The sequence below is a fragment of the Puia sp. genome (assembly GCF_036500295.1).
Lineage (GTDB): Bacteria > Bacteroidota > Bacteroidia > Chitinophagales > Chitinophagaceae > Puia.
The window spans coordinates 114002-171255 of the sequence record NZ_DASYCH010000042.1 but is presented as its reverse complement, the minus strand read 5'-3'; the positions used below and the strand labels follow the sequence as shown (position 1 = coordinate 171255).

Below are 57254 nucleotides of genomic sequence, written 5' to 3'. Positions count from 1 at the left end.
TGCCGTAAAAAAGCTACCTTTGTCCGTATTTTATTCAAATTTTTAACTGTTGATCATGTCACTGCCATCCATTCCCAAATTCACCCAAGGTACGCAATCCTTTCACATGGAGTTGAAGAAGCGTATCAGCACCTATTTCGAAGAGGTGGGTGCGTCGCAGACGGGGAATTACAATCTTTTTATCAAGGCAGTGATCCTGATGGTGAGTTTTGCGTTTATTTATATCCACCTGGTATTCTTTACGCCTGCGGCCATTTGGGCTATCCTGGAAAGCGTGTTGCTGGGCGGGGTGGTTGCGGCGATCGGTTTTAACGTGATGCATGACGGGGCGCATGGCAGTTTTTCAAAATACAAATGGGTGAACAGCCTGGCGGCGTTCTCTTTGAATATTCTTGGCGGGAACAGCTTTATGTGGAACATGAAGCATAACGTGGTGCACCATGCGTATACGAATGTCGCGGGGATCGATGACGATATCGATATCCAGCCCTGGATGCGGATGACGGAGACGCAGAAGCGGTATAAGATGCATCGTTATCAGCATCTGTATTTCTGGGTATTATATTCCGTTCTTTATTTGTTCTGGATCTTCCTGCTTGACTATGAGAAATACTTCAAGAGCAAGGTGGGAAATATGCCGTTGAAGAAAATGAAGCTGAGTGATCACTTCGTTTTCTGGGGATTTAAGGTCTTTCATGCGTTTCTTTTCGTTGGCCTGCCGATCTACCTGCTGGGCTGGTATGACTGGATGATCAGCTTTATGATCTTTACGGTGGTGGCGGGTTTTGTGCTGAGCATGGTCTTTCAGCTGGCGCATACGGTCGAGCATACCTCGTTCCCGGTGGCTGATGAGGTGACGGGGAAGATGGAGGATGAGTGGGCGGTTCACCAGATCAAGACGACGGCGAATTTTGCGACCAATAACCCGGTGGTTTCCTGGTTGGTTGGCGGGTTGAATTTTCAGATCGAGCATCATCTTTTTCCTAAAATATCCCATGTGCATTATCCGGCGATCAGTAAGATCATCCGGCAGGCCTGTCAGGAGTATGGATTGGTGTATATTGAATATCCGCGGGTTCGGTACGCGGTGGCTTCCCATGTGGCCTTCCTCCGGCAGATGGGGAGGAAATAGTTATACCGCCCCGGAGGGTGCACCGGCAGCCCGGGGCGTGGTGTAATAAGACGGGCCAAATCCCATTCAAATATTGTAATTTTGCGCGCCTTGCGGATACCTAACAGAGTTCCGTGAGGCAATCGTCATGAGTAAAGTAAAAGTTGGGCTTGTGCAGATGAGCTGCACGGCCGACAAGGCGGCCAACCTTCAAAAGGCCATGGACAAGGTACGGGAAGCGGCGTCAAAGGGTGCGCAGATCGTTTGTCTGCAGGAGCTGTTCACCTCCCTGTATTTCTGTGACGTGGAAGACTATGACAACTTCCGGTTAGCCGAGGCGATCCCCGGTGCTTCCACGGATGCGCTTGGGAAGCTGGCGGGGGAGCTTGGGGTTGTCGTGATCGCTTCGCTTTTCGAGAAGCGGGCGCAGGGGATCTATCACAACACGACGGCGGTTTTGGATGCCGACGGCAGCTATCTGGGCAAGTACCGGAAGATGCATATCCCCGACGACCCGTCCTATTACGAGAAATTCTATTTTACTCCCGGGGACCTGGGATATAAGGTGTTCAAGACCCGGTTTGCGACGATCGGCATCCTGATCTGTTGGGATCAGTGGTATCCGGAAGCGGCGCGGATCACGGCATTGATGGGGGCGGAGATCCTTTTCTATCCTACGGCGATCGGTTGGGCGACTTCGCAGGACGAGGCCACCAATACGGAGCAATACGATGCCTGGCAGACCATCCAGCGGAGTCATGCCGTGGCCAATGGGGTGCATGTCGTCAGTGTCAACCGGGTGGGTCTTGAGCAAGGCGGCGCAATGAAGTTCTGGGGCGGCAGTTTTGTCGCCAATCCCTTTGGGACATTGCTTTATAAGGCATCACATGATGTCGAGGAGACGACGGTGGTGGAGATCGATACACAGGCTACGGATCGTTACCGCACGCACTGGCCCTTCATGCGGGACCGGAGGATCGATTCTTATCAGCCGATAACGAAAAGATATATCGACGAAGAATAATTTTCCAAGGATGACACTCAAACAAGCAGGCTATTATTTCCCGGCGGAATTCAGCAGACACAGCGCAACCTGGCTTAGCTGGCCGCATAAGGAGGCTTCGTGGCCGGGTAAGATCGCGAGCGTCTATCCTTTTTATGCGCAATTCGTGAAAGAACTGGCGAAGGGGGAAGAGGTGTGTATCAATGTGGCGGATGAGGCCATGAAAGCTTTTGCCCTTGGGCACCTGCAGGCGGCGGGCGCCGACCTGGAGATGGTGCGATTCTTTCTTCATCCGACCAATGACGCCTGGTGCAGGGATCATGGTCCGGCGTTTCTGATCAATCCGGCTGCCGATCAGAAGAAGGTGATCGTGGATTGGAATTACAATGCCTGGGGCAATAAATATCCGCCTTATGATCTGGATGACGATATTCCGACGCGCGTTGGTGCGGCGTTGGGATTACCGGTGTACTATCCGGGAATTATCATGGAGGGGGGATCGGTGGATCTCAATGGGGCGGGGACGGTTGTTACCTCCACGTGCTGCCTGTTGAATGAGAACCGGAATCCGGAGCTGGATCGGGATGCCATCGAGGGATATCTGCGCGATTACTATGGTGTCGAGCAGGTGTTATGGGTGAAGGAGGGGATCGTCGGGGATGATACCGACGGGCATATCGATGATACGGTACGGTTTGTGGATGAGGATACCGTGATCACGGTGATCGAGGAGAATAAGCAGGATGAGAACTATGCCTTGTTGCAGCAGAATCTGGCGGATCTGTCCCGGATGCGATTGCTGAACGGGAAGCAGCTGAATATCGTCGAGTTGCCGATGCCGGATGCGGTGGTCTATGAGGATCAGCGGTTGCCGGCGTCTTATGCGAATTTTTATATTGCCAATGAGGCGGTGATCGTGCCGACCTACCGTTGTTCTACCGATGAGAAGGCGTTGCGGGTCATCCAGGAGTGTTTTCCGGCGCGGCGGGTGATCGGGATCGATTCGACCGAGATCATCTGGGGGCTTGGCAGTTTTCATTGTTTGAGTCAGCAGGAGCCGGCGGTGTAGGGTTATCCGGCATATCCAGGATTCAGACGGGGCGCACGGCGATGAAGAACAGTTCTTTTCCGGCGCGGGGTTTTATGGAGTTGTAGCAGGGGGCGAGGGTCTTAAGGGTCAGGTTTTTCCCAAACAATTTTTGATATTCGGCTTTGTGGCCGCCGTAGGGCGGTTGATGGGCCTTCGGCCGACAGACCGGAGGTCTGTCCGGCGGGCCGCCGGTGAAGTCGCGGTCGAAGAGCAGGCCGGCGAGTCTGCCGCCGGGGCGGAGGAGGTCGTGTGCCTTTTCTGCATAGGCCGGGCGCAGGGTGGGGTCGAGGGAGCAGAAGAAGGTTTGTTCGACGATGAGGTGGTATTGTCCCTGGTGTTGGAAGAAGTCGGCGGTCAGAATTTTTATAGGGGAGCCGGCGAATTTTTCGCGGAGGAGCCGGGTCGGTTGTTCGGCGATATCGAGCAGGGTGATATCTGTGAAGCCGTTGTCGAGCAGCCAGGCGGCTTCGTAGGCGTTGCCGCAGCCGGGGATGAGGATGGGCAGGTCTTTGTGGGTCAGCTGTTGGAAATAGTGTTGCAAGGGCGGGGAGACACCGCCCATATCCCAGCCGGTATCTCCGGTAAGCCAGCGTTCGTTCCAGTAGTCGGGATCGTTCCTGTTATCGGTCATGGGAGGAAAGATAGGGAATGATGGGGGATGTTTTTTGGCCAGAGGAAAAATTGTAACTTTGGGGGAACCTGATGCCTATGTCATACGAAATAACTCCCACCGAATATCTCGTTCAGGAACGAGCAGCAGAATACAAGCACGAATTTTACAAAGGACGAGTCACGGCGATGTCCGGAGCGTCGATGGCGCATAATGATATTCTTGTCAATCTTATTGCCGAGATGAGAAATAATCTGAAGGGTAAGCCATGCAAAGTATTGCCCGGCGATATGCGTGTAACTGTGCCTTCGGGCGAGGCTTATATGTATCCGGACGCTTTGATCGTATGTGGCGAGCCGGAGCTGATGGATGACCGGTTTGATACGCTGAAAAATCCGGTCGTGATCTTCGAGATATTGTCACCGTCTACGGAGGCCCATGACCGGGGCAAGAAGTTTCACTTTTACCGTCAGATCCCTTCTTTCAAGGAATATGTATTGATCGACAGTACGCAAATCTTCGTGGAGATCAGCCACCGGCAGGCCGATGATTCCTGGAAGTTTGACGCCAGTTTGGATCCGGATGGTCATTTGCGGATGGAATCGATTCAGTCCCTGCTTTCTCTTGCAGAAATTTACCGGAACGTTTTTTAAGGAAGCCCGGGGCCCTGCCCCGGGCGCAATATTGTCAGACATTGATCGCCGCGATGGGCACGTGGCTGTGATAGGCGAGCTTTGAGGTGCTCGTCGTCTTGAATACGTTGGACAGCCAGGAGTGTTTGCGCGGGAAGGTGAGGATGAGGTCGATATGGTTATCGGCTACGAACTGGTTCGTTGCTTCCACGAAGTCGAAGAGCCGGATGAAGAAGAACTCGGGGTTGAAGTCTTTCAGGCGGTCTTCCAGCTTTGTCCGCTCGGCCTTGTACTCTTCGGTCACCTGTACATAGTGTTCGTGGTCGACGTTGACGACGAACAGCCGGGGGTGGAAGAGGTTGAGTACTTCCTTTACGGTATCGATGGGGATCGTGCTCTCGATATCCTGGAAATCCGTGAGCAGCAGGACATTTTTGGCCGAGGTGGAATGGGTATTTTCCGGGGTGATAATGACGGGGGCGATGGCTCTTTTTACGATGTTGAGAGCGTTGCTGCCCATGAACACCTGGCCGAGGCGGGTGGCGCCGGTGAGGCCCATGATGATCAGCTGGATATTGTTCTTTTTTACATATTCTTCCAGGGTATCCAGGAAATTGTTGTTCTCTTCAGCGACGACCGAGATGCGGGCGTTGGTGATAGCGGAGAGTTCGCTGCGGACGCTTTCCAGCGCCAGTTCGACGATGGCTTTGCGGCTGGCATCCTCTGCCCCTTCGGTTCCGAGGGGACTGCTGTCGGACCCATATTCCAGGGTATCAAAAACATTGTAGAGGATCAGATGGGCATCCGGTACGAGGGTTGAAATGTGCGCGGCATAGCGGGCGGCATTTTTCGATGTTTCTGAAAAGTCGATGGGAACGATGAAATTATTCATATATGAGAGTTTGGTCGCGTTTGGACTTTCAATTTAAGTAAAAATATAGAATTCTTCCTGTTATGGGTTTAGAAACCCTAAGAAAATAGCAGGCAAAATTATTATTCCCAAGTTTTCAACAAGTGCATATCCGGTGGATCGAATTTCGGGAGAATGTATCCGTTTTAGTGTAGGTTTGTCGGTTGTGTAGAGTTCCCTCATGTTTAAATTTAAACAACTGTGCGATTAAAGAGCCTCGAAATAAAAGGATTCAAGAGTTTTGCCGACAAGACTCATATCAGCTTTGACGAGGGCATTACGGGCATTATCGGTCCGAATGGCTGCGGCAAGAGTAATATCATCGATAGCATCCGGTGGGTGATAGGGGAGCAGAAGATCAGTCATCTCCGATCAGAAAACCTTGAGAGTCTTGTCTTTAACGGGAGCAGGACCCGGAGCGCTTCCGGGTTGGCCGAAGTGAGCCTGACCTTTGAGAATACCAAGAACCTGCTGCCCACGGAATTCAGCACGGTGACTGTTACCCGAAAATTTTATAAAAGCGGGGAAAGTGAATACCGGTTGAACGATGTTTCGTGCCGGCTAAAGGATATTCAGAACCTGTTTATGGACACGGGGGTGAGTACGGACAGCTATGCGATCATCGAGTTGGGGATGGTGGATGATATCATCAAGGATAAGGATAACAGCCGTCGGCGGATGCTGGAGCAGGCTGCCGGGGTCACGATCTACAAGACCCGGAAGAAAGAGGCGCGGCAGAAGCTGGATGCCACCGAGCAGGACCTGGCGCGGATCGAGGACCTGCTTTTCGAGATCAACAACCAGCTGAAGAGCCTCGAGAACCAGGCAAAAAAGGCTGAAAAATATTACGAGATCAAGAAGGAGTACCGGGAATTGAGTATCGAGCTGGCAAAGGCTGCGCTGGAAGGGTTCAACCTGACCTATCGCGAGCTGAACGAGCAGGCCGAGACGGAAACGGACCGGAAGGTGCGGATGGAAGCGGTGATCGCGCAGGAGGAAGCCGCCCTGGAGCAGGAAAAAGTGGGCTTTATCGAGAAGGAGCGGGCCCTGCAATCCATGCAGCATACGTTTAACGACCTTGTGCAGTCGTTGCGGACCAAGGAGAACGAAAAGAACCTGGCGACGCAGCGCCTGAATTTTCTGAAGGAGAAGGAGGGGTCGCTGCAGGAGTTTTTGCTTAAAGGGGAAGGTCAGCTGAAAGGGCTTGAAGAGAGTATCGTTTTTACCCGCCAGCAGGTGGGGGAAGAAGAGAATAAACTGTCGGGATTACAGGAGCAGTTGGAATCGCTGAAGGATTCGGTTGACGAGACGCGCCAGGTCTTTGACGGGCGCCGGGTGACGATCGATGCCTTACGGCGGGAGAATGCGCAGATCCAGCGGGATCAGTTCGATGCCGAGAAAAAGGTTGCCGTTGCCGATACCTCCATCCAGAATCTGCAGCGGAGCATCCGGCAGCTGGAAGAGGAGCGGACGGTGCGGGACAGTCAGCTGAAGCAACTGGAAGAAGAGCGGGTGATCAAGGAGCAGGAGCTCGAATCCAAGCAAAACGGTCTCCGGCAATTGCAGGATCATCATGAGCGGACCAAGGAGAATATCCTCCAGGCACAGGGGCAGCTGGAAGCGCTGCGTCAGCGGCTGGCCGACGAGGGCCGGAGTCTCGATGCCAAGAAGAACGAGCACGACCTGCTGAAGAGTCTGATCGACTCGATGGAAGGCTATCCCGAGAGTATTAAATTCCTGCATAAGAATAGCGGTTGGAACCATGAGGCGCCGATCCTTTCGGATATCATTTATGTAAAAGAAGAGTTCAGGGCGGCTGTGGAGAATGTGCTGGAGCCCTATCTGAACTACTATGTCGTCAATGATCTGCAGGAGGGTATGCAGGCAGTAGATCTACTGGATAATAATAAGAAAGGCAAGGCGAACTTTTTTCTGCTGGACAAGGTCACGGGGATTGCGGGTGTTGAAAGTCCTGCCTATGAAGGAATGATCCCGGCGATGAGCGTCATCGAAGTGGATGAGCGGTATCGGCCGCTGGCGGAGCATCTTCTTGGGAATGTCTTTATCGCCGAAAACGAGGAAGCGCTGGCCAGCAGCAACGGCGCCGTTGTGCTGGAGAAGACGGGGAAATATGTAAAAGGAAAATATTCGCTCACCGGCGGCAGTGTCGGCTTGTTCGAGGGTAAGAAGATCGGCCGGGCCAAGAACCTGGAAAAACTGCAGGGTGAAGTGCGCCGGTTGCAGGGTGTTGTGGATGGGCTGAAGAGCGATATCCAGGAGAAGCACAACGAGGTGATCGGCTTTAACGAGCAGCTGAAGGAGCAGGCGATCCGTCAGACGCAGGACGATATCAACCGGTTGACCAACTTTGTTTTCTCGCTGGAGAATAAGATCGAGAACCTGCATGCGCAGCAGAACTCCGGGCAGGACCGGCTTGAGGAGCAGCAGTTGAACCTGGAAGAGACGATCGCGGGGATCGAAGATACGCGCAATGCCTGGGCCGAGCTGGTCAGGGTCGTCGCGGAATTGAAGGAAAAGGCGCAGGTGGCGGAGGAAGAATATCGGTCAGCGGAGCTGGCTTATAACAATGCTTCGGCGGGATATAACGAGTTTAACCTTCAGGTTACCCGGCAGCATAGCAAGATCAGTGCGTTGAAGCAGGAAATGGAATTCAAGAGCAAGCAGCTGAACGATCTGCGGAATCAAATAGAGGTGAATGCTTCGCAGCTGAAGCAAACCCTGGAGAGCATTGCCGAGGGTGAAGGCCTGCTCGGCGGCTCGGAGGAATCGGTGTTGGAATTGATGCGGCGGAAAGATGAGGAAGAGCGGGTTTTGAACGAGGCAGACCAGGCTTATTATAATCTGAGAAATGCTCTTGGTGAGAAGGAAAGTGAGATCCGGCATAAGAACAAGGACCGGGAGCAGCTGGAGCATCTGCTGAGCAGCATCAAGGACAGGCTGAATGAATTGAAGCTTCAGCTGGCGGGAATGAAGGAACGACTGAATGTAGAGTTTCGCATCAATCTCGACGATATCATCGATCAGCCCCGGATGGGCGATACTCCGGTGGAGGATCTGCAGGAGAAGGCCGATAAGATGAAGAAGCGGCTGGAGAATCTGGGTGAGGTGAATCCTACGGCGATCGAAGCGTTTCAGGAAATGAAGAAACGATATGAGTTTATCCTGGAGCAGAAGAACGATCTTGTCAGCGCCAAGGATAGCCTGTTGCAGACCATCCAGGAGGTGGAGGCGACGGCCAACCAGCAGTTTCTGGATACGTTCAATAAGGTGAGAGAGAATTTCCAGCGGGTGTTCAAGTCCCTGTTCACGGAGGAGGATACGGCCGATATGGTGCTTGAAAATCCCGAGAATCTTGCCGAGACCGGGATTGACATTGTCGCTAAGCCAAAGGGGAAACGGCCCTCTTCCATCAGTCAGCTGAGTGGCGGGGAGAAGACGCTGACGGCAACGGCCTTGCTCTTCTCTATTTACCTGATCAAGCCGGCGCCGTTCTGTATCCTCGATGAGGTGGATGCGCCGCTGGATGATGCCAATGTGGGGAAGTTTACGAATATGATCCGCCAGTTTAGCGAGAACTCGCAGTTTATCATCGTAACGCATAATAAGATGACCATGAGTACGGTGGATGTCATCTACGGGGTGACGATGCAGGAGCCGGGGGTCAGCAAGCTGGTGCCGGTGGATTTCAGAGGATTGAATTAGTATGCGTACAATCTTACTATTATTTGCGTCGAATTGTTTTATGACGGTGGCCTGGTACTGGCACCTGAATCATAAAGAATTGCCCTTGTGGAAGGCGATACTCATCAGTTGGGGTATCGCCTTTTTTGAATATTGTCTTACCGTTCCGGCGAACCGGTGGGGCTCGATCGGGGGGATGAATGCTTTTCAGCTGAAGATCACGCAGGAGGTGATCACTCTCATCGTTTTTTCCTTTTTTGCCGTTCTATATCTGAAGGAACCTTTTCATTGGAGGTATCTGCTGGCGTTTGCGTTGGTGATTGCGGCGGTGTGGGTGGTGTTTAAAAAATAAGCTTTGCGATCCGGCCGTTGCCGCCGGCGAGGAAGACGGCTTTGCCTTTTTTTGCTACGCGGCAGGCATGGAAGCCGGTCAGGGAGATGAGTTTCCAGTTGAGTCCGTCATCGGTGGAGATATCGACGCCGGAGGTGCCGCAGCAGATGACGTTTGCGCCGCCGATGAACTCTACGCAACTACGATAGCCATGTGGGGGAGTGGAGGGGCGGGTCCAGGTCTTGCCGCCATCGTTGGTGAGAAAGCAATTCTTTTCCTGCAGCGTATCTTTTGCAAAGTCTCCGCCGACGACGATGAGGTGACGGCCGCCGTGTTCTTTTGCATGATCTTTTACGGCGACCGAATTGGCGCCGGTGGTGGTCTTACCCTGGAGGATGGGCAGGTCGATGGCCTTGTCGCGGATGAAGAGCCGGGCGTTGGGGCCGCCGGTGACGAAGCAGGCTTCATCGCGGTCGAGATTGCGGATGTTGGTGCCGCTGCTGGCAAAGCATCCTTCGCCGCTGTCGGCCTTCGGCAGCTTGTCGAAAGGGATATCGCGCCAGGTGTCGCCGCCGTCGAAGCTGCGGGCTATGAAGAAGCGTCCGTTGATGGGGTCGCCGACGACGATGCCGCTGTTGACGTTCCAGAACTCCATGGCGTCGAGGAACATCCCTTTTGCCGGATTCTCATAGACCAGCTTCCAGGTTTTGCCACCGTCGGTCGTCTTCAGGATATCGGCGGGTTCGGCGATGGCCATGATGACGGCGGTCATTGCGTCGAATGCTTCGATGTCCCGGAAGTCGCGCTTCTCATAGCCTGGAACGGTTATCCAGGTCCAGTTCTTACCGCCGTCAACGGATTTGCCGACGGTTCCGCCGCTGCCGCTGACCCAGACGACCTGGTCGCTGACGACGCTAAGGCCGCGTAGGGACGTGTGTGTGCCGCTGGTGAGGAGCTCGACGGTGGGGCCGGTGGAGTCGCGACCAGCATGGCCGGCGGGTTGCCCGGCGGACGTGCTTTGGGGGGAGCAAAGGGCGAGCGCAAGTGTAGCGAAAAAGCAACACAATCGGCTGATGATGCCGCGAATGGGGTGGGGAGAACCGACCGGGAGAGCGGCGATCACGCGGAAAGACGGGGAAATCTTCATACCTGAAAAATAGCACAATATTGGTACTCTTGTAGCTATGCTGAGATTTTTCGTGACCTCCGCCCTATTCTGTTGCTGGTGCCTGAGCCTGAAGGCCCAGAATCCGACCGGTACACTTGTCCCGCCGGATAAACTGGTGGAGGATACGACGGGGAAGCGGGATATCATCGGCATCCTGCTCAAGGTCACGAATATCCATTTCAAGAAACCGCCGAAGGTGGATGGGAAGCGGGTGTATTATTCCATCATTCCGCTCGGCAGTGCGATCCCGGGCGGCGGTGAGGCGCTGATCACCTCGACCAATGCCGCCTTTTTGTTGGGAGACCAGCAGAATACTTTTCTTTCCAATGTGACCTTTTCTCCCAGCACGAATCTGAAGGGGGAGTGGAATATCCCGTTTCGATCGAATATCTGGTCGCCGGGGAATAAATGGAATTTCAGCGGGGACTACCGGCTGACCTTCTATCCGCAGTTTACCTGGGGGCTGGGCGGGAATACGGCGCCGAGCAATAAGATCCTGGTGCGGTATACCTATGTCCGGTTCTATCAAAACGCCTTGCGGCGTATTGCCAATAAGCCTTTTCTTTTTGCGGGGATCGGTTACAATCTGGATTATCATATTCATATCCGGCCGGACAAGGATTCGATCAATATTGCGAAGTTCACGGGATACAACTATGGTACGGGCAATCACACCAACTCCTTTTCTTCGGGAATTACCTTCAACCTCCTTTACGATACGCGGAACAACTCGCTGAACCCACTGCCGGGCTGGTATTACAATGCGGTGCTGCGGGTGAATCCCAAGATCCTGGGGAGCGAGGACAACTGGTATTCGTTGTATTTCGACGCGCGGAAGTATATCAGCTTCGATCCCAACAAGTGGAATGTCCTGGCATTCTGGTCGTATCTGTGGACGACGATGGGATCGAATGCACCGTATCTCGACCTGCCGGCCATCACCTGGGATGCGAACCAGCGAAGCGGGCGGGGGTTCTATCCGAGCCGGTATACGGGGCGGACGCTTTGGGATTTCGAGACGGAGTATCGCCGGTCGATCACGCGGGATGAGTTGCTGGGGTTTGTGGTGTTTGGGAGTATGAATTCGGTGACGGAGCCGCATAACAGTGAGTTTGCCTATCTGCATGCGGCGGTGGGTGCGGGGTTGCGGGTCAAATTCAACCGGCATTCGGGGACTAATTTTGCGATGGATGTTGCGGCGAGCAAGGGATATTGGGCGCTTTATTTTGCGTTGGGAGAGGCGTTTTGAGGGGGTTTGCGGGGCTTGTGTTATATTCGGTACATGATTAAAACGATTACCCTGCTGCTTTTTGCGGCCTGTATGATCCCTTCCTGCACCGGTGGCGGGAAACATGACAACGAATTGACAGCGGAAGAAAAGAAAGCGGGATGGGTGTTGCTTTTTGACGGCAGCTCGATGAAGGGCTGGCATTTATACAATAACTATAAGACCTCAACCTGGTCGGTGAAGGATGGGGAATTGATCTGCGGTCCCGATAAGCGGCTGGAGCATGGGGATCTGGTTACGGATAAGGAATATACCAATTACGATCTTCGGTTCGACTGGAAGATCAATAAGGAGGGAAACAGCGGCGTCTTTATCGATGTGCAGGAAAGGCCTGACATTCCGGCCACGTATGCTTCCGGGCCGGAGTATCAGATGCTGGAGGTCTCGCATGTCGATTATGCCGACCCGTTGAAGCGTACCGGATGTTTATTTAATCTTACCAAACAAATAAGCCCGGTGAGTCCGACGAGGGCTGGCGAGTGGAATGAGTCGAGGATCCGGCAGCAGAATGGTCGCGTCGAATTTTATGTAGATGGGGTCCTTACGACGCAAGTGGACCTTCGGTCTCATGAGTGGATCGACTCGATCGGCAAGTCGGGGTTCAGCAAGTATCCCGAATTCGGGAGGCATGTGAGCGGGCATATCGCGTTGCAGGACTGGTTCAAGGCGGTGGCCTTTAAGAATATCCGCATCCGGGAGCTGTAATGGGATGTAATTAAAAAAAGCGACCCGCTCCTCGGAGCGGGTCGCTTTTTTTATGCGATGGTGATGTCTTTGTCGAGATAGACATCCTGGATGGTCTTGATCATTTCCACGCCCTGGTCGAAGGGGCGCTGGAAGGCCTTGCGGCCGAGGATGAGGCCCATGCCGCCGGCGCGTTTGTTGACGACGGCTGTGAAGACGGCATCCGCCATATCGGAATCGCCCTTGCTTTCGCCGCCGCTGTTGATGAGGCCGACGCGGCCGTTGTAGCAGTTGATGACCTGATAGCGGGTGAGGTCGATGGGGTGATTGTCGGGATGTGTCAGCTTGGAATACACCAGGGGCGAGGTCTTGCCGTGTTTGGTCGCAAGATAGCCGCCATTGTTGGTCGGCAATTTTTGTTTGATGATATCGGCGCGGAGCGATACGCCGAGATGGTTGGCCTGACCGGTGAGGTCGGCGGAGGTGTGGTAGTCGACGCCGTCTACTTTGAAGCCGGCATTGCGGGTATAGCACCAGAGGATGGTGGCCATCCCGAGTTCGTGGGCGACCTCGAAGGCTTCGGCGATCTCTTTGAGCTGGCGGTCGCTTTCCGCGCTGCCCCAGTAGACGGTAGCGCCGACGGCGACGGCGCCCATATTCCAGGCGGTTTTCACCGAACCGAAGAGGGTCTGGTCGTAGCGGTTGGGAAGGCTTAGGAATTCGTTGTGATTGATCTTGACGACGAAGGGGATGCGATGAGCATATTTCCGGCTCATGATATCCAGCACGCCGAAGGTGGAGGCCACAGCATTACAGCCGGCTTCAACGGCCAGCCGGATGATATTTTCAGGATCGAAATACATGGGGTTGGGGGCGAAGGAAGCGCCGGCGCTGTGCTCGATGCCCTGGTCCACCGGGAAGATGGAGAGGTAGCCGGTATCTTTGAGCCTCCCGTGGTTGATGAGGGTCTGAAGGCTTCTCAATACCTTGTTGCTGCGACCGGAATTTGTCCAGATCTCTTCTACATGATTTGGCGAAGGGGAGGCGCTGAGCGTGGATTTGTCGATGACGGGCTTGTGATCCAACAGAAACGAGGCTTTGTCGCCGAGGAGGTCGAGAATTTTCTTGGACGCCATGGTAATTGCATTTTATTGTATCGCAATTTACCGCACCTGCGGCAAAACAAAAAAAATGCCGGTGGAGGGGGGCGCTTTTCGGTGAATAATATAACAAAAAGGTGATCTGCCGGTTATACAAAATCTTATGGAAATAGGGATCGACAGTTTTGCGGCCATGTTCAGTAAGAACGGCGGCCATGGCCTGAATGATGCTGATGCGATGGGGCAGTTGCTGGAGCGGATGGTCCATGCGGATCGTTCGGGGCTGGATGTATTCGGTATCGGCGAGCATCACCGGAAGGGTTTTTTGGATTCCGCGCCGGTGGAGATCCTTGCGGCTGCGGCGGCCCGGACGGAGCGTATCAGGCTTACCAGCGCGGTTACCGTATTGAGCGCAGCCGATCCGGTGCGGGTATTCCAAAGCTTTGCTACGCTTGACCTTATCTCGCGGGGCAGGGCGGAGATGGTCGCGGGCCGCGGATCGTTTATTGATGCGTATCCCTTGTTTGGATATGACCTGGAAGACTATGACGACCTCTTTGTCGAAAAGCTGGACCTGCTGCTGGCCATCCGGAAAAATGAATTTGTCACCTGGAAGGGGAAGTTCCGGCCGCCGCTGGAGCATCAGCCGGTGTATCCAAGACCGGTGCAGGAGCCCTTCCCGATCTGGGTAGGGGTGGGTGGTACGCCGGAGTCGTTTGTCCGTGCGGGTAGTCTGGGATTGCCGCTGATGGTGGCGATCATCGGCGGGGAGACGCACCGGTTCCGTCCGCTTATCGATCTATACCGGGAGGCCGGGCGACGCGCGGGGCATGCGCCCGAGCGATTGACGGTTGGGTTACATTCGCTGGGTTATGTTGCCGGGACGACGGCGTTGGCGGTAGAGGAGTTTTATCCCGGTTATGCCGCTTCGATGACGACGATCGGTAAGGAGCGTGGCTGGCCGCCGATGACGAGGGGGCGTTTTGAGGCGCAGAACGGGGCGACGGGTGCGTTGCTGGTAGGCGGGCCGGAAGAGGTTGCCGAAAAGATCCTGCGGCATGCCGAGGCGCTGGGTGGTATCTCGCGGTTGACCTTCCAGTTGGACAGTGCGGAGTTGCCGCATGATAAACTGATGCGGGCGATCGAGTTGATCGGGCAGCGGGTGAAGCCGCTGGTCAACGCGGGGTTGCGGTAACGCAAGAATCCGGCTTTTGGGCCGGATCCGAAGGCGATGTGTCGCGGTAGAGGCTATGCGTTGCGATTGAGGCAATTCAGGTCGTCGAAGGCTACTTCGAGACGTTTGCTAAAGCTTTCTTCGGCTTTGCGCAGCCAGACGCGGGGATCGTAATGTTTTTTGTTTGGTTTGTCCGGTCCCTCGGGATTGCCGAGCTGACCCTGGAGATATCCTTCGTTCTTCTTGTAGAATTGTTGTATCCCTTCCCAGAATGCCCATTGCAGATCGGTGTCGATATTCATCTTTATCGCGCCATAGCCGATCGCTTCGCGGATCTGGTGCTGGGGGCTGCCGCTGCCGCCATGGAACACAAAGTAGACGGGCATGGGGCCGGTGGCGAGTTCTTTTTGAATATAGTCCTGGCTGTTTTTGAGAATGACCGGGCGCAGTTCGACATTACCGGGGCTATATACGCCATGAACGTTGCCGAAGGCGGCGGCTACGCTGAACAGCCGGCCCACCTTGCTCAATTCCTTATAGGCATAGGCGACATGCTGGGGTTGGGTATATAGTTTTTCGTTTTCCACGCCGCTGTTGTCCACTCCATCTTCTTCGCCGCCGGTGACACCGAGTTCGATCTCGATGGCCATGCCCAGGGGTTGCATCCGTTTGAAGAACTCTACGGAAGTATGGATATTCTCTTCGAGCGGTTCTTCGGAAAGATCGAGCATATGGCTGCTGAAGAGTGGTTGTTTCTTTTCCTTATAGAATTGTTGGCCGGCGTCGATGAGCCCGCTGACCCAGGGGAGCCATTTTTTTGCTGCGTGGTCGGTGTGCAGGACGACGGGCACGCCGTAGTACTTCGCCACGTTGTGGATATGAAGTGCGCCGGAGACGCCGCCGGAGATATTGCCTTGCAACTTGTCGTTGGGCATGCCTTTGCCGGCGATGAACTGGGCTCCGCCATTGGAGAACTGGATGATGACGGGTGAATTGACCTTTGCCGCGGTTTCGAGGGTGGCATTGATGGTGTTGGTACCGATGGTGTTTACAGCGGGTAGGGCGAAATGGTTCTCTTTTGCGTCTTTGTACAGGGCTTCCAATTCTTCACCAAACAAAACCCCGGCTTTGTATTTGCTCATGTATTAAAAATTAGTAATGCGCCGCGAAGATAAGGCCTATGCGGCTAATCTTCGAATTTGCCAAGGTTTTTTTGAAGCTGGGCAAGATTCCGCTGGAGGGTCTGTTTTAGCTGTCTTTTGACCAGCTGACCCATGGAGCGGCATTTGAGGAAGGCGGGATTTCCGGAGTATTCGGCCAGTTCTGTTTTTAGCTGGTAGAGTTTTTCGGGGCTGGACAGGGGCTTGTCGCGGGACATGATGTTCAGCAGTTCCATCAGTCGGAAGCGCGAGGAGGCGACCCGGAAGGCCATCATGGTCCGTTCTTCGGTTTGGTATTGTTCGATGGAATCTTTGTTGAGGTGGGTCAGGCAAAGCTGGACAAAGTCCAGGTTCTCTTTGAAGAACTGCGGGATGTAGAGATTCTTCCGGCCTTCATAGGATTGCTGGTCGAAGTCGATGGCGCGGATGCGGTATTGGTAGTCTTCGATGTCGGGGGTGATATCCACGACGAAATTATAGGAGCGCATATCTCCCAGCAGCCGGACGAAGCATCGTTCGTTGAATTTGACAAACTCTTTTGCCAGTCTGATCTTGTTGGTCTGGGTGTCGTTGAGAAAATTACGGATGAAGAGATCGCCGGGGATGCCGGGGATATGCTCTTCCACGAGGGTGTTGTGGTGGGTGAAGTAGGTGATGCGGTTGGGCGAGAGGAGGTGCTCCAGTTCGAGCCCGTAGATCCGCGAGGCGTCGGCCTGTTTGATGTAATAATGATCGTAGTTATCGTTGAACTTGTTGACGATGCGGATGCGGAAGGGGTGGGAGTTGGCGAAGCTGCAGAAATCGATGCGGGCCACATCCAGGTGTTTGGTGTAGGTGAAATCGCCTTCGGTCTTCAGGATGGCGTACATCTGGACGAGGCCTTCGCGGATAAAATCCCAGTGGCGCATATCATAGAGGGCGGTTTCCCAGAGGGTATCCTGCTGATTCTTGTCGCGAAGCGGGACCGAGTAGGTGATGTGGAGGAGCAGATCGCGATAGGATACCGGGAGTTTGACCTCCCGGCCATGCTGTTTGAGATAATTCCGCAGATTATCGGTCACCGGGAAAATGGGTTTTTTCCGGCTGGGTTTGTTGGATCCGTCGCCTGCAGGCGGAACGCTGAAGTTCATCACCCCTCAAATATCGGATAATTCGCGAAAGTACTTTGGGGCTTCGAGCAGGCGGCTGCCGTACCAGCTGAAGAACTCGCCATCGACGAGGCGGACCCGGGCGTCGGGCAGGATCTCTTTTATCTCGTCGATATGGCGTTGGCGAAAGGGGTAGGGCTCGGAGGAGAGGAGGATCGTCGGCGGAATGGGTCCGGCGAGGCTGGAGAGGTCGACGGTGGGGTAGCGATCGCTGCCGGCGAGGAAATTGGTGTAACCGCAATACCGGAGCATATGGCTGATGAAGGTGTCGCCACCGGCGGCCATATAGGGGCCCGCCGCTCCCGCGTTATCCGTGGGAATTTGGAGCGCGTTCGCGGCGGGTTTTATGCGTTGCTTTCGAAAGGTGGACCTTTCGAAACGCCAAATGATATAGATAGCGGGAACCGGCGGGGCCGGGAGGGGGAGTTGTTGAAAGCGGGAGGCTATTTCGGCGGCCATCCGGATCGCTGCGGCGGATGTGCCCGTGATCTCCCCGACGGCGCGGATCATCGCCAGGGCGTCCGCCAGGGTTTTTATATCGCTGATCCAGACGGGATAGCGGGCGGCGAGGGCCTCTATCTGAGGCCGGTCGTTCTCTTCCTTATTGGCGATGATCAGATCGGGTTGCAGGGCGTCCACGCGGGCCCGGTCGACGGCTTTTGTGCCTCCGACGCGGGTTTTGGTGTGGAACCAGGATTCGGGATGGATACAGAATTTTGTGATGCCGACGACGGCATCTGCGAGACCCAGTGTATATAGTAATTCGGTTTGGGAGGGTACCAGGGAGATGATCCTGCGGGGTGTTTGCGGCAGAAAAACGGTCCTGCCTAATTGATCGGAAAAAGACGGCATGCCGGAAGGTACGAAAAACAACTGTTGGAGTAGCAGGGCAGGATTGATGTGGGATCGGAGCGACCCGTCGGTAAAGGCCTCCTGCTAAACTGGTGGTGCTTCTAATCAGGATTTAGCAGGAGGGATACTGTTGAAGGCAGTAGGTTTGTTCTCGGATAGGACTGCTTCAGGTTCTTGTTCGGACGTTGGATTTTGTAATTACGTTTTAGTATTTAAGGGTGCGCTTATCGTTCTTTTATGTGGTGCGATCAGGGTAAAAAAAGAAGTTGACTGATATTGGATCTCACCGGAATTTCTTAGGTATTGGTTGAATCTTTTTAACGGGATCAGGTTTAGACGGGCGGTTTTTTTGGATATTGGGTGATTGATGTTATCAATCAACTTCTGAATCAAAAATAGATTGTTAAAATTGACGGGACAATAGAGGTTTTGCTTTATTTAGCTGTCGCAGGTTTTACTAACGTTTTCGTAATCATAGCATAATGCAATAGGAGTATTGCTATTGCATTATACGTAGAACTACGTTCGCCTGGCTTGTGCGGGCCCCGGAAAAAGGGGTCATGCGCCCAGCGCCTGGATGAGGTCATATTTTGTGACGATGTGGTAGTTGCCGCTTTCATCCTTTGCCAGAACTGCTCCGTTTTCCCTGGTAATCAACGCGCTAAGTCTTTCCAGCGGGGTGTCGAAGGCGACGATCGGATAGGGGTTTTCCAGAACTTCGGCGATAGTTTTTCCTTTGATGTCGGAGCCGTTGTTCATCACGCGGGAGAAAAGGCCGCTTTCGCTGAGGGCGCCGATGAGGACGTTGTCTTCGAGGACGGGCAGATTCTCGATATGGTATTTTTGCATGAGTTCGAAGGCTTCCGCCACCGTATTTTCCGAGGAGGCGGTGATCAGCCGTTTTGCGCCGCGGCCGGCGACGATATCCTTGAAGGTTTTTACGTCGAGGAAACCGCGTTCCATCATCCATTGATCGTTATAGACCTTGCCCACATAGCGGCTGCCATGGTCGTGGAGGATGACGACGACGAGATCGTCCTTTTTTAGCCGGTCCTTTAGCTGCATGAGTCCCTGGACGGCGGTGCCGGCACTATAGCCGCAGAAGAGTCCTTCTTCGCGGGCGATGCGGCGGGCCATGATGGCTGCGTCCTTGTCGGTGACCTGTTCGAAGGCATCGATAACCTTCATGTCGTAGTTCTGAGGTACGAAGTCTTCGCCGATGCCTTCGGTGATATAGGGGTGTACCTGGTTGATATCAATGTCCCCGGTGCGGAAGTATTTCGTGAGCAGGGAACCGAAGGGGTCCATCGCCCAAACCTGGATAGCGGGGTTCTTCTCTTTCAGGAACATGGCCGTACCGGTAGCCGTGCCGCCCGTGCCGGTGGCTACGACCAGGTGAGTTACTTTCCCATCGGTCTGTTCCCAGATTTCGGGGCCGGTTGTCTCGTAGTGTGCGAGGCGGTTGGCGAGGTTATCGTATTGATTGGCATAAAAAGAATTCGGCACCTCTTTCGCGAGACGACGGGAAACGGAGTAGTAGGACCGTGGATCATCCGGCTCGACATTTGTGGGACAAACGATGACCTCGGCGCCGAGCGCCTTCAGGATATCGATCTTTTCCTTTGATTGTTTGTCCGTTGTCGCGAAAATGCATTTGTACCCCTTTACTACGGCAGCGAGCGCAAGACCCATCCCGGTATTTCCGGAAGTTCCCTCGATGATCGTGCCGCCGGGTTTTAGTCTTCCGTCCTTTTCGGCCACTTCGACCATTTTCAGGGCCATGCGATCTTTCGCGGAGTTACCGGGGTTGAAGTATTCCACTTTGGCAAGTACAGTGCAGGGAAGATCCCGGGTGAGTTTGTTCAAGCGGATCAACGGCGTGTGACCAATCGTTTCGAGAATATTGTTTTTGATGTCCATGCGTTAAAGGTATGATTTTGCCTTATTTTTGCGCCCCGCCGGGCGGATGGCGGGCAAATAATTTTTGAGAGACTATGGAAGCTATATATATTCAGAAGATTGCTGAGAAGCTCAGCTTTAGCCTTAAACAAGTTAATAACATTTTTGATCTGCAGGCAGGGGGGGCCACGATACCCTTTATGGCCCGTTACCGGAAAGAGGCCACCAGCAATATGGACGAGGTGCAGATCGGAGATGTGGTGGAGCAGATAAAGTATTTCAGCGAGCTGGATAAGCGCAAGGACACGGTCCTGAAGACCATCGAGGGTATCGGGAAGCTGACGCCGGAGTTGAAAGCGCGGATAGAGAACTGTTATGATGCTACGGTGCTGGAAGACATCTATCTGCCCTACAAACCCAAGCGGAAGACGAGGGCGACGACGGCCATCGAGAAGGGGTTGGAGCCGCTGGCGAAATTCCTGTTTGAACAGGGCGCGGGCGATCCCAACGAAGAGGCGGGGAAATTTATCAATGAGCAGGTGAAGGATAGTAAGGAGGCGCTGCAGGGCGCCAGGGATATCATTGCGGAATGGATCGCGGAGAATGAGCAGGCGCGGAACAAGGTGCGGCAGCTGTTCACCGAATCGGCCTCGCTCAGTGCGAAGGTGATCGCGGGTAAGAAGGACGAGGAGGAAGCGCAGAAATACCGGGACTATTTTGAATTCAACGAGCCGTTGGCTGATTGTCCTTCGCATCGAATCATGGCCATCCGCCGTGGGGAGAAGGAGGGCTATCTGATCATGGACCTGGATATCGACAAGGCCAGTGCCGTCGACGCATTGGACCGGATCTTTGTGAAGAGCGGCGGCGCTGCGTCGTCGGAGGTGAAGAAGGCGACCGAAGATTCTTTTGACCGTCTTTTGAAGTCCTCTATTGAGAATGAGTTCCGGCTGATCAGCAAGAACAAGGCCGATGAGGAGGCTATCCGGGTGTTTGCCGAGAATCTGCGGCAGCTGCTGCTGGCCTCGCCGCTGGGCTCCAAGCGGGTGCTGGCTTTGGACCCTGGTTTTCGTACGGGGTGCAAGGTGGTATGTCTTGATGCGCAGGGGAATTTCCTTCATAACAGTACGATCTATCCGCATCCGCCGCAGCATGAAGCGGCTGCGAGCGTCACCGAGTTGAAGCGGCTGGTCGATCGTTATGATATCGAAGCGATTGGAGTTGGTAACGGAACGGCCGGCCGGGAGACCGAACAGCTGGTCAGGGGGATCGATTTTGGAAAGCATGTGAGTGTCTTTATGGTCAATGAGAGCGGGGCGTCCATTTATTCGGCGAGTGAGGTGGCGCGGGAGGAGTTCCCGGATCAGGATGTGACGGTGCGGGGTGCGGTGAGTATCGGGCGGCGGTTGCTGGACCCTTTGAGCGAACTGGTGAAGATAGACGCCAAATCCATCGGTGTCGGGCAGTATCAGCATGATGTGAACCAGAATAAACTGAAGGAGGAGCTGGACCGGGTGGTGGAGAGCTGTGTGAACCATGTAGGCGTCGACCTGAATACGGCCAGTAAGCATCTGCTGACCTATGTATCGGGGCTCAGTGCTTCGCTGGCCAAGAATATCGTGGACTACCGGGCAAAGAACGGCGCGTTTGGGACGCGGGATGAGTTGAAGAAAGTAAGTCTGATGGGTCCCAAGACCTTCGAGCAATGCGCGGGCTTCCTGCGGATCGGCAATGCGACGAACCCGCTTGACAACAGCGCGGTGCATCCCGAGACCTATCATGTGGTGGAGTCGATGGCGACCGATCTGCATTGCAGTGTGGCCGATCTTATCCGTCAGCCCGAGTTGCGTAAGAAAGTCGTGAAGAAGAACTATATCTCCGAGTCGGTCGGGGAGTTTACGATCGATGATATTTTAAAGGAGTTGGAGAAACCCGGCCGGGACCCGCGCAGTCAGATCGAAGAGTTTCGCTTTGAAGAAACCGTCAAGACGATGGAAGACCTCAAGCAGGGGATGACGATACCGGGTATCATCACGAATATCACGGCCTTTGGGGTGTTTGTGGATATCGGTGTGAAGCAGGATGGGCTGGTGCATATCTCCCAGCTGAGCAATACCTATGTCTCCGATCCGAATACGGTGGTGAAGCTGCAGCAGAAGGTGATGGTGACGGTGTTGGAGGTGGATATCGCGCGGAAGCGGATCTCGCTTTCCATGAAGGGGAATAGCAACGGGGCAGGTGAAAAAAGAGCCGCGGGCGCGAAGCCTGCAGCTCATAAACCCGCAGCGGGGAAAAGTGTTAAGAAAGAGGAAGAACCCGATTCGTTTCAGGCCAAGCTCATGGCGCTGAAGAAGAAGTTCAAGGATTAAGTGGTTGGGGTATTCTTCTTTTGTTGGAGGTACATATCCAGCATCATGAGTCCGGCTATGACCGCGATGAGCAGGAAGACGATGATATAGGTATTGTTGAAGAACCTTGAATAGTTGAGACTGTCGAGGCGGCGGTCGAGTTGCAGCTTGTCGATGGGGATGCTGAGGTTGCCGCCGGTCGAGCCGGCGCCGGATGTCCATTTGAACTGGCTGAACAGGAAGGCCAATACGCCGAGGATCGTTGTTATGAAGAAGGCGCCGATGCCCCGGATGACGTTCTTGTTGACATAAGTTTTGGTGGCGGGTGCGACGTGGTAGCGGGCGATCTCTTCCATGACATTTTTGGTAAAGCGCATGGAGGGGGCTTCCAGTTCGGAGGTGCTGAGCAGTTGCTGCAGGTTAAGCAGTTCGCGGTGTTTTTGCTGCCAATCCAGGTTAGCTGCGAGAAGTTCCTCGATTGCCGACTTTTCGGTGGGGCTGCATTGCCCATCGATGTAATCCCAGAGACGATCTTCCATTGGTTGCTCAGTATTCATGCTTTTGACTTTAGGATCGTTATAAAGATCGGACCAATTCTCCGAATTTTCCGTTAAATGATCAGGGGCTCCGGCCTGGTCCGTTAAATGATCGAGAGCCCGGTTGATGGCTTTAGCCCGATCAGCCTCCCTGTATATCCTGTACCTCATGACTAAAATGTTTTTCCATCTTCTCTTTCAGGCGATGACGCGCCCGGTGCAATTTCACTTTTACGGTGTTTGGGTCCAGGCCCATGATGCGACCGATTTCTTCGAGTGACTGTTCACCTTTATAGAACAGGGTGATCAGCTGGCCGTCATCGGGGCTAAGGAGTTGGATCGCTGCCGTGACCATTGCATATTTTGATTTCTGTTCGATGGTGTTGGCGCTGAACCCTGATTCCCGGTTCTCCAGTTGGGAGAAGGTCCGTTCGTTGTCCATCGACGTGATCGTGAGCTTCTTCTTTCTTAAGAAGGTAATGCAGCTGGTTCGAACTACGGTGTAAAGCCAGGTGCTGAATTTGGACTCACCCCGGAAGTCGGCCAGGGAGCGGTAGGCCTTGACGAAAACGTCCTGGCTTATTTCCTCGGCGTCCTCCCGGTTATCGGTAAAACGCATGACCAGCGTGAACACGTATTGCTGGTATTTTTGCACCAATTGAGCGAACAGGGACTGCTCTCCTTGCAAGATTCTTCTAATAATCTCGGTATCAGTGAGTTCATTGTGCATTACGAGTAATAAGACTACGTATTAAGATCACAGGTTACAGAGGAAGATACAAAAATTAGTGAGGGGGTTTGGCGGATTTTTTTGCCTGCGGGTGTAACCTGTCTTTTCCGGCCGTAGTCTGAGGTTATGTAAACAGCGTTGAAAAAGTAAAAACGAAAAAATATGGACACAGGACAATTAGCAATTATTTGGTTACTTCTCTCCAGCCTCGCAATTTGTGGAGTGGTTTTCGGATGGCGGTATTTAATAAATAAGGAGAATATGGCCATGATAGAAAAGGGGCAAAACCCCAAATTAAAACAAGAGCGGCCGCGGCCGGCGCCTTTCCGCAGTCTGAAATGGGGACTGTTGTGTGTAGGCGCGGGGTTGGGTTTGTTCCTGGCCTATCTGCTCGACAATACACTTTTGTATAATGTAGGGCATGATGTCAACAAATTCAGCAGCAGCGGCAACGATTACAATGGTGCCAACGTGATCCTGTACTTCGCCTTTATCGCCGTGGGTGGCGGGTTAGGGCTGATCACCTCTTACCGGATCGAGAAGAAAGAATTGCTGGATAAGCAGGAAAAGATGCAGTAGTATTACCAGTTTCGAATGGTTCAGTTGGCGGACCGGCTTTTCAGCCGGTCCTTTGTTTTATGGGCCTTCGGCCAAAAGGCCTGTGGCCCTTTTTTGTTTTTATGGGGTTTATTTGCGGATCACTTCGAGGGCCTTGTTGATGACGGGATCGTCGGCGTTGCTGACCTCGTAGTAGCCTTCGGTGCGCCAGATCTGCCGGGCCATCAGGGCTTTGAGCCGGTGTTTCAGCACATCTTTTTCCTTCGGTGGGATCGAGGCCAGGTTGACTCTGTCTTTTGCGGCGTAGTAGCCAAGGCCTTTCCAGAGGCCGTCCTCGTCGTGGAAGCCGGCGATGAAATCGGCCGGGCTCTTATAGTTTCGGAAAGCGGGGAGGTGCTGGATATAATATGCGTAGATAAACCGGCTGAGGGTGCCGTCTATGTACAGGGTCGTTGTGCTCCGGGAGAAGGTGCTGGTATCGAAGCCGATGAAGAGATCGGGGGTGATGCCGCCGCCGCCATACACGGTGCGATGTTCGGGACCGAGGGTGCGGTAGGCCGGGCCGGCATGTCGGGTCGTGGTATCGCCATGAAGGACCTCGCCGTCGTGAAACCGTTTCATCACCTCTTCATTATAATCTTCGTGGCCCTTGTTATAGGGTTTTTGGATGCTTCTGCCCGTGGGCGTATAGTAGCGGGCGATGGTCAGCCGGAGGGAGGAGCCGTCGCTGAGCTGGAAGGGTTGCTGGACAAGGCCTTTGCCGAAGGTGCGCCGGCCGATGATGGTGGCGCGGTCCCAGTCCTGGAGGGCGCCGGTGAGTACTTCGCTGGCGGAGGCTGTGCCTTCGTCGGTCAACAAAACGAGTTTTCCTTTTTCGAAAAGGCCGTCGCGGCGGCAGCGGTATTCCGCCCGTGGCGACCGGGCGCCGACGGTATAGACAATGAGTTTATCGCCATCGAGGAAGTCGTCGGCGCATTCGATGGATTCCTGCAGGATGCCGCCTCCGTTGCCGCGGAGATCGAGGATCAGGCGTTGGAGTCCTTCTTTTTGGAGTTGCATGATGGCCCGGGCGAATTCGGCATGGGTGGTCTCCGAGAAGCGATTGATCCGAATATACCCGGTTTCCTTATCGACCATATAGGCGACATCGACGGAGGGCAGGGGGATGGTGCCGCGGGTGATATGGACCTGGAGGGGGGTGGGGGAACCGATGCGCACCAAGCTTACGGTGACCTGGCTTGATCCGAGCCCGCGAAGGAGTTTACGGATGCGGTCGTTTGTTATGCCGTTGCCTGCCACGACGGAATCGCCGACTTTCAGGAATTTGTCCCCGACTTTCAGGTCGGCCTTGTCGCTTGGGCCGCCGGCCAGGACGTTCATGACGTTGACGGTGTCGTCGAATATCTGGAATTCGACCCCAATGCCTTCAAAATTGCCCTGCAGGTCTTCGTTCATCTCGGAGACGTCGGCGGGGGGGATGTAGACGGAGTGGGGGTCGAGGTGGCTGAGCATCCCATCGATGGCGCCATCTGCGATGGTGTCGGCGGCGATGGAGTCAACGTAGTTCATGTTGATCAGGTCCATGACTTCCTGCACCGGTGTTGGTTTGTGGGCCATGAATATACTGCTTGGGCGGATATTGCCCCGGAGGCGGAAACCGATGATCATACCGATTATCATGACGATGGCGAACAACAAGGGTAGCCAGACCTGCAGTTTTTTCATTCGAACGATTTATTTAACAAAAGATGCCACGGGCATCCCGGCCGAAGGCCAAATGATTAGCCGGGATTGACGGACGGGTATATTTTTGAAAAAACCCGGGCCGTAATCACCAGAAGGCTGCAAATTAATGAATCATAAGTTAAATTGCAGGCCAAAAGCTGATGGACGGCTATGAATATACTGATCGCGGATAGTGGGGCCACCAAGTGTGAATGGTGCTTGCTCTCAAACGGAAAGAAAAGGAAGTCGATAGAGACACAAGGGATTAGCCCCTATTTTCTCGATGCCGCCGGCATTGGCCAGGTCATCAGCCGGGAGTTACTGCCGGTAATGAAGAAGGTGGAGATCGACCAGGTTTTTTATTATGGGACGGGGTGTGCGAATCCTGACAACCGGAAGATCGTGCAGAAGGCCCTTCGGGAAGCCTTTCCGGGCGCCGGACTGCATGTGACCCATGACCTTATGGGGGCGGCGCTGGCGCTTTGCGGATCGTCAAAGGGCATCTCCTGTATCCTGGGGACGGGGAGCAATTCCTGTTATTTTGACGGCCGGAAGATCGTAAAGAACAGCCCGGGGCTGGGATTTATCCTGGGCGACGAGGGGAGCGGGGCCTATCTGGGCAAGAAGGTAGTACAGTACTATCTTTACAATACGCTGGATGAGGAATTGCGGTATAAATTTGACGCCAAATATGCTACGGGCAGCAAGGAGATCCTGGAAAACGTGTACAAACAGCCGCTGCCCAACCGCTATCTGGCTTCGTTTACGCTATTCCTGGTGGAGAACCGCGGGCATTATATGATCGAGAATATCATCGAGGACGGGCTAAACGACTTTTTCTTTAATCATTTGTGTAAGTACCGGGAAAGCTGGAAATTGCCGATCCATTTTGTAGGGGGTGTTGCCTATGGTTTCAGGGATGTGGTCAGGGAACTGTGCCAGACCTATGAATTCGAGCTGGGGAGTATCCTGCAAAAGCCCATGGACGGACTAATAAAATATCATCAATAGACAAGCATGCCAATCGAGAAGGTTACCGAAGAGGAAAGCGGGTATCATCACCTGGAAAACATGAGTGTCCGTGAGATCCTTTCGAATATGAACCAGGAAGATCGAACGGTGCCGGTGGCGGTGGAAAAGTCGATCCCGCAGATAGAAAAACTGGTTCTGGCGATCACGGACAAGATGCTGGCCGGCGGGCGGTTGTTTTACATCGGCGCCGGGACCAGCGGGCGGCTTGGGGTGCTGGATGCCAGTGAGATCCCGCCGACCTATGGTATGCCTTTTGATCTGATCATCGGCGTGATCGCGGGAGGGGAGACGGCTATCCGCAAGCCCGTGGAGAATGCCGAAGACGATGAGCGGCAGGGCTGGCTGGATCTCGAGCAATATGAGGTCTGTGACAAAGACCTGGTCATCGGGGTGGCGGCCAGCGGTACGACGCCCTATGTTATCGGTGCGTTGGCGGCTTGCCGCCAGCGAGGCATCCTGACGGGTTGCATTGTCTGCAATCCCGGATCCCCGGTTGCGGAGCAGGCTGATCTCCCGGTGGAAGTAGTGGTGGGGCCGGAGTTTGTAACGGGGAGCACCCGGATGAAAAGCGGCACTGCGCAGAAGCTGGTGCTGAATATGGTATCGACGGCCGTGATGATCCGGATCGGCCGGGTCGAGGACAATAAGATGGTAAATATGCAGTTGACCAACAGTAAATTGGTGGACAGGGGCACCAAGATGGTAATGGAAGGGACGGGACTTACCGATTACGAGAAAGCACGGGAACTGCTGCTGCGTAGCGGCAGTGTCAAGAAAGCGGTGGATTCGGTGACTTCATAAGCATTTGTTGTATGCACGAGATAGAACCATTTTACAACTGGCGGCACATTTATACGAGTGAGGAGGACGAGCGTTCGCCGTTCTATGGGCGCGTCTATTCCGAATTCGAGTTTTCGCAGACTATTTACAACTACTATATTCATCCGCAGTGGGACGATTTTGGGTCGCGGACGCTATATCTGAAGGTGCTGCTGGCGGATTATGAGGAACACTATGTTGTTATCGAACTCTTTGGGGAATGGAATGATGCTATCGAGAACGATATCATGAATCTGAAGCGGGAGGTAACCGATAAGTTCTTCGAGTTCGGGATCACGAAATTCATTTTTATCGCGGAGAACGTCCTGAATTTCCACAGCGGGGACAAGGACTATTATGAGGAGTGGTTTGAAGAGGTGACGGATGCCGGCGGCTGGATCGCCTGTCTGAACATGCCGGAGCAGACGCAATATGATTTCCGGAAGGCGAAGCTGAACCGATTTGTCGAGCTTATCGAATTAGAGAACTGGCGCACCTACAAGCCTTTTCATCTATTTACCCTGATCGACCGGCAAATTATGCAGCGATTGGGGTGATCTTCTGTAACCTCCCGCCCGGGAGTGTCGTCAAATGCGATACCACTTAATGTAATTACATGAAAGCTATAACTTTATGGTCTTTTCTCGCAGGGGTCTGCCTCTTTGCGGGCGCGTGTCACCATCATGGGCACAACCGGATGGTCATGAATGACGGGGTCAACCGGGTGGAGGTGCGTTATGACGGCGATATCCAATTCAATGACGACGAGACGGCCATTGCGCGGATCTCGCCGGGCGGTTATCTGGAATATTGGCGCAATGACGATCATTTGCTGGCAGGGACGAACGATAAAGGACTATTACAGGTGGAGTTGTATGAGAATGGGAAGCCGATCGATGCGGGGTCGGTGGAAGGGAAGGCCCTGGAAAGCCGGGTCATCCGGGGGATGATCAACCTTGGTTTTGATATCAACGGGCGGATCGACCGCCTTTACCGGAAGGGAGGGTATCCGGCCTTGCTGAGTGCGGTGGACAGTGTGGACGGGGATTATGTCCGGGCGCGATATTTGGAGCGTATACTGGACGGGGATAGTCTATCGGCCGGGACCGTAGCGGCGGCGATCGGGAAGATGCGCGACAAACTGGGCTCCGACTATGATAAGAACCGGCTTTTGGAGAAGGTGGATACGGCTTATCTGAAGAACGACTCCGTGTGTGAGGATTACCTGGCGGCTGTCAAGGATATGCATGGAGATTATGAGAAATCGCAGTCGCTGCAACATTATCTGCGGGTCACGGTCCCCGTACCACAATATGTTCGGGTGTTGGATGCGGTGGGGTCCCTTGGGGGCAATTATGAGCGAAGCAATATCCTGCGGGAACTGATCGAGCAGCCCCTGGCGGAAGGCCGGCCTTTTGACAGCCTTTTGAATCTGGTTGGAAAGATGAGCGGTGATTATGAAAAGGGGAATCTGTTAAAGCAGATTGCACATAAGGATGTGAGAGAGAATGGGTCCTGGGCCGGATTGATCCGTACGACGCTGACGGTAAGCGGAGAATATGACCGGACCAATGTGTTGGTGGAGATCGGGCAGCGGCTGCCGAAGACGGACAGTTTGCGGGTACTGTATATGGATGCTGCGAAAACAGTGCATTCGAATGAGGATTATGGGCGGGCGGTGAAGGCGGTGGAACTGGAGGCGCGGAAGTAGACAGTCCACGGGCGGTTCGCATCGGGCGCTCCACATCGGGCGCTTCAAAAATTTATTTGGTTATTTGAGATTTGTCCCTAATTTTGGTGCACTAACATGATTACGACAAAGGCACACCGGTATTTTTATTTTTTCTTTTATTTCTACTTTACGGGTAGACCGGGAGCGCTTTTGTTAACCAGCAACTAAACAAACAGATTAACATAAAGAGTCCCGGTCAAAAGCCGGGATTTTTGCATTATGGGCCTATAAGGCCCATCGGCTGAAGGCCAAACGACAGATGTTTTTTGCGGGAGGTTATCTTCGGCAGAAGCGGAGGCGATAAACAAAGCGGATATGAGTAAAAAAGTTTCGATACAGGGTTATGAAGGCAGCTTTCACCAGATGGCGGCGCAGCATTTTTATGGAAAGGATGTGGAGGTGATCACCTGCGCCACCTTCAGGGAGGTGATCCGGGTGGCTTTGAATCCGAAGGAGAGTGATGGCGGCGTGATGGCGATAGAGAACTCGATTGCCGGCAGCATTCTGCCCAACTACAATCTGCTTCAGAAGAGCGGCCTGCGGGTCGTGGGGGAAATTTACCTCCAGATCGAGCAGCATCTGCTGGTCAATCCCGGTGTCGGGCTCGGGGATATCCGGGAGGTGCATTCTCATCCCATGGCGCTTTTGCAATGTATCGATTACCTTGAGAAGCATCCCAACTGGAAACTTGTGGAGACCGAGGACACGGCGTTAAGTGCAAAGCATTTGCATCAGCATAGAAGCAAGCATTCGGCGGCTATTGCCAGTGGACTTGCCGCCGAGTTGTACTCGTTAGAGATCCTGGGACCGAGTATTCAGACGATGAAGAACAACTACACCCGGTTCCTGGTGTTGCAGCGGGAAGACAACGCGATGGTGGTCAGCAATCCCAATAAGGCTTCCGTCAATTTCCATACGGATCACTCCCGGGGCAGTCTGGCGCGGGTGTTGACGAAGATCGCGGATGGCGGGATCAATCTGAGCAAGCTGCAATCCTTTCCGATCCCGGGGAGTGAGTGGGAATATTCATTTCATGCGGATATGGAATTCGAGGAGCCGGCGCAATTTGACCGGGTGATCGAGGCGATCAAGCCGATGACGGCGGAGCTGAAAATTTATGGAACCTATAAAAAAGGTGTAACAATATGACGACTTCGAAGGCAATCACAACGGCCGGGAGACTGGAGGGTATCGGGGAATACTATTTCTCGAAGAAGCTGCGGGAGATCGACGAACTGAACAAGCAGGGAAAGAATGTGATCAACCTGGGGATCGGCAGTCCCGATCTGCCGCCGCATCCGGATGTTATCCGGGTGTTACAGGAGGAAAGTGCTAAACCGAATGTACATGCGTATCAATCTTATAAGGGATCGCCGGTGCTTCGCAAGGCGATTGCGGAATGGTATCGCCGGTGGTATGGAGTGGGGCTGGATGCCGACACGGAAATCCTGCCATTGATCGGTTCGAAGGAGGGTATCATGCATATCTGTATGACCTATCTCGATAAAGGGGACGGGGTGCTTGTTCCCAACCCGGGATATCCGACGTATCGGGCAGCGGTGAAGCTGGCGGGCGGTGAGTGTATCGATTATTCGCTGACCGCGGAAGGGGGCTGGTATCCGGATTTTGACGAGCTGGACCGGCTGGTCGCCGGTGCGGATGGCCGGGTCAAGCTGATGTGGGTGAACTATCCGCAGATGCCGACGGGGCAATTGCCGGATCAGGGCTTATTCGAGCGGCTTGTTGCCTTTGGGAAGAAGCATGCGATCCTGATCTGTCACGATAATCCATACAGTTTTATCCTGAATGACCGGCCGATGAGCTTGTTGGCGACCCCGGGGGCGAAGGAGGTGGTTATCGAGTTGAATTCGCTGAGCAAGTCGCAGAATATGGCCGGCTGGCGGGTGGGCACCCTTGCGGGCGCGAAGGAGCGGATAGACGAGATCTTACGATTCAAGAGTAATATGGATAGCGGGATGTTCCTGCCGGTGCAGCTGGCGGCGGCGAAGGCGCTCTCGCTTGGCAAGGACTGGTATGACAGTGTCAATGCGGTGTATCGGGAACGGCGGGGCTATGCGTTTCAGCTGCTGGAGCTGCTGAAATGCGATTTTTCCAAAACGCAGGTGGGCATGTTTGTGTGGGCGGAGATACCTTCCTCCTATGCGGATGGGTTTGCGTTGAGCGACCGGGTGTTGTATGACGCCAACGTATTTATCACCCCCGGTGGCATTTTCGGCTCTGCCGGCGCCGGTTATGTACGGGTGAGCCTTTGCACGCCGGTGGAGAAGATTAAAGAAAGTATAAACAGGATAAAATCAGCGGGGATATGAGATTCGATACCGTTACGATCGTCGGTGTTGGTTTGATCAGCGGGAGTTTTAGTCTGGCCCTGAAGGACCGGGCGCTGGTGCGTCGCGTTATCGGGGTTAGCCGGACGGGGGCGAGTGCGCAGCGCGCGTTGGAACTGGGTTTGATAGATGAGATCTTGCCGCTGGAAGAGGCGGTGAAGCAAAGTGAACTAATTTATGTCGCTATTCCCGTGGATGCAACCATTCCGGTGATGAAGCAGGTGATGGACCTTGTCAATGACCGGCAGATCGTGGCCGATGCGGGGTCCACCAAGCAGGCGCTTTGTGAGAGTCTGGCCGGTCATCCGATGCGGCGGCGGTTCGTGGCGATGCACCCGATGTGGGGAACGGAATACAGTGGGCCGGAGGCGGCGGTGCGTGATGCCTTCAAAGGCAGGTCCTGTGTCATTTGTGAAAAGGAGAAGAGCGATTCCGATGCCTTGAATGTCATGGAGGATCTGTACCGGCAGATGGGAATGCATTTCGTTTACATGGATGCGAACAGCCACGACATGCACGCCGCATACATTAGTCATATTTCGCATATTACTTCTTTTGCGTTGGCTAACACGGTGTTAGAAAAGGAGAAGGAGGAGAGTGCGATCTTCGAACTGGCGGGTGGTGGTTTTGAGAGTACGGTGCGGCTGGCGAAGAGTAACCCGTCGATGTGGGTACCCATTTTCATGCAGAACAGGGAGCATGTGCTGGATGTATTGAACGAGCATATCGCGCAGTTGAGGAAGTTTAAGAGCTGTCTGGAAAAGGAGAATGCCGATTATTTGCGGGAGCTTATGGAAAACGCCAATAAGATCAGGAGAATAATCAAGTAAAACTCAGTGGGTTCGGGGGGGAAATGCGACCGGGTGAAGCAGCGTAACAAGGCGGACCGCCGGGTCCGACGGCCGAAGGCCAGGACATTAGTGGTATTTACGCTGGAGGGCATTTTTCAAGGCGCCCGGAGGCGTAAATACCGTACCTTTGCGGCAAATTTAGATAAGTATGATGACATTTGAAGGGTTAGGTCTGGATGCCCGGCTTGTACAGGCTACTGACGCGTTGGGATTTAAGGAGCCGACACCCATACAGGAACAGGCTATTCCTGTATTACTTAGCGGAACGAAGGACCTGGTAGGATTGGCACAGACGGGTACCGGAAAGACCGCGGCTTTTGGCCTGCCGCTGTTGCAACTGGTGGATGTGGCGGAACGATATCCGCAGGCGCTGGTGGTATGTCCGACCCGGGAGCTTTGCATGCAGATAGTGAGCGAGGTGGAGCTTTTCAAGAAGTTTATTCCGGGGATGCATGTGCTGGCGGTGTATGGGGGGACTTCCATCGGTTTGCAGATACGTGATCTGCGCCGGGGGGTGCAGATCGTGGTAGCCACGCCGGGCCGGCTGATCGATCTGATCGAACGAAAGGCGATCAATCTCGAGCAGATAAAGTTCGTGGTACTGGACGAGGCGGATGAGATGCTGAACATGGGCTTCCAGGACGATATCGAATTCATACTGCAGAATACGCCGAAACGGGATGCTACGTGGTTATTCAGCGCTACGATGCCGCCTGAGATCAAGCGGGTTAGCAAGAAGTACATGCAGTCGCCGAAAGAGATCACGGTGGGTAAGGTCAATACGGCGAACAAGAATATCGACCACCAGTATTATGTGACGTCGGCGCATCAGCGGTATGAGACGTTGAAGCGGATCATCGATTTCAACCCGGGGATCTACGGCATCATTTTTACCCGGACGAAGATCGATGCGCAGAACATAGCGGAGAAGCTGACGCGGGAGGGATATGATATCGACGCGTTGCATGGGGATCTGACCCAGCAGCAGCGGGACAAAGTGATGGGGGAGTTCAGGGAAAGGACCCTGCAACTGCTGATCGCGACGGATGTGGCGGCGAGGGGTATCGATGTGAAGGAGATTACGCATGTCATCAACTATGAGTTGCCGGATGACATGGAAGTATATACGCACCGCAGTGGCCGGACGGGCCGGGCGGGGAGCACGGGGATCGCGTTATCGATCGTGCACAGCCGGGAGATCGGCAAGTTGCGGCAGATTGAGCGGATCGTTCAGAATACGTTCCATAAGATGGAGATCCCCAGCGGGAAGGATGTGTGCCGGAAACAGTTCTTTTCATTTATGGACAAGCTGCTGCAGGCCGATATCAGTCATGGGGACTATGAGTCCTATGTGCCGATGCTGGCCGAGAAGTTTGCGGATATCAGCAAGGAAGAGGTGTTGAAGCGGGTGGCAGCGATGGAGTTCGACCGCTTCCTGAAATACTACGAGAATGCGGAGGACCTGAATGTGCGGGAGAGAAGTGTGAGCCGGGACCGGGATGCCCGGGGCGGAGACCGGAAGGAATATGGACGCAGGGATGAGGGGCGCACGAGGGGAAGGGAGTATACCGCCGATGGAGAGTATACAAAGTTGTTTGTCAATCTCGGCACGAAGGATGGGTTCTATAAAGCCAGCTTTCTGCAATTCATCCTGGATATGAGCGATCTGCGCAAGGAAGTGTTGGGCCGGATCGATATGAAGGAGATGAACACCTGGATCGAGGTCGACAAACGGTCGGCGACGCAGATGATCCGCGCCATAGATGGCAAGAATTATAAGGGGAGAAGGATCCGGATGAATGATGCGAACAGCCGTTAACGGCTGCGGCCGAAGGCGCGAAAAAGACTATTAAAAGTATATTTATATGGAAGCAACTGAAACAAAGAGCGCGAAGGAAATTGTCCAGGAAGCCTGGAAAAAGCGCCCGCTGATCATTTCCGGTCCCTGCAGTGCCGAAACGGAGGAGCAGACCGTCGAGACCGTTACCCGGTTGGCAAAGACGGGTAAGGTCGATATTGTAAGGGCCGGCATCTGGAAGCCGCGTACGCGTCCGGGCAGCTTTGAGGGGATCGGGACGAAGGGATTGCCCTGGCTGCAGACGGCGAGGAGGCTTACGGGATTGCCCGTGGCTGTGGAGGTTGCTACCGCCAAACAAGTAGAGGATGCGCTGCATTTCGATGTGGATGTACTGTGGATCGGCGCCCGGACGACGGTCAATCCGTTCAGCGTGCAGGAAGTAGCCGATGCGCTGCGTGGTGTGGATGTTCCGGTGCTGATCAAGAACCCGATCAATCCCGATATCGAGCTGTGGACTGGGGCCGTTGAACGCGTTGCCAAGGCCGGGATCAACCAGATCGGGCTGATCCATCGCGGGTTCAGCTCCTATGGCAATACGGAATACCGGAATGCCCCGATGTGGCATCTGGCGATCGAGATGAAGCGCCGGACTCCGGGGCTGATGATGATCAACGATCCTTCGCATATCAGCGGCAGACGGGATATCCTGCTGGATGTGGCTCAGAAGGCGATCGACCTGGACATGGACGGGCTGATCATCGAAACGCATATCGATCCGGACAAGGCCTGGAGCGATGCCAAGCAACAAATTACGCCCGAGCAGCTGGCGGAACTGCTGGACAGCATCAAATGGCGTCATGAGACGACCAACGAAAAAGAATTTATCGATGCGCTGGCCAAACTGCGTGAGCAGATCAACCATATCGATGACGAGTTGATCCAGCTGTTGGGACAGCGGATGCGCATCGCCGACCAGATAGGCACCTACAAGAAGGATAACAATATCACGATCCTGCAGACCAATCGCTGGAATTCCATCCTGGAGAAGGCGTTTGCAAAGGGGGAGAAGCTCAACCTGAGCAAGGAATTCATCACCAAGTATTACGATGCGGTGCATATGGAATCCATCAACCATCAGAACAAGATCATGAACTCCTAGAAGCCATGGTCATCCTCTACGTTCACGTCATCTGGTGTGTACGCCGGCGGGAAGCGCTGCTGAGCAAACCGGTGAGACGTGTGCTTCTTGCCCACCTGCAAAAGGAGGGTGAGGAAAAGGGTTTGAGGGTGCTGGCGGCAGGCGGGGGAGATGATCATATCCATTGTTTATTGCAACTGATGCCGTCGCAGAACCTGGCGCAGGTAACCCGGAGTATGCGGACCTTGACGGCGGACTGGCTTAACGAGGCGAAGCTACTCACGACGGAGTTTGCGTGGGAGGAGGAATATTTTGCCTATTCGGTGAGTCCCAGCGGGGTCCGCCAGGTGATCGATTTTATCGGAAAGCAGGAAGAGTATCATCAGACAAAGACCCTGGATCATGAATTGGACAAGTTCAAAGAGTCAATCGCATGAATAAATTACAATACAAATTCTCCGGCAAGACGACGACCTACTATCTCGATGCGGATCTCGCCTACCTGGAAAAACTCGTCGATAAGGATCACACGGTGTTGATCACCGATGAGCATCTTTTTGCGGCTCAGCAGAAACGTTTTGGCGGATGGAATACCATCGTGATCAATGCGGGCGAGCAGTATAAGGTGCAGGCGACGGTTGATTCGATCGTTGAGCAGCTGATCGAACTGGGAGCGGATCGCAAAACGGTGCTGGTCGGGATCGGCGGCGGGGTGGTGACGGATATTACGGGATATGTCGCGGCTATCTATATGCGCGGACTTTCCTTTGGTTTTGTGCCGACCTCGATCCTGGCGATGGTGGATGCCTCCATCGGCGGAAAGAACGGGATCGACGTGGGTGTCTACAAGAATATGGTCGGTACGATCCGGCAGCCGCAGTTTCTGTTGTATGATTACAGTCTGCTGAAATCGCTGCCGAAGGATGAATGGGTTAACGGCTTTGCCGAGGTTATCAAACATGCGGCCATCCGGGATGCCGCTTTGTTCCGGGAACTGGAGAAGAACAAGCTGACGACCTATCAGCGGGACAAGGCTGCCCTGGCCAAGCTGATCCGGCGGAATGTGGTCATCAAATCGGATGTCGTCGAGGCTGATGAGTTTGAACACGGTGAGCGGCGGCTGTTGAATTTTGGACATACTCTTGGGCATGCGATAGAGAATGTGTATGAGCTTTCGCATGGGCAGGCCATCTCTATCGGAATGGTGGCTGCCTGTATGATCTCGGAGGAGTTTACGGTTTTTAAGGAGACGGACCGGGTGATCGATGTGCTGAAGCGATATGGGCTTCCGACGCTGGCGGAATTCGATCCGAAGGAGGTGATGGAGGTGTTGCGCCGGGATAAGAAGAAGGTTAAGGATACGATGAATTATGTGATGTTGAATAAGGTCGGGCAGGGTGTTGTCAAGGCGATACCGCTGACGGAGTTGGAAAAACTGGTACAATCGATCATAACAGCGCGTTAGATTATGGAAACGACTATAGAACCTTCCTTGTTGTCGGGTGTCATCCTGGCGCCTGCGTCCAAGAGCAGCATGCAGCGGGCTTGTGCGGCGGCGCTGTTAAGAGCGGGGGAGACGGTCATCCGTCACCCGGGTTATTCAAACGATGATAAGGCTGCGCTTGGGGTGATCCGCGACCTGGGTGCGAGGGTGAGTGAGATGGCGGATGGGTCGTTGCTGGTGAGCAGCAACGGGGTTTCGGCTTCTGCGGGGCTCGAGGTGAATTGCGGGGAGAGCGGACTGGGATTAAGAATGTTTGCTCCGATCATCGGGTTGAGTGATAAAGTGATCAGGGTGCGGGGTGAGGGAAGCCTGCTCAAGCGGCCGATGGATTTTTTTGACGAGATCTTTCCGCAACTGGGCATCCGGGTGGTATCCAATGGCGGGAAGCTGCCGTTGGAGATCCAGGGGCCATTACAGCCGAAGGACATCGAGATCGATGGTTCGTTGAGTTCGCAATTCCTGACGGGTTTGCTGTTTGCGTTTGCGGCGGCGGGCGCCCAGGGGGCAGCGATCCGGGTGAGGGACCTGAAAAGCAAGCCGTATATCGATCTTACGCTGCAGGTGATGAAACACTTTGGCTGGGAGGTGGAGAATAGGGATTATAAAGAGTTTTTGTTTGCAGCTGACCGGCTGGCCGGTCAGCGGGAGTATACGGTGGAAGGGGATTGGAGTGGCGGGGCGTTTCTGCTGGTTGCGGGAGCCGTTGCCGGTCCAATCAGTGTCCGGGGACTCGATGAATGGTCGACCCAGGCGGACAAGGCGATCTTACAGGCCCTTTGTGATTGCGGAGCGAGTGTGGAGATCCGGGAGACGGAGATGGTGATCGGGCCCGCGGCAGTCGGACGGGCGGAAATCGGACGGGCGCCCAAGTCAGAGGGGCGCGGCCGGTCCGATGGGGAGGGGCGCAGCCGGTCCGATGGGGAGGGGCGCCAAAGGTCCGACAAGGGGCTAAAGGCTTTCTCTTTCAATGCGACGGATTGTCCGGACCTGTTCCCGCCACTGGTGGCGTTGGCCGCCTATTGCAAGGGGGTGACGACGATCAGCGGCGTGAGCCGGCTGGCGCATAAGGAAAGCAATCGCGGGCTCACTTTGCAGGAAGAGTTTGGGAAGATGGGGGTGGCGATCGAGTTGGATGGGGATGTGATGCGGGTGCAGGGTGGTGGAGTGATCCGGGGGGCGAGGGTCCATTCCCGGCATGATCACCGGATTGCCATGGCCTGTGCCGTTGCGGCGTTGAAGGCCGGGGGACCGGTGACGATCGAAGTGGCGGAGGCCATTGATAAATCCTACCCGGACTTTTACAGGGATCTTCAACGATTGGGGGCAAACGTAAACATAGAGCTATGAATACTTTTGGGCGGTTATTCCGGATCAACATTTTTGGCGAGTCCCACGGGGAAAGTGTAGGGGTCAATATCGACGGATGTCCGGCGGGTATCCCGCTGCCGTTGGAGGACTTTCTACCCGACCTGGAAAGACGGAAGGGGGGAATGCAGAAGGGGACGACGCCGAGGAAGGAGGACGACCTGCCGATCTTCAAGAGCGGCCTTTTTAATGATACGAGTACGGGGTCGCCGATCACGATCCTCTTTGAGAATAAGAACACGCGGAGTGGGGATTATGAGAAACAGCGGGCCGTGCCGCGGCCGGGGCATGCGGATTTTGTCGCCCATACCAAGTTTGGCGGATTCGAGGATTATCGCGGGGGTGGGCCATTTTCCGCGCGCCTGACGGTGGGGCTGGTGGCGGCCGGGGTGATCGCCAAGAAGATCCTGTCCGGAGTGAGGGTAGAATCGAAAATCCTGGAGATCGGGGGCGAAAGCGACCTCGATAAGGGACTTCAGAAGGCCATCGACGCCAAGGATTCGATCGGCGGGATCGTAGAATGCCGGGTGAGCGGGTTATCGATCGGTCTGGGGGAGCCCTTCTGGGACTCGGTGGAATCGTTGCTGGCCCATGGGATGTTCGCCATTCCGGCCGTGCGTGGGGTGGAGTTTGGGACCGGCTTCGCGGCGGCGCGGATGTTCGGCAGTCAGCATAACGACGCAATCGAAGATATGGAGGGGAAGACCCGGACGAATCATGCGGGCGGAGTGGTCGGCGGGATCACCAACGGAAATGAACTGGTCCTGCGGATCGCGATAAAGCCGACCTCTTCGACGCCGAAGGAACAGCAGACCCTCAACTGGGAAACGGGGCAGCAGGAGTCGTTCTCGGTGAAAGGAAGACATGACCTTTGTGTCGCTTTGCGCGCGCCGGTGATCGTGGAGGCCGTGGCTGCTATCGTTTTAGCAGACCTTTGGCTACTGGAACAGCGGATGCCGCGGGTGCGGAAATAGCCAGGGCGCAAAAATTAACTGATTCCACTTAGAAATATTAGCGTCTTGTATTATATTGGGGGATATATGAATTACCGAACGCGCAGCGTTCTTTTCCTTCTGCCGGTGTTTTTGACGATGGTGCTGATGGCCTGTCACGACAAGAAGCCGGGGATCGATAAGGACGAAGTGAAAACCCCCGCCCAGGCGGACGAACACGTAGCAACCGATCTGAAGTCCATGCTCCTATATGTCGCCGGCAATGGCGATAAATTGAACGACTCCACGGTGTTGGCTTACCGTAAACTGGCCGACAGCATTTATGGCAGCAATGGATACAAGGCTATCTGGAGTGATAAACAAAGATGGCTGCCGGCAGGCGATAGTCTTCTTTCCTTTATCGAAGATTCCAAGTATTACGGCCTTTTCCCCACGGATTATCATTATAACGCGCTTGCCTTTTACAAAAGGATCATCGGCGAGGATACCCTTGCGCGTAAGAATGTGGCTATCTGGAACCGGGCCGATATCCTGTTGACCGATGCGTTTTTTACTCTGGTGAAGGACCTGAAGCAGGGGCGGTTGGAGTATGACAGCGTTACGTTGCGAAAGGATTCGATATTGTCGGACAGTTTTTATGCCCATACGCTGGCGACGGCCCGGCAGTTCGGGGTCCGGGGGGCACTTGACAGCCTCGAACCCAGGCATCCGGGTTATGATTCACTAAAGGCCTATCTCGGGGATTTCCTTGTCAATGCCCATTTTCGGAAGCTGACCTGGCTGGACTATCCGTATAAGGATTCGGCCGTGTTCTATACTTCGCTGACCAAACGACTGCAGGAAGTGGGGTATATCGATAGTTCGGTGACCCGGGCAGATACGGCCACCCTTGCGGGTGCGCTTCGTAAGTATCAGGAGACCAATAAGTTGAAGGTGACCGGAAGGGCGTCGCAGGAGACCGTTACGTTGATGGATAATTCCGATTGGGAGAAGTTCAAGCGGATTGCGATCAACCTGGACCGATATAAGCTTTTACCGGATACGCTCCCCCGTACCTATGTATGGGTCGACCTGCCTGCTTTTACCCTACAGGTAAGGGATGACGATACCGTCGCGCTCGAATCGAGGGTTATCGTAGGGTCTCCCAAGACGCGGACACCGCTGCTGAGCAGCGAGATCTCCAATTTTGTGACTTACCCGCAGTGGACGGTGCCGACGAGTATTATTATGAAGGAAATGTTGCCGGCGATAAAGCGGAATGTCGATTATCTCCGAAAGCAGAACCTGATGGTGGTGGATGACAATGACAGTGTGCGGGACCCGATGACCATCAACTGGGCGCGACTGAACAAGAACAACTTCCCGTATCAATTGAAGCAGCGGCAGGGTGATGATAATTCCCTTGGGGTCATGAAATTTAACTTTAGGAATAAATACGATGTGTATCTGCATGACACCAATGTCCGTTGGATGTTCGATAACAAGTTTCGGGCGTTGAGTCACGGGTGTGTACGGGTTCAGCAATGGCGGAAATTATCTGCTTTTCTGATCCGGAACGATACGATGCGATATCATCCGGATACCTTGAAGAGCTGGATCTCCCGGCAGGAGAAGCATACGGTTTATGGGTTTGCGCATGTGCCGATCTATCTGCGATATTTTACGGCCGAGGGCAAGAAAGGGAAGATCCAATTCTATGATGATATCTATGGAGAGGATAGGGTGCTGAGGAACAGATATTTTGCTATGAAGCCTTTATTTTAATTACATTTGGCTGGCTGGCTGGTCTGCACCGGCGCCTTTGGCGCCTAGTAGGGCCCATGATGGCCCTTCGGGCATAACGGCCTCCGGCCGTTATTTTATGAAAACCAAATTACTTGCCTATCTTTTACTGCCTATGGCCGTGTACGGCCGTGACGAAAAGCCTATCCGGGACTCGGTGCCGGCGGCGCACAAGGGGCAGCATCATAAGTCAGCCGAAGTCAAGGTCCAGTATGGGGTCGCCAGTTTTTACGCCAACAAGTTCGAGGGCCGGAAGACGTATACCGATGAGATCTTTTCGCAGGACAAACTCACGGGTGCCAGCAACACGCTTCCGATGCATACCTGGGTCCGAGTGACCAATCTCCGTAATCATAAGTCTGTTATTGTCCGGATCAACGATAAGATGCATCCCCGCAACAAGCGGCTTATCGATCTTAGCCGGGCCGCTGCTGTCCGACTGGGATATGCCGGGAGGGGGCTTACCCGGGTGCGGATCGATGTACTGGGTAAGAAAAGGCCGCCGGACGCCGAGGATGAAATGGCGGTCCGGCAGCCCGGGCAGGATTAATTCTTCATTTTTTTGAAAACACTGCAATCTCCGCTTGTAGAAACATGCAGGAGGTAGGTATATTTTGGTTTGGTCAATGTGACGTAGTAGCTCAGACCGTCGTTTGTGTCGGTATATTCGATGGCGGAGGTGACCACGCCGTCGGGATACTGGTTCTGCAGGTTGAGCAGGACGTTTACCGGCAGGTTGACCCGGTCGATGGTGCGGGTGGTGGCCAGGGGAGTGCCTTCCCGGTCGTAGTAGGCCTGCAATTTCAGGCCGTTCCACATAAAATTGACTTCTGTGAATTGTCCCTTAACTTTGTAGTTAATGTTCGTGGCCTGGGGGAACTGGCGGAGGAAATGATCTGCGCCGACGAAGTTAGGTTCTTCCGTGCCGAAAATTGGACTTGCGTACGAGCTGCCGAATACTGTTATGAAAAGTATAACGGCGATAGATAAACGTTTCATTTTTGATTGTTTGCTGATTTTACAAATTGATTCTTCTCTTCTAGCTAGCTGTACTCTATAAGACGAATGCAATGCCAAACTTGTTACAGGGCGTAAGCGGTTGATTGTGAACGGCATTAACTTTTTTATCACAAATGGAAGTGTTCGGTATCGGACGATCCGTTGTCCGGTAGTGGGACAAATTGAACGGTTGTATTCAAAAATCTAAAAAATAAAAACCATGAACGCAAGCATTGGCATCACTCCGGCAAATCTTCAGGCTGTATCAGTTGAATTAAGCAAGTTACTCGCGGATGAGTTCCTTTTGTATACCAAGACGCGGAATGCTCACTGGAATGTGGAGGGCGCGGATTTCCATTCCATGCATATCTTTTTCGAGCAGCAGTATGAGCAGCTTGATGAGGTGATGGACAGCGTTGCGGAGCGGATTCGTCAGTTGGGTCATTATGCGCCGGCAACGCTGCAGAGTTTTCTGTCGCTGACGCATCTCACGGAGAAGCTGGGTGAGCGGAACGACAGTCCTGGCTTTATCAAGGAGTTGTTGACGGACCATGAGAATATCATTATTTTCCTGCGTGAGAACATCAACCGGTTTGCCAATGAGTACGGCGATGCCGGTACGAGTGATTACATTACGGGGTTGATGGAGGGGCATGAGAAGATGGCGTGGTTCTTACGGGCGCATTTGAATAAGGCGAAGTAAGTGAAAAGGCCGGCGTTAAGCCGGCCTTTTTGTTAGTTATCCTTTTTCCCGAAGAGGCGTTTGAAGAAGCCTTTCTTTTTGGGTGGTTCGGGTGGTTTTTTGTCGGCGTCTGTGACGGTGATCTTCACGGAACCTTCCTTGCTGGTGCGGTTGCCGCCTTTGTTGGCTTCCTGGAGGATCTTTTGTTCTTCCGGCGAGAGTTTGGAATCTACGGGCACGGTGGGGGGGCTGGTGTCGATGTATTGGTTGGGCCGGCCGTTACCCTGGATGCCGCCTTCGGCGCCGGGGGGAGCGGTTTTTTCGATGTTCATGTAGTCATACATCATTTCCCTGCGCACGTTCTCGGGCTGGATGAATTTAGCCTGGCGGTCGATGCCGAGGGTGCGGTCGGCGAGGACTTTGGCGAAGAAGTACTCCCAGATGGGCCGGGCGGCCTGGGCGCCGTAGCCGAGACCGCTTTCGAGGTGGATGAAGCGGTCGTCGCAGCCGATCCACGAGCCGGCCATCAGTTGCGGGGTATAGCCCATGAACCAGGCGTCGGCGTTATCGTTGGTGGTACCGGTCTTGCCGCCCATTTCGGAGATGCCTAACCGATTCCGGAGGCCTGCGGCGGTGCCGAAGTCGACGGGGCCCTGCATCATCCGGGCCATGGTATAGGCGGTGCCCTGGCTGATCACCTCCTTGCGTTCGGTGTCAAAGCGGTCGAGGACGTTGCCGTTCTTGTCTTCGATGCGGGAGATATAATAAGGCTTTGTGCTATAGCCGCCGCTTGGGAACATCGTGTAGCCCCACATCATTTCGAAGAGGGAGAGATCGCAGGTGCCCAGCGCCATGGAGGGGTAGGGATCGATCTTTGTCGGGATGCCGATTTGCTTCATGTATTCGGCGAAGCGTTTTGGGCCGACGGTTTTCATGATATAGGCGGCGACGCCGTTGATGGACCAGGCGAGACCCGAGGCCATGGTCATCGTGCCGCCCTCGTGTTTATCGGGGCGGGCGGGGACATAGCCAAAGCCGGGAAAATATTGCTGGCTGGTCTGGCATTCGGTTTCGGGGGTGAAGTTGAAGTCTTCTATTCCGAGGCTGTAGAGAAAGGGTTTTATCGAGCTGCCTACCTGTCGCTTGGTATTGACATTGACGTGATCGAATTTATAGGTCTTGAAATCGATGCCGCCGACCCAGGCTTTTACTGCGCCGGTGACGGGGTCCATGACCATGAAGGCCGTCTGCAGCATCGACTGGTGATATTTTATCGAATCGAGCGGGGTCATCACGGTATCTTTCTCGCGTTTGCTGTTCCAGGCGAAGATCTTCATGGAAATGGGCTGGCTGAAAGTTTTGCGGATCTCCGCGTCGGTGAGGCCGTCGTCCTCGAGGTTATGCCAGCGGTCGCTGTTGCGCATGGCGGCTTCGAGGATATTCTGATGATCTTTCCAGATGAGGCCTTTGCGGACATCGTATTGTGCGCTGAGGTTGCGTTGCAGGATGGGGAGCTGTTTGGCTACCGCTTCGTCGGCGTAGATCTGCATCCGGGGGTTGATGGTCGTATATACTTTTAGGCCGTCCGTGTAAAGATTATAGGGCTCGCCGGTGGCGGGGTTCTTGTGGAGCTTACACCATTTTTGCAGATCGGTACGGAGTACATCGCGGAAATAGGGGGAGAGGCCGTTGTTCTCATCCACTTTCTTATAGTTGCTGAGATCGATGGGTTTTGATTTTAGCCTGGAGGCTTCGGTATCGTTGAGGTATTTGTTCTTTACCATCTGATTGATGACCGTGTTGCGGCGTTCGATCGCCATTTTCGGGTTTTTCCGGGGGTTATAGATGGTGTTGCCTTTCAGCATGCCGATGAGGACGGCGGCTTCATCGACGGACAGGCGGTCGGGCTCCTTCTGGAAGAAGGTGCGGGAGGCGTTGCGGATCCCGTAGACATTATCGCCGAAGGGAACTTCGTTGAGATAGAGGGCCAGGAGTTCTTGCTTGGTGAAATTTCGTTCCAGTTTGATGGCGATGATCCATTCCTTCAGCTTTTCGATAAAGCGGCGGACGATGTTCTTAGACCCCTGGTCGAGCAGGTTTTTTGCCAGTTGCTGGGTGATGGTGCTGCCGCCGCCGTCGCGGCCGAGCTTTATGACGGCGCGCATGACGGAATAGCCGTCGATGCCGGAGTGATCATAGAAGCGTTCGTCTTCGGTGGCTACGAGGGCGTTGACGACGTTGGGGGAGATATCTTTGAATTCTACGTTGCTGCGGTTGCCTTTTTCCTTATAATATTTCCCCATGGGGGTGCCGTCTTCGGCGAAGACCTCGGTGGCGAGGGTGATGGAGGGGTTTTCCAGTTCCTTAAGGGAGGGGAGGGAACCGAAGACACCCAGATTGATGAGTACGAGAAAGAGGATAAAGGCCCCTAACCCGTAAAAGAACACCTTCCAGAAAATACGGATGAGTTTGGACGACATATTGGGAATTGTTGTAATAATGTTTGCCGGCGACCCTGCGGCGGACGACTTCCGCAAGGTAGTTTAATCCGTGTTAAATGTTTTCAAAAGTGGTAACTACACTAGAAGGGTACATTGGGATAGGCGGCCTGCAGGAATTTCCGGTAGGCGGGCATATCCTTGTTGTTCAACAACAGCTCGAGGTTGGAAGTGGAGATGATCAGGAAGGTATATTTTCCCGCGGGCAGCCAGGGGACGATCTCTCTTGGGGCCAGCGCTTTCATATTCTTCATGTATTCAAGAGCCTCGTTCGCGGTGGCGAATTTGCTGATGATCATCAACTTCAACGTGTCGCTGAGGGCGGCATTGACCGTGTTCAGGGACTTGCTGTAGAACATTTCGGTGTTGTAGCGGCTAAAGGCATTGGCCGCTTCCGAGACGTATACGGGGTCCACTTTATCCATGACCATGATGACCGAATGGGTCTGGTCGGGGGTCAGGGTGAATGCCGAATTAAGGTTACGCAATTTTGCGGCCAATTGAGCGCTGTCCGCCTGTAATTTCTTTACGGTGGCGGCAATGGAGTCGGCTTTCCGCTTCAGGATGGCGCTTTGCAGGGAATCGGCACTTGCCTTTGCCATGGCCTGCTGCAGGGAATCCTGCAGGTGGTGGAGGCTGGCGAGGCGGCCGGCGTCCATATTGATCTTGTTCAGGCTGGCGGTATCGGCTTTTAGCTTATCGCCGGGGGCGCCGACGGTGGGCTTATTGCCGGGGATATTTTTGATCAGCATGTTGGAGTCATTGCGGACCAGGCGGGGCCTGCGGTTGGCGATGCCCTGGGCGGCGGTGTCGATCTGGGGGGCGACGGTGACGGTATCGTCATCGACGGCGCGGGTGACTTGCAGCCGGGTGAGATAGTCTTCGATCTGTCTGCGCCGGTTGAGTACGTCGAGCAGGGTGGTTGCTTTGGCCGCCATGGGGGTCTTTGGCCATTTGGTGGTGATCCCGGTGAGCACCGTTCTTGCCTGGGCGTCCTGGCGGCTGCGGATGAAATAAACGGAGGCGATATAGAGCAGCTGCGGGGTCCAGTATTTGTCTCCGTAGAGGCTGTCGGCCACTCGTTTTTCTTCCACGGCTTCGTCGAAGCGGCCTTCTATGAAATCATTATACACCTTTTCGTATTGGTGGGTGGCTTTTATTTGCAGGGCGCTGACGCTGTTCCCGGCGGAGTCGGGGTTGTCGAGGCGGGCGGTGAAGGCGCCGCCCGGGAATTTCCGGTTCATCAACTCGAGGATGCGCCGGGCGTTCTCTTCGTCGCCCAGTTTCTTATAGCAGTAATAGAGACCGAAGAGGGATTCCTCCTGGCGGCGGGTCTCGGGGAATTTCTCCAGCAGGCTGTCGTAGGCATTGATGGCATAGGGATAATCGGGTATGCCATCCTGATAGGTGTGGCCCAGCATAAAGAGGGCGGCTTCGATGGAATCCATCGACTTTTTCATTTTTTCGGGCGTCAGCGGCAGCTTGGCGAGCAGGGATTTGAAGTCGATGGTGGTATTTAGTGCCGCGCGGCTTGCGCTATCCGACAGATCGGGGGTGGCCCGGTTGCCGGAGCGGGCGCCGATGTTATTGCGGGCGAGTGAGGCGACCTGCCAGTTATCGGCATTGGTCCGGTTGCCCCATTTTGTCTTGAAATCGGAATAGCCTTTTGCTTTGAGACTTTGGTTGTCGAAATACCATTCCGTTCCGGCGCTACCGGTTGCAAACAGATCGGGAACGGTGTTGGAGTTGGACGGAAACGGGGAATTGGAGATCGAGTTGCTGTCTGCCTCGTCGCGGAGTCCTTGTTGCCGGCGCAGGGTGCGAACCATTTTCTTTACCAGGGCGTCGCGTTGGGGCTGGGGCAGGGCGGCGATGCGCTGGAGGCTGTCCTGGCGGGCGATGATATCCAGTTGACGGACGACGATAGTGAGGGCGGCTTTGCGATCGGGCAGCCAGCTGATGTCACCCATCGTGGACATCTCGGCCGCCGTGAGCGTGAGGCTGTCATAGAACCCTTTGGCGCCGCGGTAGTCCTTTTCTTCGAAAGAGAGATTGGCCAGCTGTAAAAAGGCCTTGTTGCGCTGGTTGTTCGTGGAGCCGACGGAGTATTTTATACACTGGCGGAGGAAGGCTACGGCGCCGGGCTTGTTATTCCGTTCCAGTTGCATCTGGGCGGCCGTGAAATAGATGATATCGCGATAGGTTTCATAACGGTCGCGATGGGCCATTTTTACCAGGGCTTGGATGTTGCGGGCAATATAATCTTCGCCGCCTTCCTTGTTCTGGCGGATGGCGTTGAGCCGGGCGTAGATCTCGAGGATGGGGTTGTAGGTATGGTTGACGGTCCGTTCGTAAAAGAGTTTGGAATGATAGCTGTCGCCGGTGTGTTCGTACAGCTGGGCGATGAGATATTCCCAGCGGGCGGTCTCTTCGCGGTCTTCGGCGGCGGGCAGCGCTTTTTCGAGGAAGATGGCTGCGCTGTCATAAATATCCTGCCGGTAGAACCAGAGCGCTTTTACTTCCATCAGGTGGGGTTCGAGGCGGGGCGGGAACAGGGGATCATGCAGGAGGATCTCGATGAGGCCGGCTGCCTGGGCGAACTGATCTTTTGCGATATAGGTGCGGATCTTCCAGATGAGCGCATCGTTGCGGCTGGGTGGAAGGGAGAATACTTTTTGGGCGACGTTGGGATGTTCTTTTGTCGCGACCTTGTCAGCGCTGGTGCCTTCATCCCGGTTATAGTTGCTGCCGATGGGCTGGTCGTTGTTATCCTTGTCTTTTGGTGCAAAGGCCCAGTTGACGAACTGGAAGGTGATAAAGGCGGAGTCGAAGTCTTTTTTCAGATAGTAGGTCCGGCCGATGAGCAGGTAGAGATTGTCGATCCAGTCATCCCGGGTATCGTGGATGAGGATGCCCATCGTGCATTTATAGATGACGGAGTCCAGTTCGCGTTTTTGGGCGAGGGTGGCGTCGAGGCTGTAATTATAGAAGGGGAGGAGCCGGGTATAGTCGTCTTTGAAGGATGCCCTGGCCCGGGCAAGGATCATTTTTAGCTTTTCGTTGGCGTTGAAATAGTAGTTATAGTGGGTGATGGTGTTCTGGATGAAGCGGCGGACCTTTTTTATTTTTTTGCCACTGTTGGAGGTTTCCGCGGCCAGGGTGCGGTTCTCGAATTTTTTTGGATGGGTGAGGGTATAGTCCACGCCGTCCTGGGCCCGGAGGGCCAGGTAAAGACACGCAAATACCCCTAAGAGCAAAATCTTACGATAAGCCAAGATGATCAAGTTGAGAAACCGGTTGCAAATAAAGCGCCGACGCCTTACAATTAACTCTTTTTAGGGAAATTTATTTTGCTATCTTTATCGGACCCGGGCCTTTTGGTCCGGCATAGATTGTACCAATTAATCCAATATGGCTAAATTTGACGCCAATTCCACTCTGAAGCGCCTCCAAAATCGCTACCGCCTGGTAGTTATGAATGATGATACCTATGAGGAGGTGGTTACTTTTAAATTATCGCGGCTTAGTGTCTATACCGTTCTCTGCACGATTTTTGTACTGTTGACGGGGCTTACGGTGGCGCTTATCGTATTTACCCCCCTGAAGTTGTATATCCCGGGGTATGGCGATGTGAGCAATACCAAGGATCTGCGCGAACTAAAAATACGCACGGATTCGTTAGAGCAGGAGGTCCGGTATAAGGATCAATATCTGGAGAGTATTCGCAATGTATTACAGGGGAATACCACAGTGAAACTGGACACGACGACGTTGAAGATCCCGAAACCTGAGAAAATAAATGACTAAAATCCATATTTATGTTTAACGGAAAGAACAAATCTGATTCTTTTGAAGTGGGCGGCACTGCGCCTGTCAGCACCAGCGCCAGCCTCATCGGCGCGGGCACTACCATGAAGGGGGATATCACCAGCAATGGCGATCTGCGGATCGACGGTACCCTGGTAGGGAATATTCATTGTTCGGCCAAGGTTGTCATCGGCGCCAATGGGAATGTCCAGGGGGATATCAACGGGCAGACCGCGGATATCATGGGCAAGGTGACCGGTACGATCAAGGTGAAGGACCTGCTCCAGCTCAAGGGTGGCAGTTTCTTAAACGGCAATATCGAAGCGGGGAAGCTGCAGATCGAGCCCACGGCCAATTTCAATGGCGGTTGCCATATGATCGCGGCGTCTACGGGGTCGAGTGCTTCTACCGTCAAATCTTCCCAGGAAGTAAAGAAGGAGTATAAAAACAATGTCGAGGTCGCTCCAGCCTGATGAGGGTGGGGGGACTGGCGGGGGCCGTTCGTCTCCGGAAGGGGGCAGCGACCGTCGCCGGGAGCTGATCCGATGGGCGGGGCTGGGCACGGAGGTGGTAGCCTCGGTGGGGATATCTGTGTTTCTGGGTGTAAGGGCGGATAAATGGCTGAAGCTTTCTTTTCCAATCCTGTCCTGGGCGTTACCTTTGCTGGTAATAGTGGTCCTGCTGATCAACCTGGTCAAGGCGGGGTCGAAAAAGAAAAATGGAAAATAAAGCCGGTTTTAAGTCTTTTCTGCCTGTTGCGATCATTTTCGTGGTATCCAGTCTTTTTATTGTTGTGGCCCGGCAGCAGCTTGCGGATGCGCGGTTTGACTACCGGGTCCTGCTGGTGGGCAATGTTTTGTTGTTTGGCGTAACGGCGGTTAGTTTTTCATTGTATGCCAAAGCTTTACGTAATGCCAATCCGCATGCTTTCGTACGAATGATGTATGGCAGCCTGCTGGTCAAGATGTTTGTCTGTTTGTTGGCTACCTTTATATATGCGTGGTTTGCGGGCCGGTCGGTGAGCCGCAATGCCATTTTCGGCTGCTTCGGGCTGTATATCGTGTACACCTGGCTGGAGGTGAAGATACTCATGCAGCTGAGTAAGAAATCCCCGAAAAATGTCTAAGAAAGAAGCTCCGCTCGATTATTTGCGACGGTGGATCCCCTCGGAGGCTGCCCCGCCGATCCTGGAGTATCTGAACCATTATAATGTTCATCTGACGATCACCCGGGAGCGAAAGAGTGTTCTTGGGGATTACCGGCATGCCACGCGCACCAGCAATCACCGCATCAGCGTCAATGGCAACCTGAATTCCTATTCCTTTCTGATCACGCTGATCCATGAGCTGGCCCACCTGGTAACGTTTATGGAATGGGGGAATCAGGTGAATTCTCATGGAAAGGAATGGAAGGCGATCTACCGCAAGATGCTGGAGGAGTTTATCAAACTTTCCGTATTTCCGCCCGATATTTTGAGCGCACTTAAGAAGAGTCTTCATAATCTTCCGGCCAGCAGTTGTGCTGACGAGAACCTGATGCGCGTTCTTAAGAAATATGACGAGAACACGGGTGAATTGCTGCTTGTAGAACAGATAGCCGAGGGTGGATGTTTCAGTCTGGAGGATAACCGGGTGTTTCGAAAGGGAAAAAAATTAAGAAAAAGATACCAATGTATGGAGTTAGCCACGGGAAAATTGTATCTTTTCAGTCCGATCTACGAAGTGAAGCCGGCCTCCTGAGCCGGGAAACGTTCTCGCAGATCACACCCCCCTAAACGCCTGACGAATCTGGATCTATTCCGATTCCGTATTTATCACAAGTTGATGTGCCCGTTTTTGATTCACTCCCTTTTTGAATTCGAGGGGTAGCTCTCTAGATCTTTTTTCAGCATCCGAGTCTAAAGATCTTTCAACAGCCAGAGGGAGCAGCCATAATGCCCCGTGTTGCCCATTGGTGCGGTCAGCCGCCGGAAGCCGAATTTCTCATATATGGAGATAGCGGTTTCCAATTGGGGCATGGTTTCGATATACATCTGACCATAGCCCGCCTGCCGGGCGAATTCCTCGCACTTTTCAATGAGTTGTTTACCCAATCCCAGGCCGCGGGCGGAGGGGTCGAGAGACATTTTTACCATTTCGCAAATGCCTTCTTGGCCGGATGATGGCGGCTACGCCGGGGTTGTCCGCAGGCTGGATGTCGCGGATGAGAATGTTGTCCATGGAGCGAGGTTAGCTCAACATGGCGATGACTCCATAGAGGAGGGCGATGGAGACGATCAGGATGCCGATAAACGGCTTGTCTGCGTGTTTCATAACGATAAGACTATTTTTCAAGGGTGTCAAGATTAACGCATGGGGAAAGACAAATAGTATTTCCTGTTGATATTATTCGACGAAGGTATGCCGCCGGCTGGCGGTTTTGCGGAGGATGGGGAAGGTGTCGCCATTGCAATAGAAGATTGCGGCGTTGTCGGGGCTTTTTGTCAGGCGGCGGAAGCCGGCTTTTTCGAGCAGGATGACCCTGGGGTCTTTGGTTGTCACGAAGTTGACGCGGGTGACGACGCATTGGGTGGGCTGGGAGTTGAGCAGGGCGTCGATACAGGCGCGGAGGGCCGGCAGGCACATATGATCATCGGGGGAAGAGTAGAAGCAATAGATGCCGATGGTCCCGGGTTGGGAAAGGTCGTCGGCGGCAAGATCCATCTGATCGGGTGGGTGCACTTCCAGCAGGAAGAGGAGGCGGTCGTGGTCGAACACGAGGTAGGCGCCGAATGCACCATGGGTTTCCATGCTGTCATAAATCTCCCACAGCCCGTCATCGGGATAGGACTGGGGGCAGGAACCGTAGAACTCGTGTCGGAACAGCTCGTGGACAATGGCTCTGTCGGTATCCTTACAGACGGGCCGTAAAGTAAGGTCTCCCTTGGCGAGGGAGGAGGTTATAGTTAGCATAGCAAAGAGTGCTACCCATCGGGCCTTAAATTCTTACGATGTCTTAACCAAGGTTGCGGAGTTTTAGCCGGGTCTAAAGTGTGTGCGAAGTCTTAACCAGAGAAGAGAGTTTGAGTAAGTGGAAGCGAAGGTGCACTAAAATCCGATATAACGGAAATATAACAGACATGAAAAACCGCTTCCTGTTTAATTATTTGTAAGGAAATCTAAGTGAAAACCTTTATAAAGGTCATAGATCGGAGTAGGAGGCGGGGTGGAGGAACACGATATCGATATGCGAAACATTGTGCTGGTACTGGGGATCGGCAATCAATTTCTTCCATACGGGATCGGCGACGAAGTCCTTCCAGTGCTGCTCCCGGGAAGCCATATTCCCGAAGCTGGTCATATACATGAGATTGGGCATATGCGCGCCGGAGAGAACGCTGGCGTAAAAGACCGCATGGAAGTCCAGGCGAAGGAAAAGGGGTATCTCGCCGCCGGCGTTGAACATCTGCACTTTGTTCGCGAAATATTTTTCGGTGGGGCCTTCGTAGCTGCGGAGTTCGTAGACCCGTTCGGCGGGGGCGCCTTTCAGGCCGCCGGGTGCGGTATGGTGCGGCATATCGGGAAAGGCCTGGAGGAGGATCGACTCGATGCGGACATAGGGCGGGCTGTCATAGGGGGCGTTCAGGTAGTCGCTGCCATCGGCGAGGTAGCGGCTGTCTTTTGCGAGTGTGGCCGGGAGGTTGGTATACTGATCGAGGCTTTTCAGCGGGATCAGCACATAGATGCGGCGGACGGCCGCCGTGTCGTTACCAACCGGTTTGAAGACACCGATGTCCGCGATACCCTGGCGATGAAGGGCCGGGATGAGGGCAGTCTCCAGATATTTATCCACGCGTGTTTCCTGCTGCGCATCCTTTAACTGATAGACGCGGATGGTATAGAATTCCTGTTTGGGGGCTACGGATGTGGTTGCTTTGGAGGCGACGGGTGCGGGCCTTGCAGAAATATGGAGCATGGCCAATAAGGCGATGGCCGTTAGTGTCTTTTTCATGAGCAAAACATTGAATATGTTAGACGTCAACCATTTGGGTCTTATAAATGTAGATCAGTACGAGCGTTTTAACAAAAACTTGAAAGCATCCCGGAAGTAAGATACCGGAAATAGACCTAACTTGGCGAACTCCTGACTGATTTATGCGATATATAAGTTATTTACTAATCCTGTGTTTACTGTCTTTTCTCCAGGGAAGCGGGCAGCAATTTTTGACGGGCAAGATCTACAAGGCCAATAGCACCGAGAAGCTTATTTCGGTTAGTATTCACAACATTACGCAGCAGCGGTATGATCTGTCCGAGGAGGATGGGAGCTACCGCATCCAAGCGGCGCCGGGGGATCATATTTCCTTTTCTTCGGTGGGTTACAAGGCCGATACGGTCACGATAACGGCTTCGTTGCTGACGGCGGCTTATACGGTCTACCTGGATGTGCGGGCGCAGACGCTGCAAACCGTCAGGGTGGGTCAGTTGAGTAATTACCAGCTGGATTCGATGGATCGCCGGAAGGAATATGCGTGGGTATATGATCATGACAACACGCCGCGGATGGCGAGGGACCGCCAGGGGGCGGACGGGGTCGGGGTGACGCTAAACATCTTCCGCAATACTTCTTCGGCGGCCAAGCAACGGATCAAACTGGAGAAGCGGTTGGAGAAAGAGGAGGAGGATTACTATGTCGACTCCCGCTACAACAGGGATTATGTCACCAAGATCACCAGGTTGAAGGGGGATTCCCTTGTCGACTTCATGCGGAGGTACCGGCCTTCCTACGATTATTGCCGGCGCGCGGCCAATGTCGATATTCTTGTATACATCAACGATAGCTATAAGCAATACATGAGGGCGGATAATTAGCCGGACGAACCGGATTTCATCCGGTTTGGGTATATTTATCTCATGAAAGAACTCAGAAGCCGGAATTGGTTTGGGAAAACCGATAAGATGGGCTTTATCTACCGGAGTTGGATGAAGAACCAGGGTTTTCCCGAGGACCTTTTCGATGGCCGGCCGGTGATCGGCATTTGTAATACCTGGTCGGAACTGACCCCCTGCAATGCACATTTACGGGATATCGCCGAGGTGGTGAAACGCGGCGTTTATGAAGCCGGCGGATTCCCGCTGGAGTTTCCCATTATGTCCCTTGGCGAGACGCTGCTCAAGCCGACGGCGATGCTCTTTCGTAATCTGGCCAGTATGGATGCGGAGGAATCCATCCGCGGCAATCCGATCGATGGGGTGGTGTTGCTTACCGGATGTGACAAGACTACGCCTTCGACGTTGATGGGAGCGTCCAGCGTGGATCTGCCGACGCTGGTCGTACCGGGCGGGCCGATGTTGAACGGCAAGTTCAGGGGCAAGGATATCGGGTCGGGAACGCATGTCTGGAGGTTTGACGAGGAGCGGAAGCGGGGGGAGCTATCCGATGCGGATTACCTGTATGCCGAGAGCTGTATGTCGCGGAGTGCGGGTCATTGCATGACGATGGGGACGGCTTCCACGATGGCCTGTATGGTCGAATCGCTGGGGCTGAGCCTGCCGGGAGCGGCGGCGATCCCGGCTGTGGACAGCCGGAAGAAGGTGCTGGCGCATTTGTCGGGCCGCAGGATCGTGGAGATGGTGAAGGAGGATCTGACCCTTAGCAAAATATTGACGCGGCGGGCATTTGAGAATGCCATCAAGGTGAATGCCGCCATCGGCGGGAGTACGAATTTTATTATCCATTTGACTGCCATCGCCGGCCGGATCGGTGTGCCGCTGGACCTGGCAGATTTCGACCGGCTGGGCAGCCAGATCCCGCTGTTGCTGAATTTGATGCCATCGGGGAAATTCCTGATGGAGGACTTCTTTTATGCAGGCGGATTGCCGGTGATCCTGAATGAACTGCGGGAGTTGCTGGATATGGATGCGATCACGGTGAACGGCCGTACGCACCGGGAGAATGTGGAAGGCAAGGCGGACTGTTATAACCGGGAAGTGATCGCGGCCTATGAGGAGCCGCTGATCGATCATGCGGGGATCGCGGTATTGACGGGCAACCTGGCCGTGAATGGCGCCGTCATCAAGCCTTCGGCCGCGACACCAGCCCTGATGCAGCATCGGGGTAAGGCGGTTGTTTTCCAAAATATAGAAGATTATCATCGACGGATAGACGATCCCGAACTCGACATCGATGCCTCCTCGGTCATGGTGTTGCAGAATGTGGGACCCGTGGGATATCCCGGCATGCCGGAGGTTGGCAATATGGCGTTGCCCAAGAAACTGCTGGAGCAGGGTGTTACGGATATGGTGCGGATCTCGGATGGCAGGATGAGCGGGACGGCGTATGGGACGGTGGTCTTGCATGTTTCGCCGGAGTCTGCGATCGGCGGGGCGCTTGCGCTTGTGCGGAATGGGGATTGGATCGAGCTCGATGTGGCGGGAAGGCGGCTTCATCTGGATGTTCCGGCGGCGGAGCTGGAGAAGAGAAGGCAGGGTTGGAAGCCGCCGGCAGTGCCGGGTACGGACCGCGGGTATGTACAACTTTATCACAAACATGTATTACAGGCCCATGAGGGTGCTGATCTGGATTTTCTGCGCGGTGGTTCCGGTTCGGAAGTGAGCCGGGACAGCCATTAACTGGTTGCTTATGCATTTACTGCTTGTTCTTTTTGGCATTCTCCTGCTGGTCGTGCTTATTTCCTGGGGGAAGGTCAATGCCTTTCTGAGTTTTCTTGTCGTCTCGATCCTGACCGGGCTGTTATTGGGAATTCCTTTTGATAAGATCGCGGGCGCGGTGTATAAGGGCATCGGGGATACGCTGGGGCAACTGGCGATCGTGATCGTGCTGGGGGCGATGCTTGGAAAGATCGTGGCCGAGAGCGGCGCCGCGCAGCGGATCGCCACGACGATGATGAACACGTTTGGCGAGAAGTATATCCAGTGGGCGCTGATGATCACTGGTTTTATCATCGGTATCCCGCTGTTCTACAATGTGGGGTTTGTGCTGATGGTGCCGCTGATCTTTTCGGTCGTGTACAAGTATAAACTGCCGGCTATCTATATCGGGTTACCCATGCTTGCGTCGCTGTCGGTGACGCATGGTTTTCTGCCGCCGCATCCGGCGCCCGCGGCGTTGGTTGGGATGTTCCATGCCAATATGGGCAAGACCCTGTTGTTCGGGATGATGGTTGCGATCCCGGCGATCATCCTGGCGGGGCTTTTCTATTCGCGGACGTTAAAACATATCGTGGCCCGGCCGCTGGAGGGATTGGTTGCTGCAGAAAAGCCGGATGACCAGTTGCCGAGTATGAGCAATAGCCTGCTTTGCAGCCTGTTACCGGTAGGGTTGCTGATGCTGACGACGATCGTGTCGCAGAAGGCGAACCTGCCGGCGGGTGGTCTGGCGGTACTCGCTTTTTTCAATGATGCTTCGGTGATCCTGTTGCTCGCGGTTGGCTTAGCGACCTGGTTGTTGGGGATCCGCCGGGGGATGAAGGTGCCGGCAATCATGCGTATTTATGAGGGGGCGGTGAAGGATATCGGCATGATCCTGCTGATCATCGCGGGGGCAGGCGCCCTGAAGGAGGTGTTTACGGCCAGTGGCGTGAGTAAAGAGATTGCCGTTGTCCTGCAGGAGTGGCCGGTGCCTCCGCTGGTGCTGGGGTGGCTGATCGCGGCTATTATCCGGGTCTGCCTGGGTTCGGCGACGGTGGCGGGGCTGACTGCCGCGGGGATCATATTGCCGTTGATGAGCCGGCTGCATGTCGATCCCAACCTCATGGTGTTGTCCATCGGCGCGGGCAGCCTGCTTTTCTCGCATGTCAATGACGGCGGGTTCTGGATGTTCAAGGAATATTTCAATTTATCGATAAAAGACACGATCCGCAGCTGGTCGGTGATGGAGACGATCGTTTCGGTGACCGGGCTTGCAGGTGTTTTACTGATAAATTATCTAATGGTTTATATTTAATATTAGTTTATTTTAGCATACTTCTACCCTTCAATGGTCAAAACCTATCTATTTTGGATCAAACGATCACGAAAGACATTTTAAGAAGTGAGCTGTATGGCGGCGAGCGACCAGCCGCCGAATTGCTGTATTCGCGGTACAGCGGGATGTTGTATAGCTATATTTTACAGTTTGTACCCGACCGAACGGAAGCCGGAACCCTTTTGGTGGATATTTTCTCCCGTCTGACCCTTCAGCTGCAGG

Annotated in this window: 53 protein-coding genes (1 of these 53 cut by a window edge); 36 read left to right on the top strand and 17 right to left on the bottom strand. The window is 54.0% G+C overall.

The genetic code is table 11. The features are described from left to right. Window positions 1-55: 55 nt before the first annotated feature. The 3 genes from VGM48_RS08495 (at window position 56) to VGM48_RS08485 (ending at window position 3183) form a co-directional block, all read left to right on the top strand. Window positions 56-1132, top strand: coding sequence for an acyl-CoA desaturase (locus tag VGM48_RS08495; RefSeq protein ID WP_331578004.1), 1077 nt, complete (start codon window positions 56-58; stop codon window positions 1130-1132). 127 nt (window positions 1133-1259) lie between these two features. Beyond that, on the top strand, window positions 1260-2135 hold the full coding sequence (locus VGM48_RS08490) for a carbon-nitrogen hydrolase (protein ID WP_331578002.1): 876 nt from the start codon (window positions 1260-1262) through the stop codon (window positions 2133-2135). A 10-nt stretch (window positions 2136-2145) separates the two neighbouring features. Then, a complete protein-coding gene (locus VGM48_RS08485; protein WP_331578000.1) occupies window positions 2146-3183 on the top strand; it encodes an agmatine deiminase family protein in 1038 nt (345 codons plus the stop codon). A 22-nt stretch (window positions 3184-3205) separates the two neighbouring features. On the opposite strand, the gene VGM48_RS08480 is transcribed toward VGM48_RS08485, so the two are convergent. Then, window positions 3206-3835 carry a methyltransferase domain-containing protein gene (locus VGM48_RS08480; RefSeq protein ID WP_331577998.1) on the bottom strand — a complete coding sequence of 210 codons (630 nt, stop codon included), beginning with the start codon at window positions 3833-3835 and terminating at the stop codon, window positions 3206-3208. Between the two features lie 77 nt (window positions 3836-3912). On the opposite strand from VGM48_RS08480, the gene VGM48_RS08475 reads away from it, so the two are divergent. Beyond that, window positions 3913-4467, top strand: a complete 555-nt coding sequence (locus VGM48_RS08475; protein ID WP_331577996.1) for a Uma2 family endonuclease — start codon at window positions 3913-3915, stop codon at window positions 4465-4467. Between the two features lie 34 nt (window positions 4468-4501). On the opposite strand, the gene VGM48_RS08470 is transcribed toward VGM48_RS08475, so the two are convergent. Continuing rightward, the gene (locus VGM48_RS08470) at window positions 4502-5338 is read right to left on the bottom strand and encodes a universal stress protein (protein WP_331577994.1); all 837 of its coding nucleotides are present in this window, start codon (window positions 5336-5338) and stop codon (window positions 4502-4504) included. A gap of 219 nt (window positions 5339-5557) precedes the next feature. Here VGM48_RS08470 and smc point away from each other — a divergent pair, with 219 nt between their 5' ends. After that, on the top strand, window positions 5558-9079 hold the full coding sequence (gene smc / locus VGM48_RS08465) for a chromosome segregation protein SMC (protein ID WP_331577992.1): 3522 nt from the start codon (window positions 5558-5560) through the stop codon (window positions 9077-9079). 1 nt (window position 9080) lies between these two features. Beyond that, a complete protein-coding gene (locus tag VGM48_RS08460) occupies window positions 9081-9410 on the top strand; it encodes a DMT family protein (RefSeq protein WP_331577990.1) in 330 nt (109 codons plus the stop codon). Here the strand turns inward: VGM48_RS08460 and VGM48_RS08455 are convergent. Next, entirely contained in the window at window positions 9400-10536 is a 1137-nt protein-coding gene (locus VGM48_RS08455) for an oxidoreductase (RefSeq protein WP_331577988.1), read from the bottom strand. The two genes, VGM48_RS08460 and VGM48_RS08455, sit on opposite strands and share 11 nt — an antisense overlap. 37 nt (window positions 10537-10573) lie before the next feature. Here VGM48_RS08455 and VGM48_RS08450 point away from each other — a divergent pair, with 37 nt between their 5' ends. Together VGM48_RS08450 and VGM48_RS08445 are read left to right on the top strand one after the other, a co-directional pair. Continuing rightward, window positions 10574-11806, top strand: a complete 1233-nt coding sequence (locus tag VGM48_RS08450) for a BamA/TamA family outer membrane protein (RefSeq protein WP_331577986.1) — start codon at window positions 10574-10576, stop codon at window positions 11804-11806. A gap of 33 nt (window positions 11807-11839) precedes the next feature. Continuing rightward, entirely contained in the window at window positions 11840-12550 is a 711-nt protein-coding gene (locus tag VGM48_RS08445; protein ID WP_331577984.1) for a DUF1080 domain-containing protein, read from the top strand. A 50-nt stretch (window positions 12551-12600) separates the two neighbouring features. Here VGM48_RS08445 and VGM48_RS08440 read toward each other — a convergent pair whose 3' ends face one another. Continuing rightward, window positions 12601-13665, bottom strand: a complete 1065-nt coding sequence (locus VGM48_RS08440; protein ID WP_331577982.1) for a class I fructose-bisphosphate aldolase — start codon at window positions 13663-13665, stop codon at window positions 12601-12603. 127 nt (window positions 13666-13792) lie between these two features. Between VGM48_RS08440 and VGM48_RS08435 the strand changes: the two genes are divergently transcribed. Continuing rightward, window positions 13793-14824, top strand: coding sequence for an LLM class flavin-dependent oxidoreductase (locus tag VGM48_RS08435; RefSeq protein ID WP_331577980.1), 1032 nt, complete (start codon window positions 13793-13795; stop codon window positions 14822-14824). A 53-nt stretch (window positions 14825-14877) separates the two neighbouring features. On the opposite strand, the gene fbaA is transcribed toward VGM48_RS08435, so the two are convergent. The 4 genes from fbaA to VGM48_RS08415 all read right to left on the bottom strand — a co-directional run bounded on the left by fbaA (window position 14878) and on the right by VGM48_RS08415 (window position 19883). Further along, complete coding sequence (gene fbaA, locus VGM48_RS08430) at window positions 14878-15945, bottom strand: class II fructose-bisphosphate aldolase (RefSeq protein ID WP_331577978.1); 1068 nt, start codon at window positions 15943-15945, stop codon at window positions 14878-14880. A gap of 44 nt (window positions 15946-15989) precedes the next feature. Next, window positions 15990-17093 (bottom strand): hypothetical protein, encoded by a 1104-nt coding sequence (locus VGM48_RS08425; protein WP_331577976.1) that lies wholly within the window; start codon window positions 17091-17093, stop codon window positions 15990-15992. 6 nt (window positions 17094-17099) lie between these two features. Further along, window positions 17100-17963, bottom strand: a complete 864-nt coding sequence (locus VGM48_RS08420) for a helical backbone metal receptor (RefSeq protein WP_331577974.1) — start codon at window positions 17961-17963, stop codon at window positions 17100-17102. A 558-nt stretch (window positions 17964-18521) separates the two neighbouring features. Next, entirely contained in the window at window positions 18522-19883 is a 1362-nt protein-coding gene (locus tag VGM48_RS08415) for a pyridoxal-phosphate dependent enzyme (RefSeq protein ID WP_331577972.1), read from the bottom strand. Between the two features lie 74 nt (window positions 19884-19957). Between VGM48_RS08415 and VGM48_RS08410 the strand changes: the two genes are divergently transcribed. After that, window positions 19958-22231 (top strand): Tex family protein, encoded by a 2274-nt coding sequence (locus VGM48_RS08410; protein WP_331577970.1) that lies wholly within the window; start codon window positions 19958-19960, stop codon window positions 22229-22231. Here the strand turns inward: VGM48_RS08410 and VGM48_RS08405 are convergent. Continuing rightward, window positions 22228-22767 carry a hypothetical protein gene (locus VGM48_RS08405; protein ID WP_331577968.1) on the bottom strand — a complete coding sequence of 180 codons (540 nt, stop codon included), beginning with the start codon at window positions 22765-22767 and terminating at the stop codon, window positions 22228-22230. The two genes, VGM48_RS08410 and VGM48_RS08405, sit on opposite strands and share 4 nt — an antisense overlap. Before the next feature lie 121 nt (window positions 22768-22888). Further along, complete coding sequence (locus VGM48_RS08400) at window positions 22889-23476, bottom strand: RNA polymerase sigma factor (protein WP_331577966.1); 588 nt, start codon at window positions 23474-23476, stop codon at window positions 22889-22891. A 162-nt stretch (window positions 23477-23638) separates the two neighbouring features. Between VGM48_RS08400 and VGM48_RS08395 the strand changes: the two genes are divergently transcribed. Then, window positions 23639-24055 (top strand): DUF6249 domain-containing protein, encoded by a 417-nt coding sequence (locus VGM48_RS08395; RefSeq protein ID WP_331577964.1) that lies wholly within the window; start codon window positions 23639-23641, stop codon window positions 24053-24055. Between the two features lie 108 nt (window positions 24056-24163). Here the strand turns inward: VGM48_RS08395 and VGM48_RS08390 are convergent, their stop codons facing one another. After that, window positions 24164-25759, bottom strand: coding sequence for a S41 family peptidase (locus VGM48_RS08390; protein ID WP_331577962.1), 1596 nt, complete (start codon window positions 25757-25759; stop codon window positions 24164-24166). 171 nt (window positions 25760-25930) lie between these two features. Here VGM48_RS08390 and VGM48_RS08385 point away from each other — a divergent pair, with 171 nt between their 5' ends. The 15 genes from VGM48_RS08385 to VGM48_RS08315 all read left to right on the top strand — a co-directional run bounded on the left by VGM48_RS08385 (window position 25931) and on the right by VGM48_RS08315 (window position 41631). Then, entirely contained in the window at window positions 25931-26770 is an 840-nt protein-coding gene (locus VGM48_RS08385) for an N-acetylglucosamine kinase (protein ID WP_331577960.1), read from the top strand. 6 nt (window positions 26771-26776) lie between these two features. Beyond that, the gene (murQ, locus tag VGM48_RS08380; RefSeq protein ID WP_331577958.1) at window positions 26777-27592 is read left to right on the top strand and encodes an N-acetylmuramic acid 6-phosphate etherase; all 816 of its coding nucleotides are present in this window, start codon (window positions 26777-26779) and stop codon (window positions 27590-27592) included. Window positions 27593-27603: 11 nt separating this feature from the next. Beyond that, window positions 27604-28167: a hypothetical protein gene (locus VGM48_RS08375; protein WP_331577956.1), complete on the top strand. Its 564-nt coding sequence runs from the start codon at window positions 27604-27606 to the stop codon at window positions 28165-28167. Between the two features lie 59 nt (window positions 28168-28226). Then, a complete protein-coding gene (locus tag VGM48_RS08370; protein ID WP_331577954.1) occupies window positions 28227-29321 on the top strand; it encodes a hypothetical protein in 1095 nt (364 codons plus the stop codon). 336 nt (window positions 29322-29657) lie between these two features. Continuing rightward, entirely contained in the window at window positions 29658-30491 is an 834-nt protein-coding gene (locus tag VGM48_RS08365) for a prephenate dehydratase (protein ID WP_331577952.1), read from the top strand. Further along, a complete protein-coding gene (locus tag VGM48_RS08360; RefSeq protein ID WP_331577950.1) occupies window positions 30488-31672 on the top strand; it encodes a pyridoxal phosphate-dependent aminotransferase in 1185 nt (394 codons plus the stop codon). The genes VGM48_RS08365 and VGM48_RS08360 overlap by 4 nt, the downstream gene beginning before the upstream one ends. Beyond that, on the top strand, window positions 31669-32520 hold the full coding sequence (locus VGM48_RS08355; RefSeq protein ID WP_331577948.1) for a prephenate dehydrogenase: 852 nt from the start codon (window positions 31669-31671) through the stop codon (window positions 32518-32520). The genes VGM48_RS08360 and VGM48_RS08355 overlap by 4 nt, the downstream gene beginning before the upstream one ends. Before the next feature lie 169 nt (window positions 32521-32689). Beyond that, window positions 32690-34360: a DEAD/DEAH box helicase gene (locus VGM48_RS08350; protein ID WP_331577946.1), complete on the top strand. Its 1671-nt coding sequence runs from the start codon at window positions 32690-32692 to the stop codon at window positions 34358-34360. A gap of 46 nt (window positions 34361-34406) precedes the next feature. Then, on the top strand, window positions 34407-35498 hold the full coding sequence (locus tag VGM48_RS08345; protein WP_331577944.1) for a chorismate mutase: 1092 nt from the start codon (window positions 34407-34409) through the stop codon (window positions 35496-35498). Between the two features lie 5 nt (window positions 35499-35503). Then, complete coding sequence (locus VGM48_RS08340; protein WP_331577942.1) at window positions 35504-35914, top strand: transposase; 411 nt, start codon at window positions 35504-35506, stop codon at window positions 35912-35914. Further along, the gene (aroB, locus tag VGM48_RS08335) at window positions 35911-36942 is read left to right on the top strand and encodes a 3-dehydroquinate synthase (RefSeq protein ID WP_331577940.1); all 1032 of its coding nucleotides are present in this window, start codon (window positions 35911-35913) and stop codon (window positions 36940-36942) included. The genes VGM48_RS08340 and aroB overlap by 4 nt, the downstream gene beginning before the upstream one ends. 3 nt (window positions 36943-36945) lie before the next feature. Then, window positions 36946-38328, top strand: coding sequence for a 3-phosphoshikimate 1-carboxyvinyltransferase (gene aroA / locus VGM48_RS08330; protein WP_331577939.1), 1383 nt, complete (start codon window positions 36946-36948; stop codon window positions 38326-38328). Further along, window positions 38325-39320, top strand: a complete 996-nt coding sequence (locus tag VGM48_RS08325; protein ID WP_331577937.1) for a chorismate synthase — start codon at window positions 38325-38327, stop codon at window positions 39318-39320. The genes aroA and VGM48_RS08325 overlap by 4 nt, the downstream gene beginning before the upstream one ends. A 66-nt stretch (window positions 39321-39386) precedes the next feature. Next, window positions 39387-41063: a L,D-transpeptidase family protein gene (locus VGM48_RS08320; RefSeq protein WP_331577935.1), complete on the top strand. Its 1677-nt coding sequence runs from the start codon at window positions 39387-39389 to the stop codon at window positions 41061-41063. Window positions 41064-41160: 97 nt separating this feature from the next. Continuing rightward, window positions 41161-41631: a septal ring lytic transglycosylase RlpA family protein gene (locus VGM48_RS08315; protein ID WP_331577933.1), complete on the top strand. Its 471-nt coding sequence runs from the start codon at window positions 41161-41163 to the stop codon at window positions 41629-41631. Here the strand turns inward: VGM48_RS08315 and VGM48_RS08310 are convergent. After that, entirely contained in the window at window positions 41628-42080 is a 453-nt protein-coding gene (locus tag VGM48_RS08310; protein WP_331577931.1) for a hypothetical protein, read from the bottom strand. The two genes, VGM48_RS08315 and VGM48_RS08310, sit on opposite strands and share 4 nt — an antisense overlap. 220 nt (window positions 42081-42300) lie before the next feature. Here VGM48_RS08310 and VGM48_RS08305 point away from each other — a divergent pair, with 220 nt between their 5' ends. After that, window positions 42301-42783, top strand: a complete 483-nt coding sequence (locus VGM48_RS08305; protein WP_331577929.1) for a DNA starvation/stationary phase protection protein — start codon at window positions 42301-42303, stop codon at window positions 42781-42783. Between the two features lie 32 nt (window positions 42784-42815). Here VGM48_RS08305 and VGM48_RS08300 read toward each other — a convergent pair whose 3' ends face one another. Together VGM48_RS08300 and VGM48_RS08295 are read right to left on the bottom strand one after the other, a co-directional pair. After that, window positions 42816-45242, bottom strand: coding sequence for a penicillin-binding protein 1A (locus VGM48_RS08300; RefSeq protein WP_331577927.1), 2427 nt, complete (start codon window positions 45240-45242; stop codon window positions 42816-42818). A 101-nt stretch (window positions 45243-45343) separates the two neighbouring features. Next, the gene (locus VGM48_RS08295; protein WP_331577925.1) at window positions 45344-48535 is read right to left on the bottom strand and encodes a hypothetical protein; all 3192 of its coding nucleotides are present in this window, start codon (window positions 48533-48535) and stop codon (window positions 45344-45346) included. A 136-nt stretch (window positions 48536-48671) separates the two neighbouring features. Here VGM48_RS08295 and VGM48_RS08290 point away from each other — a divergent pair, with 136 nt between their 5' ends. From VGM48_RS08290 to VGM48_RS08270, 5 genes are read left to right on the top strand one after another with little or no spacing between them, the layout of a single operon-like run. Then, a complete protein-coding gene (locus VGM48_RS08290; RefSeq protein WP_325587943.1) occupies window positions 48672-49067 on the top strand; it encodes a hypothetical protein in 396 nt (131 codons plus the stop codon). Between the two features lie 11 nt (window positions 49068-49078). After that, window positions 49079-49540 carry a polymer-forming cytoskeletal protein gene (locus VGM48_RS08285; RefSeq protein WP_331577920.1) on the top strand — a complete coding sequence of 154 codons (462 nt, stop codon included), beginning with the start codon at window positions 49079-49081 and terminating at the stop codon, window positions 49538-49540. After that, complete coding sequence (locus VGM48_RS08280; RefSeq protein ID WP_331577918.1) at window positions 49518-49796, top strand: hypothetical protein; 279 nt, start codon at window positions 49518-49520, stop codon at window positions 49794-49796. The genes VGM48_RS08285 and VGM48_RS08280 overlap by 23 nt, the downstream gene beginning before the upstream one ends. Further along, on the top strand, window positions 49786-50193 hold the full coding sequence (locus VGM48_RS08275) for a hypothetical protein (RefSeq protein ID WP_331577916.1): 408 nt from the start codon (window positions 49786-49788) through the stop codon (window positions 50191-50193). Before VGM48_RS08280 ends, VGM48_RS08275 begins: the two co-directional genes overlap by 11 nt. Beyond that, a complete protein-coding gene (locus VGM48_RS08270; protein ID WP_331577914.1) occupies window positions 50186-50806 on the top strand; it encodes a SprT-like domain-containing protein in 621 nt (206 codons plus the stop codon). Before VGM48_RS08275 ends, VGM48_RS08270 begins: the two co-directional genes overlap by 8 nt. Window positions 50807-50964: 158 nt before the next feature. Here the strand turns inward: VGM48_RS08270 and VGM48_RS08265 are convergent, their stop codons facing one another. From VGM48_RS08265 to VGM48_RS08255, 3 genes are all read right to left on the bottom strand, one after another. Continuing rightward, a complete protein-coding gene (locus VGM48_RS08265) occupies window positions 50965-51201 on the bottom strand; it encodes a GNAT family N-acetyltransferase (RefSeq protein ID WP_414711247.1) in 237 nt (78 codons plus the stop codon). A 250-nt stretch (window positions 51202-51451) separates the two neighbouring features. Beyond that, entirely contained in the window at window positions 51452-52018 is a 567-nt protein-coding gene (locus VGM48_RS08260) for a hypothetical protein (RefSeq protein WP_331577910.1), read from the bottom strand. A 229-nt stretch (window positions 52019-52247) separates the two neighbouring features. After that, window positions 52248-53057 (bottom strand): NIPSNAP family protein, encoded by an 810-nt coding sequence (locus VGM48_RS08255; protein ID WP_331577908.1) that lies wholly within the window; start codon window positions 53055-53057, stop codon window positions 52248-52250. Window positions 53058-53269: 212 nt separating this feature from the next. Here VGM48_RS08255 and VGM48_RS08250 point away from each other — a divergent pair, with 212 nt between their 5' ends. The 4 genes in view from VGM48_RS08250 to VGM48_RS08235 are tightly spaced (at most 53 nt apart) and all read left to right on the top strand, a layout consistent with a single transcriptional unit that may run on beyond the window. Then, complete coding sequence (locus tag VGM48_RS08250) at window positions 53270-53917, top strand: hypothetical protein (protein ID WP_331577906.1); 648 nt, start codon at window positions 53270-53272, stop codon at window positions 53915-53917. A gap of 42 nt (window positions 53918-53959) precedes the next feature. Continuing rightward, a complete protein-coding gene (locus VGM48_RS08245; protein ID WP_331577904.1) occupies window positions 53960-55678 on the top strand; it encodes an IlvD/Edd family dehydratase in 1719 nt (572 codons plus the stop codon). Between the two features lie 10 nt (window positions 55679-55688). Further along, window positions 55689-57011: a gluconate:H+ symporter gene (locus tag VGM48_RS08240; RefSeq protein ID WP_331577902.1), complete on the top strand. Its 1323-nt coding sequence runs from the start codon at window positions 55689-55691 to the stop codon at window positions 57009-57011. 53 nt (window positions 57012-57064) lie between these two features. Then, window positions 57065-57254, top strand: the beginning of a protein-coding gene (locus tag VGM48_RS08235) for a hypothetical protein (protein WP_331577900.1). It continues 329 nt past the right edge of the window; the window shows 190 of its 519 coding nt (coding positions 1-190); its start codon is at window positions 57065-57067; the stop codon falls past the right edge of the window.

Excerpts from the sequence above, each read along its gene's own strand:
- VGM48_RS08495 (WP_331578004.1), top strand. The coding sequence starts at position 56 with ATGTCACTGCCATCCATTCCCAAATTCACCCAAGGTACGCAATCCTTT.
- VGM48_RS08490 (WP_331578002.1), top strand. The coding sequence starts at position 1,260 with ATGAGTAAAGTAAAAGTTGGGCTTGTGCAGATGAGCTGCACGGCCGAC.
- VGM48_RS08485 (WP_331578000.1), top strand. The coding sequence starts at position 2,146 with ATGACACTCAAACAAGCAGGCTATTATTTCCCGGCGGAATTCAGCAGA.
- VGM48_RS08480 (WP_331577998.1), bottom strand. The coding sequence starts at position 3,835 with ATGACCGATAACAGGAACGATCCCGACTACTGGAACGAACGCTGGCTT.
- VGM48_RS08475 (WP_331577996.1), top strand. The coding sequence starts at position 3,913 with ATGTCATACGAAATAACTCCCACCGAATATCTCGTTCAGGAACGAGCA.
- VGM48_RS08470 (WP_331577994.1), bottom strand. The coding sequence starts at position 5,338 with ATGAATAATTTCATCGTTCCCATCGACTTTTCAGAAACATCGAAAAAT.
- VGM48_RS08460 (WP_331577990.1), top strand. The coding sequence starts at position 9,081 with ATGCGTACAATCTTACTATTATTTGCGTCGAATTGTTTTATGACGGTG.
- VGM48_RS08455 (WP_331577988.1), bottom strand. The coding sequence starts at position 10,536 with ATGAAGATTTCCCCGTCTTTCCGCGTGATCGCCGCTCTCCCGGTCGGT.
- VGM48_RS08450 (WP_331577986.1), top strand. The coding sequence starts at position 10,574 with ATGCTGAGATTTTTCGTGACCTCCGCCCTATTCTGTTGCTGGTGCCTG.
- VGM48_RS08445 (WP_331577984.1), top strand. The coding sequence starts at position 11,840 with ATGATTAAAACGATTACCCTGCTGCTTTTTGCGGCCTGTATGATCCCT.
- VGM48_RS08440 (WP_331577982.1), bottom strand. The coding sequence starts at position 13,665 with ATGGCGTCCAAGAAAATTCTCGACCTCCTCGGCGACAAAGCCTCGTTT.
- VGM48_RS08435 (WP_331577980.1), top strand. The coding sequence starts at position 13,793 with ATGGAAATAGGGATCGACAGTTTTGCGGCCATGTTCAGTAAGAACGGC.
- fbaA (WP_331577978.1), bottom strand. The coding sequence starts at position 15,945 with ATGAGCAAATACAAAGCCGGGGTTTTGTTTGGTGAAGAATTGGAAGCC.
- VGM48_RS08425 (WP_331577976.1), bottom strand. The coding sequence starts at position 17,093 with ATGAACTTCAGCGTTCCGCCTGCAGGCGACGGATCCAACAAACCCAGC.
- VGM48_RS08420 (WP_331577974.1), bottom strand. The coding sequence starts at position 17,963 with ATGCCGTCTTTTTCCGATCAATTAGGCAGGACCGTTTTTCTGCCGCAA.
- VGM48_RS08415 (WP_331577972.1), bottom strand. The coding sequence starts at position 19,883 with ATGGACATCAAAAACAATATTCTCGAAACGATTGGTCACACGCCGTTG.
- VGM48_RS08410 (WP_331577970.1), top strand. The coding sequence starts at position 19,958 with ATGGAAGCTATATATATTCAGAAGATTGCTGAGAAGCTCAGCTTTAGC.
- VGM48_RS08405 (WP_331577968.1), bottom strand. The coding sequence starts at position 22,767 with ATGAATACTGAGCAACCAATGGAAGATCGTCTCTGGGATTACATCGAT.
- VGM48_RS08400 (WP_331577966.1), bottom strand. The coding sequence starts at position 23,476 with ATGCACAATGAACTCACTGATACCGAGATTATTAGAAGAATCTTGCAA.
- VGM48_RS08395 (WP_331577964.1), top strand. The coding sequence starts at position 23,639 with ATGGACACAGGACAATTAGCAATTATTTGGTTACTTCTCTCCAGCCTC.
- VGM48_RS08390 (WP_331577962.1), bottom strand. The coding sequence starts at position 25,759 with ATGAAAAAACTGCAGGTCTGGCTACCCTTGTTGTTCGCCATCGTCATG.
- VGM48_RS08385 (WP_331577960.1), top strand. The coding sequence starts at position 25,931 with ATGAATATACTGATCGCGGATAGTGGGGCCACCAAGTGTGAATGGTGC.
- murQ (WP_331577958.1), top strand. The coding sequence starts at position 26,777 with ATGCCAATCGAGAAGGTTACCGAAGAGGAAAGCGGGTATCATCACCTG.
- VGM48_RS08375 (WP_331577956.1), top strand. The coding sequence starts at position 27,604 with ATGCACGAGATAGAACCATTTTACAACTGGCGGCACATTTATACGAGT.
- VGM48_RS08370 (WP_331577954.1), top strand. The coding sequence starts at position 28,227 with ATGAAAGCTATAACTTTATGGTCTTTTCTCGCAGGGGTCTGCCTCTTT.
- VGM48_RS08365 (WP_331577952.1), top strand. The coding sequence starts at position 29,658 with ATGAGTAAAAAAGTTTCGATACAGGGTTATGAAGGCAGCTTTCACCAG.
- VGM48_RS08360 (WP_331577950.1), top strand. The coding sequence starts at position 30,488 with ATGACGACTTCGAAGGCAATCACAACGGCCGGGAGACTGGAGGGTATC.
- VGM48_RS08355 (WP_331577948.1), top strand. The coding sequence starts at position 31,669 with ATGAGATTCGATACCGTTACGATCGTCGGTGTTGGTTTGATCAGCGGG.
- VGM48_RS08350 (WP_331577946.1), top strand. The coding sequence starts at position 32,690 with ATGATGACATTTGAAGGGTTAGGTCTGGATGCCCGGCTTGTACAGGCT.
- VGM48_RS08345 (WP_331577944.1), top strand. The coding sequence starts at position 34,407 with ATGGAAGCAACTGAAACAAAGAGCGCGAAGGAAATTGTCCAGGAAGCC.
- VGM48_RS08340 (WP_331577942.1), top strand. The coding sequence starts at position 35,504 with ATGGTCATCCTCTACGTTCACGTCATCTGGTGTGTACGCCGGCGGGAA.
- aroB (WP_331577940.1), top strand. The coding sequence starts at position 35,911 with ATGAATAAATTACAATACAAATTCTCCGGCAAGACGACGACCTACTAT.
- aroA (WP_331577939.1), top strand. The coding sequence starts at position 36,946 with ATGGAAACGACTATAGAACCTTCCTTGTTGTCGGGTGTCATCCTGGCG.
- VGM48_RS08325 (WP_331577937.1), top strand. The coding sequence starts at position 38,325 with ATGAATACTTTTGGGCGGTTATTCCGGATCAACATTTTTGGCGAGTCC.
- VGM48_RS08320 (WP_331577935.1), top strand. The coding sequence starts at position 39,387 with ATGAATTACCGAACGCGCAGCGTTCTTTTCCTTCTGCCGGTGTTTTTG.
- VGM48_RS08315 (WP_331577933.1), top strand. The coding sequence starts at position 41,161 with ATGAAAACCAAATTACTTGCCTATCTTTTACTGCCTATGGCCGTGTAC.
- VGM48_RS08310 (WP_331577931.1), bottom strand. The coding sequence starts at position 42,080 with ATGAAACGTTTATCTATCGCCGTTATACTTTTCATAACAGTATTCGGC.
- VGM48_RS08305 (WP_331577929.1), top strand. The coding sequence starts at position 42,301 with ATGAACGCAAGCATTGGCATCACTCCGGCAAATCTTCAGGCTGTATCA.
- VGM48_RS08300 (WP_331577927.1), bottom strand. The coding sequence starts at position 45,242 with ATGTCGTCCAAACTCATCCGTATTTTCTGGAAGGTGTTCTTTTACGGG.
- VGM48_RS08290 (WP_325587943.1), top strand. The coding sequence starts at position 48,672 with ATGGCTAAATTTGACGCCAATTCCACTCTGAAGCGCCTCCAAAATCGC.
- VGM48_RS08285 (WP_331577920.1), top strand. The coding sequence starts at position 49,079 with ATGTTTAACGGAAAGAACAAATCTGATTCTTTTGAAGTGGGCGGCACT.
- VGM48_RS08280 (WP_331577918.1), top strand. The coding sequence starts at position 49,518 with ATGTCGAGGTCGCTCCAGCCTGATGAGGGTGGGGGGACTGGCGGGGGC.
- VGM48_RS08275 (WP_331577916.1), top strand. The coding sequence starts at position 49,786 with ATGGAAAATAAAGCCGGTTTTAAGTCTTTTCTGCCTGTTGCGATCATT.
- VGM48_RS08270 (WP_331577914.1), top strand. The coding sequence starts at position 50,186 with ATGTCTAAGAAAGAAGCTCCGCTCGATTATTTGCGACGGTGGATCCCC.
- VGM48_RS08265 (WP_414711247.1), bottom strand. The coding sequence starts at position 51,201 with ATGGTAAAAATGTCTCTCGACCCCTCCGCCCGCGGCCTGGGATTGGGT.
- VGM48_RS08260 (WP_331577910.1), bottom strand. The coding sequence starts at position 52,018 with ATGCTAACTATAACCTCCTCCCTCGCCAAGGGAGACCTTACTTTACGG.
- VGM48_RS08255 (WP_331577908.1), bottom strand. The coding sequence starts at position 53,057 with ATGAAAAAGACACTAACGGCCATCGCCTTATTGGCCATGCTCCATATT.
- VGM48_RS08245 (WP_331577904.1), top strand. The coding sequence starts at position 53,960 with ATGAAAGAACTCAGAAGCCGGAATTGGTTTGGGAAAACCGATAAGATG.
- VGM48_RS08240 (WP_331577902.1), top strand. The coding sequence starts at position 55,689 with ATGCATTTACTGCTTGTTCTTTTTGGCATTCTCCTGCTGGTCGTGCTT.